We start from the raw sequence: 56279 nt of genomic DNA on the forward strand, positions 1-56279 counted from the left end.
TATCGCCGGCGCTCTGGCACTGGCGCTATTGGTGATTCCAGTGGTGGTGAGAACCACTGACGAGATGCTTCAACTGCAACCGTCAACCATGCGGGAAGCCGCGCTGGCACTAGGCGTCCCGCAATGGAAACTGACTCTGCAAATCGTATTACGAGCTGCAAAAGCGGGCGTAGTGACCGGGGTGCTACTTGCACTGGCCAGAATCACCGGTGAAACAGCGCCGTTACTGTTTACAGCGTTCGGCAACCAGTTCTGGAGCAGCAATCTTCTGAAACCGATTGCCAGTGTGCCCGTAGTGGTTTTCCAGTACGCCATGAGCCCATTCGATGACTGGCACTCCCTGGCCTGGGCTGGAGCATTGGTGCTGACCTTGTTTGTACTGGTACTCAGTTTACTGTCCCGCTTGATCCTTTTACGCAATAGGTTGACCTGATGAATAGCCGTGACCTTGCCGACGAAAGAACTAAAATTCGCGTTCGTGGCCTGGAGTTTTTTTACAATAACCAGCGGTCTCTGAACTCCATCGATATGGACATTCCGGAGAAACGTATCACTGCGATCATTGGGCCTTCAGGTTGCGGGAAGTCGACGTTACTGCGGGTGTTCAACCGTATCTACGCCATGTACCCGAAGCAGGAAGCGCGGGGCGAGGTGCTGCTCAACGGAGAGAATATTCTCGCGCCTGGTTACTCGATGAACCGCCTGCGTAGCCATATCGGCATGGTCTTCCAGAAGCCCGTACCGTTTCCTATGTCCATTTACGACAACGTCGCTTACGCCGTGCGTCACCATGAACAACTCTCCCGTCGTGAGATGGATGAACGCGTAGAGCAAGCCTTAAATGGAGCAGCGCTTTGGGACGAGGTAAAGGACAAGCTCAAACAGAGCGCTCAGAGCCTGTCGGGTGGTCAACAACAGCGCCTGTGCATAGCGCGCACCATCGCTTTGCGCCCACAAGTATTGCTTTTAGATGAGCCGACTTCCGCGCTTGACCCAATTTCCACTGGGCGAATAGAGCAGTTGATTACTGAGTTGAAAGAGCAATACACCGTCATCATCGTGACCCACAACATGCAGCAAGCGGCTCGGGTTTCGGACTACACCGCCTTTATGTTTATGGGCGAATTGATTGAGCATGATGTGACCGACAACATCTTCACCAAACCAAAAATGAAGCAGACTGAAGACTACATTACGGGTCGCTTTGGATAACCAATCCCTTTCCTTCAGTACATAAGCTCTCAGCCCCTAGAGCTGCAAGGAGTTCGTCAGCTTGGTGAGAACATTAGTGGCCATCGCCATAAGCGCATCGCTTGGAGGCTGGCTACGCAGTATTTTGGGGGAGAAGCTCAAGGAATTTTTTCCGAGCATGCCCGCAGGAGCGCTCGTCGCGAATTTAGCCGGGGGGTACTTCATTGGCCTGACCATCGGCTTTTGGATGGATTCGCCGCTGCTCTTTCCTCGGTGGCACATTGCGATCATCACAAGCTTTTGCTTAGGGCTCGCGGTCTTCTCACTAGCCTCGGCAGGATCGGCCACGTTAAGCCACAAAGAACGGTTCATTCCTGCAATTGGGGCCATCTCGCTTCATGTCATAGCGTTGCTTGCCATGACTGCGTTAGGAGCGCTCACGTTCCACTGGGTAGACGACATCTAGTAAGTTTTGATCAAAGACTGATATGAAATTTGGTTTGTGATTTCAGCCCAGGGTAAAGCCTTGCGCAGAATGACAGAAACAGAAAGCCCGGCGCGTAGCCGGGCTTTTTGTATTTCGGATGGGAGCTGATCCCTCAGCAAATTCGAGTGTAGTTCAGTCAGATCTATGGTGCAGCTGACACGTTTTCTTCGGTCGATATCAGATATGAATGGCATGGAAGCGACAACCCATTGAGCATTCTCCCTTTGTGATGGCTGACATTTCGAGCCGACGCTAAAGCGTCATTGCGGCAAATGTCCTTGGGCATCGAGGCTGGTGACTCAACTGGATGGTTTCGCCCCTGTCACGTCAGATCAGTGGGAATCATTTGAGGTTGTCAGTGAGGTGAATCACGACTGGATATCACCCATCCAGACTCAGGCCTTTACCTCTCCCTTGTCGTCCTTCACATCAAACAATCCTGCAAAAAAAAGATGGAATGCATCCCAGGTTCGCGTCCACCAACCACCTGCTTCTCCGGCTTCTAATGCGATGAGAGAGCGTGTCACAAGTTTATTCTCGCCGTCATACAACTCGTAGCTTCCGACTATGTCACCGACGGCAATAGGAGCTTCCAGTGCGTTATTGATGTGAAGGCGGCTTTCCACCTTGCGATTACTATTCTTGGGCAGCGTCAATGTCACATCATCGAGCAACCCAACAGAAATTACGTTTTTCTCGCCTTTCCACAGTCGTGGTTGAGCTAACACCTGCCCGCCTTTCTGATAGGTCTTCGTCTCAAAAAAGCGGAAGCCGTAGTTCAGGATTTTTTGAGCATCTTCTGCACGATTGTTCATCGTGGTCGAGCCAAATACCGCACTGATAAGACGCCGCCCATCACGAAGAGCAGAGGTCACCATGCAGTAGCCGGCCTCTTCGGTGTGGCCAGTTTTGAGCCCGTCAACACTTGGGTCGCGCCAGAGGAGAAGATTGCGATTGGGTTGGCGAATGTTGTTCCAGGTGAAATATTTGTGCGCGTATAGCGGGTAGTAAGCGGACTCATCATTGATAATTGCCCGCGCAAGCCGGGCCATATCATGAGCAGAGGAGTAGTGCCCAGGTGCCGGCAAGCCTGTAGGGTTCATGAAGTGAGTGTCAGTCAGCCCAAGTTTATTTGCAGTGACATTCATCAAACCGGCAAATGCATCTTCGCTACCCGCTATGTGCTCCGACAGAGCCACACTGGCGTCGTTGCCAGAGTCGATCACCACGCCACGGAGCAGGTCATGCACAGGGACAACGGCGCCAGGATCAAGAAACATCCTGGAACCACCGGTTCTCCATGCGTTTTCACTGACGGTAACCGGATCGTCGACCTTGAGGCGTCCCGCCTGTATCTCATTGGTAGCCACATACACCGTCATCAACTTAGTCAAGCTAGCCGGCGGCAAATGCATATCAGCGTTTTGACTGCTAATAATCGAGCCTGTCGCGGCATCCATAAGTACCCAGGATTTCGCGCTCAGTTGCGGTGGTGCTGGGATCATCGCTCGGGCAGTTGGTGAGGCAGGACTTGGGGTGGGTATTGGAGCCGCCCAAACTGGTGTCAGAAAAGAACACGCAAGAATGAGTGTAAGCCGCAATTTAGGGTGTTTCACAAGCGCCAGCCTCGGATTCGCAGAAAGACGCGCCAAGCTAGATGAGGAGCTGAGAGGGCTCAAATTAACCCGGATTAATATAAATTTAATTAGCCTTTGGAAACGACCATCTCGGGCAATGGACAGATAATCGAGACTGAGGCTCCACCACCAAGCGGCGATTCCTGGATATGCAGTACAAACCCATGCAACCGAACAATTGCCGATACCAGAGAAAGCCCCAGTCCATGCCCAGGTTGTTGGCGGGTAGCATCTGCGCGATAAAGCCTTCGGATCACGCTGTCACGCTCTGCCTCGGGTATTCCAGGGCCACTGTCCGAAACCTCGATATGGAGCGAGTTATGCGTCAGAGAGGCGCTCAAATGAATCACACCGCCCTTGGGTGTGAACTTGATAGCGTTATCTAAAAGATTAACCAGCGCCTCGAACAGAAGAGAAACATCACCAGATAACTTTGGAAGGTCTTCAGAGAGGTCGAGGAGTAGCGTCAGTCCTTGCTCTTGTGCCAAGGGCAAAAAAAACTCGTGCGCTTGCGTCAGCAGCGATGCTGGTTGGAACGATTCAAAACCTGATCTTCTCCTTGTATCTTCAAGTTCAGATATTCGCAGCAGCCCTTGGAAGCGCAACATGATGGATTCGCTTTCTTCCAGTGCCATGTTCAAGGTCTCTGCATGAGAGCTATCCAGGGGTAACTGCTGTAGCTGGTCAAGATGGGCGCGCAGGCGAGTCAGGGGAGTACGCAGATCGTGCGCAATACCGTCACACGCCCCCTTCACTTCATGCATAAGCTGCTCTATATGCTCGAGCATGACGTTGACAGCATTGGCCAACATGTCGAGCTCATCGCGGCGTGGAGACAGCGGCAGGCGTTCGCCGAGATTGCCCGATACGATACTTTCGGTGCAGCTTTGAAGTCGCTGCACTCTGCGTAAGGGCCTTCGCCTCAGGAGCCACCAACCGATCAACCCAGGGATAAGGGTAAGAGAAAACCCCCAAATTAATGCCTGCTCGATGATGCCGCCGACTGCGGAGATAGATCCTCCATCACGTGACAGGATCAAAATTCGACCATCACGCCGATGTTGCATTAGTGCATGGCTGCTTCGGGTTTGCTCGCGTGGCAATGCGATGCTCAAGCCTCGCTCCAGATAATGTACCTGGCCATCATCTGGGAGACTTGCTCGTAACCGGAGAAGGTCACCGGCGATATGGGTGCCGTCAGCTTTGAATAAACCGTAGGCGTCGATCCCTGAAGTCGAATACACCTCACTGGCAGCCAGTTCACCCTCCAGACTGGCATCATCGATTTTTTGATAATAGTGGGCGCGTTGCATCAATGTTCGCTCGGCAACAGCCCCGAGATAGGTTGAGATTTTCCAATAAAGCACCCCCGTAAAAACGGCTCCCCAAGCGATAAAAAACAAGGCGTAAAGCCCGAGAAGGCGACTATTGGAAGAACGCCAGCGCTCACTCTTGGGAGGCAAGAACATAACCAGAACCGCGAATTGTTTGAATGACAGGGGAACCGCTTCCCTCGATTTTTTTCCGCAGCCGACCGATATGAACATCAATAATGTTCGTGCCAGGATCGAAGTGATATCCCCAAACCGCCTGAAAAAGCATGGTTCTAGTGACCAACTGACCCGCGTTGCGCATGAAATAAGTGAGCAGTTTGAATTCGGTTGGGAGAAGCGGAATGTGCACATTCGAACGACTGAGTGAGTGTTCAATGAGATCGATATGGAGGTTTCCAAAGCTCAAATGACGCTCACTTTCACCTGCGGTTGGGCGCCTCAGCAGCACCTCCACCCTGGCGAGCATTTCAACCGTAGAGAACGGTTTGGTCAGGTAATCATCGCCCCCTGAACGAAGCCCTTTCACCCGTTCATCGACATCAGACAATGCGCTGATCATCAAGACTGGCTTATGAATACCGAGGCTTCTCAACGTACTGATTATTGTTAAACCATCAAAATCAGGCAGCATCCGGTCAAGCGTTATCACATCATGGTCGCCAGAGATGGCCGCTGATAACCCATCACGACCGCTAGCCGCCCACTGCACATCGAATCCATGGGAGGTAAGCGTGTTAACAATAGCCTTGGCTGTAACCTCATCGTCCTCTATTACTAGCGCGCGATTCATTTTTTTACTCCACACAACGATTGCAAACCCAAGACTCAAGCAGGCTCCAAGCGCCGTAGATCTCAAGATGGATGCAGCCTAGGTAGGGTACATCGGACGGTAAACTAAATTTTTCTTAACCCTCCTTAATTTCGACATTGCTTGAAATGTGGCTATTTTTTCGCGCCTCCACTGCTAAACCTCATTTCTACGCTGGATTCAGGATACTCCGTCATGACGAAGACCTTACTGAGGCTCGCATTGGCCTGCTTGTTGTTCTTGGCAGATGGCATCGAGGCACAGGATGCGACCTCTACCAAAACGCTTACCCTATTTGTGTCTGCAGGCTTCATCGCAGCGATTCAATCCCTAGCTCCCGTTTATGAAAAAGAGACAGGATTCAGCCTGGTCATCAAAGAGTCTCCATCTACCGGGAATACCCCAGTTGCAATCACTAATCGGCTCTTGCGCGGTGAAAAAGCAGATGTCGTAATCATGGAGGATTGGGAGCTTCGAAATCTGATCGATCAGGGGCGGCTGCAGAAAACGAGTCGAATTGATCTGGGCAAGTCGTTCATTGCCATGGCCGTCCAAAAAGGTGCAAAAAAGCCCGATATAGGCAACATGAAAGCCTTCAAAAAAACGCTACTCAGTGCGAAGTCCCTGGCTCTATCGGATACGCCCAGCGGAACATACTTGTCCCGCATTCTCTTCCCTCAAATGCACATTTCAGAAAGCTTGAGGATCAAGACACGAACGGTTTCCGTCGAGCCTGTCGGAGAAGCAGTCGCCCGTGGCGAAGCGGAGATAGGTTTCCAACAGCTAAGTGAACTGATGCACACGGAAGGCATCGATGTGATTGGGCTTATTCCAGATCAGGTGCAGAAAATGACGATGTATTCTGCGGCCATCACTACTGGTGGCGTACAGCAAAAGGAGGCTGCAGCGTTGTTGCAGTTCCTGAGTTCAAAGGCCGCTAGGACTGCCATCAAGGTAAGTGGATTAATACCTGTGCGATGAGTGTTTCAGGAGAACGGCTTACAGAGTGGCGCCATCTGGAGCACCGAGACACCGCCTATTGGGACACGGCCAGAATTGTTGCGGTTTTCTGATTGGTGATTTTGGGGGAATATTTCGCTTGCTGACTCAAGCTTGCGCCATCAAGTTCTTGAGGGCCTTTCGGGGATACTCGGCCAGCCAGAATCAAGGCGAGAACCAGAATGGTAAAGCCCACTAACACCGGAAAAGAGCCCAGCCAGAATTGAATGCGTCGGCGGCGCTGGTATGCGTCCATCTTTACTAGCCCCTGTCGGCGTTGGCGAGTATTGCTCGCTTACTTATACTTCTGACGCTCAATGTAATTTCTCCCAACGATGATTGCCAGTCCTCAAAAAAGGGAGTGAAGCAGCGTCGCCTAGGGGGGACGCTGCAACCCTGGTTTGCGGGCGGATCGATTATAAGCTCCGCGCTGTCATTGGACGGTTCGACCCCATTCAACGTTTGAGTGGAAGACTATTTTTGGATATGAGCAGCCACTGATTTACGAATCTCCTCCCGCGCCTCATCTGCGCTCCCCCAGCGACCCATCTTCACCCACTTGCCCGGCTCCAACGCCTTGTAGTTTTCGAAGAAGTGCTGGATCTGTGCGAGGAGTAATGCAGGGAGGTCTGAGCACTCTTTCACGTCGGTGTACATTGAGCTCAGTTTCTCGTGAGGCACTGCGATCACCTTGGCATCCGCACCAGCTTCATCCGTCATGTACATCACACCAACCGGGCGACTGCGGATGACAACTCCAGGTGAGACGGGATATGGGCAAACCACCAGGACGCCCAGCGGATCGCCATCGTCGCTCAGCGTGTTCGGGATAAACCCGTAGTTGGCCGGATAGAACATCGGTGTGCTGAGGAAGCGGTCGACAAAGATCTGCCCACTTGGCTTGTCCACCTCGTACTTGATCGGCGAGTGGTTTGCAGGAATCTCGATAACGGTGAAGAAGTCATCTGGGATCGCGTTACCAGCTGGGATGTCCGCGTAGCTCATGTTCATAGCTCCGAAGTTGTGGAGGGGGCTGCGCGGGAAGGCGTTTTTCCAAGGGTGCCCATCTCAATTGGCATCTTCGTGAAAAACACCGATATTTCCTCTGAATTCAGTCGTTCGAACAAGCGTTCTGCCTCATCTTCCGTGATTGCCAAGCGAATCTCCGTGGGTTGATCCGCCAGCTCAAAAAAGTGCGATGAATGCAGTTTTCCTGTGTGCCCAAACCCTTCGACTCCGGTGCAGAGCGTGGCGCCTCGCAACCCCATTTCTTTAGCCACGTCGACGATCCATTCGCCTAGCATCTTTCCCTGATAGCGACGGTTTTGTTGAGTGAAGAAAACGACCATAAAGCCTTTCATCTCTATCTCCTCAGCGAGTACCAATCATTTGGTAGGACAGAAGCCCGGCAGCGGTCATCGCTAACGAGCCTGCAACGTGCAACGAAATTGAGCCGAGCGCCCAGAGCAGTCTGCCTTCCTGAATCAAGGCAACCGTTTCGGCTGAAAATGTAGAGAAGGTGGTAAGCCCACCACAGAAACCCGTGATGATTAGGAGACGCCACTCTGGACTGAGGGTAGGAGAGGCGGCCAAGAAGGCGATGGCCAAGCCGATGATGTAGCCCCCTACCATGTTCGCGACCACAGTACCTGGAGGAATCGTAGGAAACAGAGCATTCAGTTTCATGCCCAATATCCAGCGCAACCAGGCTCCAAGTGAAGCACCAATGGCAATGACGATTAATGACTTAAACACAGCAAGCTCTCCTCATCAGACCTGTGTGGTTTGACAGGTAGAGGGATGCATGAAAAGCGGGAGGGGAACAGCGGAGTAAAATCATAGCCTGTCCTAAATTGGAGGACAGGGAGGCACACCTACGCACCCTGTCCAGGGTTCACGTAGGCATCATCAGCACGAAGGCGGTTAAAGGAGGAATGCCATCTCCTGATCTGATCCTAAAGCATATTTGCCGAAGACATCAACAACCTCATTTACCCAGCGGTATCGCTCTGCGAAACAGCCGATTCCTAGCGAAACTCTAGCGATAGTATAAAATGGGATTTACCCCTCATGACCTTTCATAACCCGCCCACCCCTTGGCGGGTTTTTTTATCTCATCGCCGCCGCTTCTCAGGCCCGACTTAACTTCGTAGGTTGTACATCATGAGGAAACCTTACACAGATACCTCCGCGAATGCGGTGCTCAATTCATCAACCATCGAGTTTCGCGGAAGGCGAATGCCAGTGGCAAAGTGGTGAATGTCCACCCAAACTGAGCGACCCTCACCAGTAATCTGTTTTAGGAATTCGGCTCCCTCGCTCATATTTGTACTGAGCGTCGGCATTCGCGCCTCCAATCGCTCCGAAATGCTGCTGAGTCATCTTCAACTTGAGTCGCTTTTCATGGACAACTCCTTCCAATGAATGCTGCGTTGCCATTTCGCCGATTCCTGAGAATAAATGGCCGCCTTGATGTCTGAAGTACAGCCCACCTAGCAAACCATGCTTTAGCCGTGAATGGCCCAAAAGCGAAAATGGCGTTAGCATTTCATTCACTCGGCTTAAACAGCCTGTTTTTCAGATCAGGGTCGCATTGTGGAAAAGCTAAAACGCCTCGAAAGTGGAATCGAAGGGCTCGACGCTCTGCTCAAAGGCGGGCTGGTAGCAGGCGCTTCATACATAATCCAAGGGCGTCCTGGGTCTGGAAAAACGATTCTCGCCAACCAACTCGGGTTCCATCATGCGGAAAATGGTGGCCGGGTTTTAGTCGCAACGCTTCTGGCCGAATCGCACGACCGTCTCTTTCAGTTTCTTTCGACTCTGAGCTTTTTCGACTCTTCCAAGGTCGGCGCTGAAATTCAGTTTGTCAGCGCATTTGATACTTTGGAAAACGAAGGTTTGGATGAAGTAGTGAAACTGCTCCGGCGTGAGATAAGCCGTCAGAAAGCCACGGTTATGGTGGTAGACGGCTTGCTCAATGCGCGCTCAAAAGCCGATTCGCACATCGACACAAAGAAATTCATTTCCGAGTTGCAAGGGCACGCAGCTTTCGCTGGTTGCACGGTGCTGTTTCTCACCAGCTCGCGTCTCGACGACGGCAGTCCTGAGCACACCATGGTTGATGGTGTAATTGAGATGGGCGAAGAGCTATACGGCACTCGTTCAGTGCGTAGAATTCAGCTTCGTAAAACACGCGGAAGCCCAGCAATGACCGGTCTTCACGAGTGTGAAATTACCGAAAATGGCTTCGTGGTTTACCCGCGACTAGAAAGTCTCTACAGCTACCCATCCTCTCCCGACAGTGCGGATATGACGCGCATCCCCAGTGGCATTGAATCACTGGACGACATCTTAGGCGGAGGTCTGCACAGCTCCAGTGTGTCTCTGGTAATAGGCCCCTCCGGGATTGGTAAAACAACTCTTGGCCTCAAATTTCTGGCCGAGTCGACAGTGGAAGCTCCTGGCCTGCATTTTGGTTTCTACGAAAGCCCACAACGGTTGCGACTCAAAGGCCAATCACTTGGTATCGATATCAAAGGTATGGAGGACAGCGGCGCTCTGAGCATTGCCTGGCAGCCTACTACCGAGGGATTGCTGGATGGGCTAGGCGCACGACTGCTGAGTATCGTTGAACAAAAGGGTATCAAGCGCCTGTTCATCGATAGTCTGAGCGGTATGACGCGAGTCACGACAAATCCAGCGCGGATTACTGATTTCTTCAGTGCTCTGATGAACGAACTGCGTTCCAGGGGTGTGACGGTATTTGCATCTTGGGAAATGCGCGATCTATTCGGTTCAGAGGTCAGCGCACCAAACTCTGACCTATCCAGCATCGTCGACAACCTGATGCTGATGCGATTCTATGAGAATCACTCTGAACTAAGCCGGACTCTATCCATTCTTAAAGTAAGAGACAGCTCTTACGATCCCTCGCGATTTGAGGTCGTCATCCGTGATCATGATGTTTTCCTGAAAAAGGCTTCAAGACATGAACCTTCAGTCCCTACTGAGTCATCGCCCGGTTCAATTTCTTAAGCTTTTGAGTGGGTTGAATTAACATGACCACCATCCTGGTCGTCGACGACGAGTATTTGATCGCTGACATTCTCAGCCTCGCGCTGGAGGATGAGGGGTTCATGGTGGTGACGGCCAGCAATGGTCGAAAAGGGCTCGAGGTACTCGATAGAGAACGTCCTGAATTGATCATTACTGACTTTATGATGCCGGTCATGGACGGCCTTGAATTCGCCACTGCCGTTCGAGCTCTGCCTTCAGCGAATCAGTTGCCGATCATCCTGATGAGCGGTGCTCAGGCCCACATCGGTATGGAGAGATCGGATCTGTTTGATGCGGTTTTGGCAAAGCCATTCAACATCGACTTGATCATTGCCGAAGTTAAAAAACTACTAGCATCTGATTAGTAAGTGCTCCATCTCCATACCCAGAGCAACCTCAAGTCGGGCTCCCCTCTAGCCCGGCTGCAGCTTAGCGACTGGGCCGGGTGCAATAGCTCATCTGCAACATAAGCGGCGGGAGGGTGATGATGCGACCGTCAAACGATTTAGATACCCGCAGCGTTGAAGCCACTTATAAGAGCCTTGGAGGAAGAGCGAACCTGGGCGTGGCTACATCGACTTTACCGAGACGACGTCCACATACTTGTACTTCTTCCTAGCGGCTTTCACGGCCTCTTGCTCAGCAAGCAACGAGCTCAACGTATCAGCCTCGTGAATCAGCTCGGTCATTTTTCCCTCAAATTCGTTTCCAACCCTGAGAGTGACCTTCAGCCTAGGAGTAAAAGCTTTTGCCGCTTTCTTCTTCACCTGGGGAGCTGCTGGCTTTGTAGGCAATACTTCTGGCACATGCTCCTGTACTTGAGGAGCAGACACATGCTCTTCGGGCTGAGGCGTACCGAATAGAGCACGACGCATTTCTTCTTCAGTTAATTCAGAGTTCATAGAACATCTCAGAGGGACGCATTTCGCTGGGCAAGTTCTAACAGGATTGTTGCTGACCGGTGTTCGGGGAGCCGGCGGGGACGTCAAATCCTCAATTCGATTTCAATACAAGAGCCTCGCAAGGCTCGCGAAAGCTGTGCCTTTGGCAGCAGTGTAATGAGCCCATCAACTAAGTTGCTAGCGTGACGAGCGTACTGCGTGACGGTGCCTGCATCAGGCGTTCGACCTGGCACGATGGCACCTACCCGCTGCTGGGCAATTTTCAGTATGCTCAAGACGTCCTGACTCACCTCATTGGTGGACAGGTGTTCAACCAATGGTCTGGGTGGAGGGGCGGCGCGGCTCCACATTTCTATGACCGCTTGGAGGAGTCCGTCTGAGCCAAGATGCTCGAGGGCCATTTCCCATAGCTGCCCCTCCTGCGCCATATCCAAGCGAGCCCTAGTCATTACGGAGTTCTAACAAGGTGAGGGTCTTTCTTGATTGTGAGTTTACCAAGCTCTCAGCGGCTGCGAAGCTGATATCACTCGCATTGGTGGCTGAGGATGGGCGCGAATTCTACGTGGAATTGCTCGATGCTTGGAAAGAAGAAGACTGCAGTGATTTCGTGAAGGAAATCGTGCTTCCGCAGCTGTGGGGCGGTAGCTATGTACGACCCACCATTGAGGCAAGGTCAGCGCTGCTCGAGCTCCTAGCGTCGTTTGACGAAGTTCTGGTGATTGTCACAGACGCTCCACAGTACGATTGGGAGCTTTTCACCGAACTTGCATATGACAATGGTAAGTGGCCAAGGAACGTTCGGAATTACCCAACCGACGCAACCACACTAGATTCCTCAAGTGACGGGGTTCCGCTTCCGCATCACGCTCTCCTTGATGCCCGTATCATCGCCAGCATGTTCACCTAAAGCAATCCGAAGAAAGGGCTACCCTGAAAGGCGTATGGATCAGTATTCTATATTGGCCAATCAGGTGGAGCTAAGTATGAACTGGAAGGCCCGCACGTAGGAGCCACTCACGGAGTTGAGCTGTGGTGACAACCCTGAAGGCTCTTTCCACTATCCCAAGCCCGAATCTGGTCGCTTTTTTAGGGATGCCGATAGTGAAACTGTCCACGACGCCCCATGCGTCGATTCTGTGTCGCGGAAGTTCTGCAAAAAACCTCGTCTACCGAGCTCAAAGTCCGGCAGCCTCAGCTGCCGCAGAAAAAGCGCCTATCAGATTGTAGGCAATCGCACATACAATCATTTTAGGCAGCATAGAAGCCGCTTGAATGTGTTCGGAATGGAGAATCGTGATGTCTGCAAATAAGCGGCAGCAGTTTGAGCTTGGCAAAATCCTTCAGAACGCCATTTTCTCAATACAACTAGGGATTGAAGACTACGCGATCAGTACAGCACCAGGCGGAGACACGACCAGAGCCATTTCATCATCGCGCAACCTATTCGCCGGTGTGATTTTGCTGTTCAAATACAAGCTTGCGTCCCTCGCGAAAACTCCGGAGGAGGCCGAGCAGCTACTTTATGAGCCTAAAGTCATACTCCCTTACTTGACTGAGGAAGGCGGGATCGAATGGCGTCCCATTTTCGAACAGAAAAATCCTCGCTCAATCGATACCGACGCGATCCACGCTCGACTAGATAGTTTAAATGTAGAGCATGATTGGGAGGTGGTTAAAACGCTGAGGGACTGCCGCAATAACCTCGAGCATCTCCATCCTACTCACCAAACAAGTGAAATACAAAAATTCCTAGCAGCTCTTTTCCCACTTCTTCAGAACTTCATAAGTAGCGAATTATTCGACAGTCCAGGCGCACTTTTAGGAAAAGCCTGGGAAACTATGCTCCAAACACACGACTTCTTCGAAAAAAACAGACTGAGGGCACGAGCTGAATGGAAAAAAATAGGTTTGCCCGCCAACGCCCTGAAACTTCTTAAAGGCTGCCAGTGCGGGAGTTGTGGGTCTCCTCTTCTGCAGCCTTTTGAAGAAGATGCTGCAGCGAGTCTTCCTGTTGATACGCCTGAATTCAGGTATGAATGCTTAGTCTGTCATCACCGGGCCGGTATGCTCGCCGTGTTGGAAGCGGAATTCCTGCTCAAATATGAATCTGCCTTTGATACAGAGCAGGTTGTAGAGGAGTGTCCTGTATGTTTCGTTCACATGTTCCATACCCATCATGATATTTGCCATTGGTGTGAAACCAAAACTGAATATAAGCGGTGTGAGCACTGCCATACTATCCTTGAGTCTCATGAGGCCGAGCACGGAACATCGTGTGAACGCTGCGACCAATATCAATGGATGTTTGACCAGCATGATCCTACCGCCCGCTAATAATTAAGTTTTCTTATTTTGCCCATGGAGAAATCTATGTCTTTTGAGTTATCGAAGATTGACTGGAATGCCATTAGCGCTATATCTACATTCCTGGCAGTTCTAGTCGCCCTTTTCTATCAACCCTTTTTAAATAGGCGCAAGGTTGTCCTCGACACCAATCTAAGAACAGAAAATGGAAATATACATTTAATCTATCTTTGCATAACTAACAAAGGCGAAAAGCCAATATGGATAGTTTCGGGCGGACTGCTTTTGGAAGACGGTGAAAAAAAGGTTGTTAAGTTTATGGATGGCGATACATTGCCAAAGAAACTGGAGCCCTCTGAATTCATTATCTGTCCAACTCCTATCATGGAGTACAATTGCAAAATAAAAGACTTATTTGCAAAAGATTCGCTTGGAAAATTTTGGTACTTGAAGAGGAAGCAGAGAAAGGAACTAGATAAAAATATCCGAATCTGCAAAGATCATAACCCTCCTCTGGTTCGCAGTAAACCCGCCGAATACGTAGAAAGGCCGAAACCAAAAAGCAAATCTTGATTTTGACTTTCTCTTGCCCTGCTGATGAAGAAAAAGCACCATAAAATCTGCACCTAAGTGCCGCTAGCGGGACTATAGATCGAGTGACGCGGCACAAGTTTTGAAGAAGTCACTCCTGTGAAGGAGCCGTTGTTTTCAGATATCTACGTACAGTGGCTTCAGAGAGTTCTAACTCTTCCGCAATCTCGACAACAGGCACTCCTTCTTTCCTCAGTCGTTGAGCCTCTATCGTCTTATGTGCCGCCCCAGATCTGGAGGGTCTACCAGGAAACAACTTCCCAGTCCGTGCTAACGACTCAATCTCGATATCAATGCCGTCCTTTCTGATCCTGTTCAATTGCCTCGAAACACGTCTTAGACCCTCTCCAAACGGCTCACTCGCCTGCAAGGAGGTCGCCATGAGAATCAACGCAGCGGCATCAAGCTCCAAGATGGATGCCAGTCTTACCAGCATATCAATGGTGATGCTTACTTCTCCCCGCTCAATCCGACTGAGATGGGATCGGTCAATGCTGTTCAAGTCCTCCTGAGACAGACCTTGTCCTCTGCGCACTGCTCGTACCACCACAGCTAGCGCTTCTGCTGCCTCCATCGATTTCCCTCCAGCAAATCGAGGATAAGGCCACATTGCGCTCCGTCATAACACGCCTTATCATCCTCATTATGACTGGTTTGAATTCTCGGCATGATTTCGATGCCGGCGCGTCCTCAGGCAGAGCTGCGCAAAGGGTGCACTGGATCGGGAAATTCAGGCCGAGACGAGCGACAAGTCCAGAGATTGAATTGTCAATTTCCTGGTTATTAATGAAAAAGGAAGCCGTATGGCTAGCATCGAAGAACCCGATTTCATGAAAGGGCCACGTACACCACTGGAAGGCCTGTCCAGCAGCTCTGATGCACGAGCGCTAGCGAACCAACGTTTTCCCGAAAAGCCTTACTGCTTGGTTCGAGATTGGACAATATTTCGCATTGAAGTCACTCGCGACGAACTCTTCAAATGCCATGCAGCGGGCCAGCTCCCGATGATCCTATTTGCTCACAACGTGGCAGAGGACAGCCAAGGCCGTTTCGAACGCGGCGATTGGGTTCGTTCAAGCATGTGTATCGGTTTCCACGACGGGGTTGCGTTCGAGACTAGAAACTCTGTTTACGTATTGATTGGCCCTGGTCATGAACAGCTCGCAAGCCTGAAAGACGTTTTCTCCCTCTTTTAACCTGCGCTCTATATCGGAGCCCCTCCAGGCCAAGGACATACGATGTTTAGAACACACGACGCCGACATGCTGGGCCTACCGGGCATGTTCGGTGAGGGTCAGTACCAATGGCATCAGGTATCCAAAGTGCTTCGTAATCACTGGTATCACGTAACTGTCCAGGCCATGTACGAGGACAGAACTTCAGAGGCGGTTCTGATGATCGACAGCGAACCACGGCTTCAGCAACTGCTGATTGCCCAAGACGCTGAGACGATCATTACAGAGGTACAAGTAGTCACTCCCGCCCACATGAATGGCACGGGAGCTTGGCGGATGGAGAAACTGACCAAGGTGACGCTTGGCGAAGACCAACACGAGTGTGTTGTCTGCCTGCTGGAGGTCGAGACAGGCTCCAAATATCACAGCTCTCACCAACCTGGCTTCAACACTGATGTGCTGAGCAATCTTCGTCCGATCTATCACGCGAACATGATTCGTACAGCCTGAGATTTACCAAGAGTCCCGCACGATATCAGCGCAGATGGTTCCGTGTGGATTTCCTGGTAACGCCATACGGGCTGCGAAAGGAGCGCAATTATGCTGAACACTTTGGATGTAGATTTTCATGGAAAACGACATACAGATTTCGATCTCGCACGAATCCTAAAAGCACAAGCGCAAGGCTTCGACAAACCGATAACAGCCTATCTCTGCGGAGTATCCATAAAGGCTCGTGCTGGATTAGGCGTCGTGTTTGGTCACAACCGTAAAGACCAATATGGACGGTTCGGCGACGGTCACATGATCCGGACTTCTGACGTCATTAAGGCGGAGCGCGAGGGCCGATTTTGGGTACTGACCACAGAGAACTCACGCTACGTGATCGCGACGTTTCAGCGCGGCAATGGGCGTGCGAGCCTGCGAGATTTTCTACGTATTTCACAGGGGCAGCACCATTTCACTCCACGAGTGTTGCAGTAGTGTCGTTTTCCTTGTTCGCTAGGGGTGAGACGGGGATTGAGTGGGCTTGACCAGTGACTGCGTTCGATCTGACAAGCCGATAGTGCATTCTTAGACATCAGGGCTGGCCGTGTCATGAGACCGCAGTCATAACCACTGACGGGGTGACTGCCCCCTCAGGAGCAGTATCGATAACAAACTCCCCCTGAGCGTATGCAATACTCAACACTATCTGTTCTTTGGGACTGACGAACAGAACCGTTTCACGCTTACCCAACTTGATTGCTCGCTTAAGCTTGTTAACACCAAAGAGTATCTTGAATCCATGCTCCGCCAGATAGCCTATGACGTCTTCATCACCGCAGTTAGCGTGCTTCCTGACGTTATCAGTTTTCGTGATCACTCTCAGATTCCAGGGTACATGCAACCCGCAAACATGCTTACCTTGAAGAGGAATGATGTGATCAACGTCATGCTTACTACCTGTCATTACTGAAAGCCGCTTGGCCTCAGTGTAGTACGCGTCAATTGCCTCATGGTCAGCCCAAGACGGCGTGGCGTTCTGCAACGCTATTCTCCGCTTCAGGGCATTCCACTTCAGAACGTCCTTGCGCCTCTGCACTCTTAGCAAGGCATCTACGTCTCCTGCGGCAGCCCGAAGGACGTCATCTCGTTCGAACTGTCGCATGGCGTCGATTAAGCATCCTTTGGCGGTTCCGGTCAGAATGGAAAATCCAGTTTTTTCTGCACCGCAAACTCGCCTGGTGCTTTTCCTCGTTCGAAAGCAATTAAATACGACATCTGGACGGTCAAGGGCTTCGCCTCTGACTGCTCGCCAGAAATCTTCAGATGTACTTTGCGAGTCGCATATTGAATTGATACCTCAAGCCCTTGCAGCTCATTGATCAGCTCCTGCATCTCGTCGTAAACGGCAAATTTGGCGCTTTCTGAATAATCGCTGGCGCAGTCCCTATAGTCGCGAAAATAGTCCACGAGCGACGCAAAGACCTCGTGGGCATCACGCTGCATTTCAAATCCGGGTTGGGAAATATCTACTGTGGAGCTTTCTGCAAGCTTAGCGAGCTGGTGTCCAGTCGACAGAGGCAGCGCCGGTAGTGTGATGTAGTCGCGCTCAATACGGGCTTTCTCTGCTCTCAACTCCTCTTCTGAGGGGATGTCGAAGGGCTTGTTGAAGGCATCGATGTCTTCGATCTCGAAAGCAACTGCGAGCGCACGTCGAGTATCAGTGCTTGCCGACTTGGCATTCTCAACGCGTTGTACAGTCCGTACGTTCAAGCCTGCAAGCTCAGCCAGAGTCTCCTGTGACCATTGAAAAATCTCCCGCATTTTGCGGATGAGTGCGGCAAATTCTTCGAGGCTCAACACGCGAGGCTGGCTAGACGAGGTGTTTGTATTCATTTTCAAGCTCCATGAGATTGTCGGTACGGCTCATGATGAAGAAGCTGCTGATGACACAACACGACAGGAACCCGACAGAGAGCAGACAAGTCCTGAGGCCTTACTGAGGTCTCGATGAATTGGGGTCGGCTGCTGACACTTGCACCTCTTTGCTCAGCGTAGTCGTGATACCGTCCTCCGAGCCCGTGATCCGAGTGTAGGCCGGGAATGACAATTACCTACTAGGACAGCGAAATGGACATTCGGTACTTCCTTGAACAGCGGCTAGCTTTTATCAAGCAGCTTTATCTGAATGGGGCGAGCCCGTTTGACGACCGCAAAAGGAAAATTGAGAACGAAGAAGCCCCCTTCATCCCGCCCTATAGCGAAGATGGAGAACCTGCATATTTGAATGAATGGCTAGAAGCTGATTCATCAGTGCAGGTGCTGGGTAGCGCATGCTTATCAATGATTGCAGCGTCACTACACTTATATCTAAAAGAATGGGAGCGTCAGCTTGGGCCTGCTCCAGGGCCTTCACTCAAATCAGAATTCAAAAATGGCGGATGGCCAAATGGCTACAGAGCATTCTACCTGGCCCATGGTTCAGACCGGTTTGAGGATGGCCCATTCGATTTCGCTTTGATTGAAGAACTCGTGCTGGCGAGGAATAGCATCCAACATCCCGACTCCCTGATCTTCGAAACATCTCGATATTCTGACGATGCGCTCCAGAAGATGCCAAGCCCATTTTTCGTGAGTGATCGAGAGAAAAACTTGATTGAGGACGCAGATGACGAGAGTCGGCAATGGCTATATCGCCCCCACATTCACATCACTACCGAGAAATTTCTGCACGCTGTTTCACAGGTCTCTGCATTCGTGAAATGGCTAGAGGATCAAGGGGAGAACATCTTGTACAAGCGTTATCTTGAGCGAAAGCGTCAACGCGAGATAGACGCTGGCTCCAATTCTTTTTAGCCCCAACCGGAAGCAGTTTTGCCGATTGAATCTGAAGCAACGGTTGGTCAGAACGAACGCAAATGACCGACAAGGTCGAATAAATGCCCAAGGGATCCTTTGTGCCTTCAACCTTAGTAAACATTATTATCCGCGACCGTGGCGCGGAGGCCTATTCCGATTACGCAGGGTTCCAGATTACCGATCCCGATGTAATCGTTAGCGCCGCTATGCAAACGCTCGAATCGATCCCTCCATCATTTGGTTCTTGCGTCATGGTCAGTGCTGGCTTCAATGCCATTCTCAAATCTCAAGGGATACCCGCAGTTGTCGTCCTGGGAGACCTGCTGATTAACGGCCAGTATGCTTTCGAATGCAGGGGGAACATTCCAGGGGCAACCTACGAGGGAGAGTTTGTGGACGCCAAATGGGACGGTCACGCCTGGGTAATGCTCGCAGGTGTCCTCTGCGACCTGTCGATCTTCCGAAGCGCCTACGCCACTAAAACGCCAAGCAACCTCAAAACCTTCATCAGCCAGCAGTTCGGTGAGGGTAAGGGAGCACTGATGTGTCCTCACGATAGCTTGCCGGTCGGCATGGAGTTTGTGCCCAAATTTGCGCTCAATGACGATCAGATTCTGGGGATTCTGGACGGTTTGTCCAGGCAAGCACTTGAGACTAAGTGACGAAATTCGAGGCGGCATTCACGGCTGAGTCGGGAGCTGAATACGGCTAGAAAATAAGGGCGGCGTTGACATCAGTGCGAGATTAGCCAGGCTTCCATTTTTTGCAGTCTGCCCATTTCGAGAAGCTTCGGTTTTCCTAAATCTAAAAGCATGAGTAGCTCTTGCCTGCACTCTGGTGATGGAAACCATTCAGCGACCTCGACATTGCAGTGCCTGGACTCACTCAGGGCCCATTTCACAACCATGTCCGCTGCTGCTCGGTAGTGATCCGCCATGAAGAGTCGTCGCCCCTCTGCAAACCAACCAAGCTTGGCTAGTTGTTCAGTGACGTCAATGACGCCCGCGTGATCAAAAAAACCGGTGGTGTCTGGATAGTGAATACCTGCCAGAGACACCTTCGCCGCCCCTGCTTCTCGGTCAAAGTAGGACAGAAAATGCCACCCACCTGTAGTGCTTCCAGCGTGCGGAAAGTTGATCGCGGCCTTGCCAGTGATGTAGTGCGTGCGGGAAACGCGTTTGAGATCAAAATCGAACAGTGGCTGCCTCATGGGAGCTTTTTGAGCCGGGCTAGACCCTGTTTGATATGACCAGCGTTCTCACCAATTGTGTAGAGCGCGCCACGAACGTTGTCCCCGACCTCCGCATGCCCCTGGGCTTCGACCTGGAGGGTCAGCTCCATGAGAGCAGCTTCAAGGGCGAGCTGATTTTGGTACATCCTTTCCAGCACATCTGATAGCGAGTATTCACTGGGCATCTACATGGACTCCTTGATGTCGACCCAGCATAGCTCAATGATGAGTCAGCAAGTGTCTTGCGGGTATAGGCATACCCTGAGAGCACCTTATGAGCGTCCCGTCCCTAAGTAGTCTCAAGGTGTTTGATTTGCAAGCTAGAACAGCAAGAAGCCCGAAGGACAGAGATGCCCGCTAGACACTTGGTCGGTTTTTATTGATCCGCCGTACCGGATTTGTCAGAGGCCGGGCCTCCATTGAAGCTAAAATCGGTGGTGCCGTTGGTGATCCATTCGACCAGCTTTTCCTTGTGTGTGTAAGCCACCACTCCACGTTTTTGAGTCGGATCGAATCTTAAGACGCGCCATATACCGAAATCGGGGCCGAAGTCGATGAACACGGGTTTGGAAACCCACCAGCGAGCAAAAAGCTTGCTGCGGGAATGCCAGCTAAATGAAGCCAGTCCATTCTCCGACACTTTTGACAAACCCATTCTGAAGTTGTACCTGTCGAACTCAGTTCGCGTGCCATCGATCACCCAGATCATATTTTGATAGTAGTTTTGCCTCGCGATTACCTCTTCAGGATGTATCGTCGATCTCTGAAACTCAATAACCATCCCTGAAGGCGTTCGGACATCTGCTATATGTCGCTCCCCTGAAGACGCTTGCAACACAACTTCCTGCCACTCGGTTGGGAACATATTCTTCCAATCGCGATGCCATGCCGTTTCCGTTTCCCACCACGGATCACAATTGTCCAAACGTTTATGAGCCCAATGCCAGACGACATGGTTCCCGCATTTAGCGACGGTCTGGGAACCACAAAAACTGCAAACACCACGTGCTTTTGGAGTGGCCTCTACACGAGCGCCTTCAAGCAATGAGTATTTCATTTTCTTCCTTGATGCTAAAAATGGGGGGCGGCAGCTCTTAACTTCCTAGTCGGCAGTACCTTGTAACTCACAGGACGAAAGACAAATATCTGAGCACGGAAGTCGCCCTAGCAGCCTGGCAGGCCTGCGTTAATGTCTAAAGAGGCGGGTGGCGGAGGGTGCCCCACTTAAATCGCCTTCAGGAGACGCTCAAGCGTTTGATGCTCCCATGTGCTCAGCATAGCAATGGGATCTGTGCCAAAGCGATTTCCCGAGTCTAATGACCAGCGCCGTCCGTCAGGGCTTATGCACTCTTCGCAGTAGCCCAGCTCATCGCGGTCGTTATGAATAGACATTCGCCAACCTTCGACATTAACTTTGAAGCGCTCCGCATAAATTTCTTCCCATCCCCTCTCGCAGGCTCTGACCATAATTAGTCGCCCAAGAGCTACCTCCCTCAGCACTTGGCTGACCTCTCGCGCTGAGAGTGGAGCCTCTTCGGCAGCGCCATCTAGCTGCGACGAACGAGCTGCCGCTCTGGCCTCCTTCAACAATTGCTCAGCGTACATAGCCGGATCATCATCTGGCAGCGGGTAGCCTGCAGCAGATAGAGCTTCGGCGCGCTCTTCAATGAGCAGACGCTCAGGATCGCGAACCGTTTGGTAGGCTCTGCCTAGTACGCGTCGAGTTGTGTCCATTCCCGGCTCCCCAGAAGGCTGATGAATAAGAGCGACTAAATTACTTTTAGAACGATAACAGAACGCTTCGAATAGCGATGCCGAGCTCCGAATCATGAGGGTAGGATGCGTTGCGATCTATGCTTCCCATAGGCTCAGACACCAAGCAAGCGGAGCGCGCAGGCGTGAGGGATGCGAGCCCGCAGGGGCGAGACACGCCTTGGCGGGGCTCGATTCACAGCAGCCTGACGCCGCAGGCGGCACGCCATCAACGCCAACAAGAGGTAACTCAAATGCCCGACGATGAACTCTGCGAGTTGGAGGCCAAGAGACGAAAGGCTTTGTGGATGCTTGCGAATATATCTCCAGGCGATTCGAAGGCGTTCGATGCCTTATCCATCCTTGATGACCTTGACCTTCAAGAGCGAAAAGACTCCCCTCATGCTGACAAGGCACCTGAGCTCAACCAGCTTCGGGATTGTGTAACCGTGCATTATCACCACTCCGGAATCGACATCATTTTGGAGCAGACTATCCCCCAGCCCTGGAGGGAGCGCTTCAATCAGGCGAGTATCGGGTCGACCAGATTGTTAGATGGGCCTTACGCTGCGGACTGGTATAAATTCCTGGCTTGTTGGGAATCAGAGATGCAGCACCTCAAGGCACACAGAGCTGCCTGCAGTGAGCCCAAGCTGGATTGATGCAGACGGAGAATAGATGTGGAACGGGACAACGATGACACCGTGTATTGCGACATCCAAATGCCGGTGGCTCAAGGGCGTGAGCTATTGGCGTTAGTGAATGCCCTGCGAGAGTCGAAAGCTCATCCAAGTCTCGACAGAGTTTTTGAACACATGCAGGACGAGCTCAGCACCTCAATCGACATCGTTAAGAATCCGCCATCGTGGGGCCCATGGGGGCCTACGCATAACTGAGCCTTTAGTCGGCTATCCTTTCCATTCAGACGAGCAAAACGCTGAGTGGGAGCATGGAAGACTCAAAAAACGTCGCTCCGGCGCCCTATAACGGGGCGAAAATAACGGCAAAATACACTTTAAGTGGATGATTGCCATATGCCATACTCGGTTATCAACGATTTTTCGGCCAGCTTGGCCACCTCCCTGATGGAGGTTTTAGTCGCTATGCTAACGACTAGCAGGAGAAGAGCCTTAATGGCGTTCCTGAGAAGCAGAGCTGTGACGGGGCTGCCGTTTGCCGAGTTCTGAAGGCTGCTTGTTTATTGAACCTTGGGGCTTTCGCCAAGTCTGAACTTTAGTCGTAAGGCCGCTTGTCGGCTGACGGCAGGTACTGCTTGTGAAGCTTGGTGAACGAGCTCGATAATCCGCACCGCTGTTGCTAGCGAGGCAGTATTACGTTTTTTTCCATTGAAAGCAGTGGTCGCGCATTGGAATTCGTTGATGCACCGTGGAACAAAATTCTTAGAGGATGGAGCTATGACTCTTGAGCGTATGATCGAAGAGGCCCGTAACCGTAACGGTTCTCATGAAGCCAGCCTAAAGGCGGCTCGTGATCGCATGGCCGCGACTAACCACCGTCTGGCACGTGAATTCGCTAAACAAGAAGTCACTGCGACGCTGCTTGCCAAGACCTGCAGCCTCTAATAAATCCCTTCATCCGAAAGCAGCCTAATGGGCTGCTTTTTTTTGCGCGATCACAATGACTCCATACCTCATCACCAGCTTCGAAGAGGCGACGATGGCAGCGTTGATTCATGAGCCATACGGCTATGATCACGCTGACATCTTCAAAAAACCTCAGATCAAGTACATCTATAACTACCTGAAGTCCTTCATGCCCGAGATTCCGAAGGGTAAGAAGACGGTAGGAAGCATCCTGCTTGAGCACGAATACATCGACCGAGACTTCCTCGAGGACTACTCGCGTTTTTACCTGGGGCGTTTCGGCAACGATGGCTACAAGTGCGCTCGGCTTCACTTCTTCAGTTGCGATCTGACTCACAAGCGGCTCGACGCTCTACTGGCGGGTGACGTGGGAGAAATGTTAGATGATGCTGAGGATGACAATGCTGTAAAAACTCTAGAGCAACTCCAGTCGCACTACCTCGGTTTCATGGTTATCAAACCGCTCACCAGGACATTCGTGGGGAAAACCTGCCTTCGTGTCAGTGGTGACCGAGGTGTGGGCAAGAAGAAAATTGACAAGCCTTATGATGTGAATCTCTTTGGCATCAAGCTGACAATCGACTCAATTGCATTCCAAGAACAGGACAAGGTGGTTGCCGCGTGTGCTACCACCGCCATTTGGACAGCGTTGCACAGTTCGCCTGGTCGTAGTGTTAAGGACATTAAATCCTGCAGTGAGATCACCACCGCCGCCCTGAATTTTGTGGACGGTTCCAGTAATGGATTCCCAAATAAAGAGCTTACCAATAAGCAGATCCAGCGAACGCTTGATATTGAGGGGCTGCGATATCACAACAATAGCCTTGAGGAATCAACTCCTGAATCTTTCCGAGAGTCCCTCGTTGCTCACATTAATAGCAACCTGCCCGTCATTTTGACGGGAAAAGTATACGGCGTGGAACCCAACGAAGCTGGTGAGTACGTCAAAGCTGGGCACGCAATTACCGCCCTTGGTTATGACTTCCGGGGTGATTCGAAATGGGTATACGTTCATGACGACCGACTCGGGCCGTACGCACGAGCAGAAATGGTCATGCTTGACGAATTTTTCGGGGAATCCACTCCTGAGGCCGTAAAAGGTCGTTGGGGTCTGGCGATGTCCATTCGAGAACCGGATGCCACTAACTGGGTGGCTCCCCATGAGATTATTGTTCCAGATATCTCGATCATCCCGGCAGATAGAAAGACGCGCATCGACTTCAAGTTCGCTCATGGCACAGCAGAGCGTATTCGTGATCAGGTATTGGGATACCTGGAAGATGAAATGTGTCCTCTGCTTGAGATCCCGGTTCCTTCGGTCAGGTACGAGATCAAACTAGCATCGATTGCTCAAGCGCGAGACGATGTCCGTAAACATTACACCCACCGCAAGGTCAATGACGTGTTGGGTACTTACACCCTCGATGAAGAGAGAGTGATTCGCTGGCGTAAGGAAAAACTCAGTTTCTTGACTGGCAGCCTCGCACGCTTACAGTGGCAAATTGATGTCTACTGGGATTCCGAGTGTGCTTTCCAGGTGTTCTTGGATGCGACTGACATTCCCTTGGGCAACGCTGTATCTGGCATTTACATTCATGACCCAATTTATGCAGATGCGATGCTGGCCGGCTTCAAGGGGCAGGAGAGCCAGATCGCCGGTCTAGATGATCAGCACTTCTTCCCGGCGTTCACCAGGGCTGTGAAGCAGCGCCGAGATGACTACGAAAGTCATCTCAATAGCATGTATGGGACATTGCGTGCGCCCAACCACATTAAAGAGAACGAGGTCTCGCGGAACGGAAAAGGCACCAACAAGACCGCGAAAAAATTCTGGGATCCGCAACAAATCCGTTTGGTTGATGTTCACGAGGCCTACAAGAAAGTGGCCGATTCAGTGGCTAACGACCCATCCTCTGAGAGTAAGCTTATCTGGGCCATAGGTAAGGACGGCGTGTTATTCGTCGCTGAGGACATTCCAAAACCTGATGAGCTCGGTCACCCAAGTATGACTGGGATGCAGGCCGCTCGGATTGCGGGAGAAATACGGCCAAAGGCTGGCTATTGGGAGGTCAACTTCTTCTCTGGAAGGTACAGTGGTGATTACGCCGATATAGAGAAGACTCAGTTTCTTACAAACGCCGTGTACAAAATTCAGTCACTCTTCCCGTATGACAAGTTTGAAGCTTTTTACCCTTATGCCCCTTCCTCCCAAGGTCTGGTTTCGCCTGATCTAGCGGCACAGGGAGGCGGTGACGATACGGCGGAACCCGCTGCTGTGCTCGCTTAATCCGAATAAACCCGGCTTCAGGGCATCGCCCTCGGTCGGGTTCACTCCTATCAAGCTGTTCACCGCACTGGTGAATGCCCTTTTCTCAGCCTGCATCCAATCTGGGCGTTTATCCCTTCAGAAAGCCAGTGCCAGACTCACGTTTGACTTTTCAATGGATCAGAATGTGCGAGCTACAGGCACTGTCCAGGGAGGAACTGATCTCTGCATACCGCAAGCGGAGCGCGCAGGCGTGCGGGATGGAAGCCCGAAGGGCCGAGACGCAGGCTTTGCCAAGGCTCGGTTCACGACAGCCGCTACCCGCAGGGGCACGCCGTGACCGAAAACTCAGGGTCATCAGAGCTCCGCATTCCATGCATCCATAGCCTCGCTCACAGCCGCGTACCACTGGAGATCATCGAGCTGTAGGGCATTCGCGATTTGCCTGTTGGTATTGCCGTCGACCCAAGTCGGGAGACTCTCCATGGCCTCTGTGAACAGACTGGCTGTAGCGACAGCGAATCGCCCCGTACTTGTACAGTGGAGGCACACGTAGCGCACAGTAGCGCCGCTCTGCAACCGACGCCAAGCCACCACCTCGATACAGTCTATGGCGCTCACCGGGGCCTCTACGGTGGAACTCACTAACGGCTCCACCTGGGCATCTTCCGCTGCTCTGAATGATCGGTTAGGCGCTTCTGGCCTGTGGACAAGATGCTTCAACTGCTCACGCGAGGCGACTATCTGGTCGCGCAGCTCTTCGGGGTCGATAGACATGCCGCCCCGGTCGGTGACCGAAAGGGTTTTCAAGCTGTTCGTTGCCAGGATGAACTTGCGTTCTCGCGCTTTCTCCCAGTCAGGGCGACGGTCGTGGTTTATAAAGCACCACAGCTTTGCGAGGAGATTCAATAGGAGCATCTGCTGTCTCAACCGTACAGAAATACTGAATTAGAGAGTCGTAGTAACCGGGGAGAATACTGTGAGCTATCTATTCGGCTTTCGTTGTCCGCTGGCAATTTCCTGCTCCAATACATCGACCATGTTATGTAGCTGCTGATTCTCATGGTGCATCTCGTTGATTTTATGAAGCAGTTTTTGATTCTCTTCCTTGTAGTAATCACGCGCCGCTGCTGTCTGCTTGATCGTCCTCGCCTGCGAAGCACTGTCAGCCCTCGCATCTTGAAGCTGAGTAAACCAGTAGATGATTTCCAGCCTGCTTCGCTCCAACTGCTTCTCGGGTGAGCCAGATGCTGCTTTTGCTGCAGCGTGCTCTTTCTTCTGCTGGGCACGTTTCGCCTTGATCTCTTCGATTCGCGCTTTCGGCCATTGGCGGAAGTAGAGGGTGTTCCGATGCACATTAGCTAGCTTGGCCAGCCGGCTTATGGTGGCCGGAATGGACGGATCCTTTGCTATTTTTTCCAGCGCTGCATCAATCGCCCGACTGACAGCCTCAAAGTTTTCCTCATTCTTGGAGTCATAGGCGCTGCTCATACCAACATCTCGATGCCCAGTTGAAGGAGCACCCCTTTGGCCTCTGAAATTGCGAGCTTCATTTGCTCGATGGACAAGGTAGCGTCATCTGAGTCTCGCAGCTCCGCATAAGCTGCTGCAGGATCTGTCTCATACCTCCTGAGTGCTAAGGTATTTTGGACGTAGATTTCTTGCCACTTTGGCGCATTAGCTTCAGTTACCACGGCATTCTTGCAGCGGTTGGGGTTACAGCGCAGTGAACCGATGCAAGGAATTGAGGGATCGTCCAACTCCGTTGCGTTGCCATAGCAATAGCCTTGGCCCACATTGATTACCGCGAAATTCAGCTCAGCCATTCGCTCAAAGATTTCTTTGTTCGAATAGCCGGCCTCGAGATAACCCTTAAAATAGTTTTCAAGCCGAGCACGATGCGCGGGAGCATTCTCGCCTGCATAGCCCCCGGCGGGATTCAGGGAATTCATGATGAATTCCGTCTCGGCATGCACTCGACCAGGAGCATCTGGGCCACCACCTGACGTAAGAGCCTCACCAATACCGCCATAGTCAATCGTGACGGTGCCTAACTGACTCCAGCGCACATCTTGGCCGATGGTGCTGGCATGGTGACCAAAGTGTTTGAGCTGATAGGACATGAACGGCAGGCCCACGGCAGCCCTGAGCATCTGGTTCGCTAACGAATGTCTGAGCGTGTATGGCGATACTTCGATCTCGTCATACTCTTCTACGGTTAAGGTTTTAGACAAAAATGCGCAAAGCTGATGACCTAGCCCAGACCCGCTCAGCGAATTCGCCTCATGCTGCATGCCCGGCTTGATGGTATTCATGTTCGAGAAGAGGTATGGATTCTGCTTGAACCGGTTCAAGATCTGCAGTGCCTTTACCGCATCCTTGACGATTGGAATTGCAACCCACATATCGTCGAAGAGTTTCCTGACGGCCTCTCGATTTTTGATGACCCTGCTGGTGATGAGGTCGTGTCCAAATTCGTCGACCGTCAGACAGTTATCAATCAAGCAGCCGGAAAGCTCGGACGGCCTCATACCGGTGTACTGACCGATGATGTAGCTTGCGCTGTTGCTGATGTGTGTCAGGTACTCATACAGGTCGTTGTCCATCGGGGCGCGAGTCAATTTACACAGCGCTTCTTTGTCCTTGAGCATGCCAACGTTTTGAGTCGACCAAAAAACAGGCTCTAGGTTATACAAGTAAGGCTCCACTTCGAGTCCTGTATAGCCGCGCGAGGTCAGGCGTATCGCCACATAAATGTCGTAATTTCTCCGCGTGATCTTGGCTTTCTTAGCCTGGTCGTAGCCCATCATATCGAGCCGGCTCAGCGTATCCTGATCCGAGATGTCCTCTTTCAGCGCTTTAAGGAAATCTACAACTGCGAAAGAACCTTCTCGGGAGCTCTTCTCGAAAATTTTGTTGCTGAACCATTTGCTCCTGGTACGGGTTTGTTTATTTTTGACGCTGTTTTGCTTCCACCCAAGATTCTCCAGGTCGACGTACACCAACGGCCTGGGAAAAAGATTTTCGACAAGGAAGTGAGACCTGAGAACCTGGAAACCATTGAGCATCACTCCCCGGAATGCTCGGTCGAAGACCTCAGCCTCAGTCCGGTAATCTTGTTCGGTAAAGTCTGCGAGGCTGAAATGCGATCCTTCGAAGAAGCGATCCCCATGCTCCACTCGCTTGCGTGCGCACATCTGATTGATAAACGGGATCACAGACTTGAAGATATCCAGCACGGTATGGGGTTTGTAGCTTCTAGGCTTCTTGGTATGGCGAAGAGCTCCAGGGATCTCCAACATGCAAAGGATAGCGATCTTCAGTTCGAAAAGAATTGTGCTGTTCAGGCTCTCATAGATTCCGAAGTCAATCCGGGATTTTGAGCCCTGTATGTCTCTTGCCAAGATATGAGATTCACCGTTGAAGTCCCAGATCGTATTCTTCACGAGGCTCAACTTGCTGGCAGGAAGGTTCATCAGTGCGGCGAGCAACTCAAGTGCGTTCACTCCATCGTTGGAATGAGAGGTAACCACAATGAGCTCATTGCCTAAATAGCCTAAGAACCGCTCACGCACCGCTTTGATTTTGTAAATGAGCGTATCGAATCCAAGGATCACAGGGACACTGCCTCAATCATCGGGTTAGTGACGATGTGCTCTGCCAACCGGCGAGCCTCCTCCAGCTGTTCCGCCGTGAACCCATGCTCGGAGGGCGTGAGAATGCTGTTCAGTACCTCGAGATTTTCACGGATGACAGTGCCGTATGGTGTTTCTGCGACATTGCTGGTGGACATAATCGAAATGTAGTCCCACTGCATCGCAAATAGGTCTGGCAGGTTGGATACGGTGATGATGGAGTTGCTGCATGACAAGCACTTGTTCAGCAGCGAGCACTTATTGCCTTTTTTGTAGCTCGGCAGCTTTGTGATTTCATCAGGAGGATTTAGGGCGTCCCTGCAACTGACCAAGCCTGTCTTAATGATCACCGGTGACGAACTTGTACCTGGGGTACTTGGCTTGTGCTTGGTCGCCGATTTAGCATCCTGGATGATCGTACCTTTGTGAATCTCGGTAAGAGCTTTGGAGTTGACCTCTCGAGCCGTCTTGTTGAATTCCAACTTATCGAGATAATTGATAGTGGTTTTGTGGGATCCGTGACCAAGAATCACTTGGATTTCCCTGATTGAGACGCCCTGCTCAACAAGATCCGCCACAAGACTGGGCCGGAGTCGAGAAGCCGAGATATTCAGATCCTCACCTCCCTCAGTTTTGAGATTGTGATCCCTGGCAAACTGGTTCATCACATTGTTGATAAGTGTGGAGTTTTCGAACGACTTCACCTTCCTGAATTCGCTTTGTTTCTGGGACTCGTAAATAAACAGTCTTTCTTTGACAGAGCATTCGGCGAGCTCTCGAATGTGCCGAGTCAGATGAACGACCTCGCTGAAGATCTTCCTGACCTCCATGCTTTGTGCCCTTGTGAGCCACGTCCAATCCGCGTACATGAGATCAAGGTGAAGAACCTTCCCTCCCCCTGACCGCTCTTTCCAATACCGAAGATAAGGCCGTTGGGTCAGTTCGTGGCTCTCTACGAAGTCATCGACATCCAGGCTCTTCAGAGAGTCGGCGTTAAGGCCTGTTACCTGCGCCAAGCGAGTAATGTAAGGGGCAATCGTCCTAGATGTTATTTGGTAGATTACCCCCCAACTGGCATAGGTTTTCGCGACCCCAAGCCCCCCGATTCTCAGTAAACGTGCGAAGCCCTGCTCGTACTTGCTCTCAGCATCCGCCGACCACCTGCTGATGGGCCGACAGTCGAGTTTGCTCTCGAAGATCCACCGAGCGTTTTCTAAGGTGGCCATACCTTTGACGATGTGTCCATTCACGTCCAACGGATCACAGCCGCCATGGAAGGAGACATACTCCTTCGCCAACTCGTTGGTCTGTTGCCGTTCCATGTCACAGGCTTGCTGGATCGCCGTTCTTGTAAACTTAGGATAAGGGCGATACATATCGGTCTGCCGACCGGTGTCGAATCCCTGCACATCGATAAAAGATGTAAGGCCAAAGCCTCGAATTTTGACAGTGCGCTTCAACATTGAGCGGACTGCGGACAAAACCCCATTTGCATAATTCGACGTCAGGGTGCCCGATTCCATTTGGTCGACAAGGTACTTCCTGAACCGCGTTAAGTAGTGGGCCGTGACATATTCACGAGGATCCTCACCTCCCTTGAATCCTACCTCGGTCAAATGCATAGCCATCTGCCGGAAGCCGTCACTGTAGTTTTGCTGGCCGGATGAGGATTTCGACTTCATCGACGCGGCGGCGAACATATGCAGAAGCTTGTTGAAGGGGCGACCGGAGTTTTCCGCCAGATCTCCGAACTTCGAGAGTCCGACAAACCGGAGCTCAGAGAGCGCCTTGGTAACAGAGTCTTTTGGCTTTGCTTCTTGTTTTTTTTGCCTGGCTTCAGTCGCTTGCTCTTTGCCGTTCTTGTAATCAGCATTGATTACGCCAAGGTTCGTCAGGTCGAGGAGGATCTCTTGGAAGGTTTGTTCAACGATGGAGAAATTGGCGCGAGCCTGTTTCAGGTTTTTCATGCCGTCAACCTGGTAAAGGCTGGCTTTCGACGAGATGGTATTGCCGAACCTTGGGATGTTTCGCTTCTCTGTCTCACTTAGGTTTTCGTACCAGCAGAGAAGTTTGCGGCGCCACTCATTCGCGATTGAGGGGTGGTCGGGGATCACGATCTTTTCCTCGATCATTCGCTGGATGATTGAGTCGAGGATGTCTTCCCTAGTGTTGAAGGTGTTGCCGCTCGTTTCCAACTCTTTTAAGAGATACGTGTAAGCCGGCCTCAGCTTTCCCCTTTGAGAAAGCTGCACGTTCAAGAGAGATTGGCGGCTGCTTTTGATCCTTGTGGCCCAAGTCTGAATCGCCACAGTGACTTCGGATTTCAAACGTTTCGGGCGTCTGGCTTGGCTGGGGAGCTCGGCTTCGGTGTGAGCATGAGCCGCTGCTAGCTCATCGGGCGAATGATGAGTAGTGCTCATTTTTGGCTTCTTTGGGCGTACAGGTGGGCACAGAGCAGCATGAGGGTTCCTCCCGGTTGGTAGCCGGAAATGAACACCATAGCGAAGCGATGGTCAAGCAGGTTAAGGTAAAAAAACCATGTAAATCAATGATTTAAGAGTATTCTGTCAGCATACCCTTAAGCTAAGTCGTTGTCCTGCCGGGCTTTTTCGTCGCTATGTCGTGCCCAACTGCGTCAGAAATTGCTGGGGAGTTTTTACGGACGAAAGTCATGGACTACGGCGAGGTCGCTGGTTTGTTCAAGTGATCCGTTCAGCGTGGAAAACTGTACTGGCGGGTGTGGTCTGAGATATCACTTTCTATCACCGGTTTTGATTCGTTTGGTCGTCCGCTCGCGCAGTACCTGCATCTCTCCGCATTTGGTCTTGATGAGTGAGTCAGGCTTGCAGAGCTTTTGGTAGATGTCATGAGGGATCTGGGTGTAGCCCTCAGATGTCGTGGAGTGGCTGTGACCATGCCCTATCGAAAGCATTCCGAGGCGCTCGAAATAATCCTTTCCCAGATCTGGGCTTGTGAGGAGGAGGTACGCCGAGCCATGCCGAAATTTGTGCGCCGAGATCTTTCGCTTGGTCTTCCCAGCCTTCTGGGCCCGCTTGCTTACACGCTCAATAAGCTTTTCAACGCTCTTGGTGGTATAGGGCTTCCCATGTGAATTGAAAAACGCAGGCGTCTTACTTGGGTCTCTTATCCGCTGGCTATGTCGGTGGTAGAGCGGTGTTCTGTGATAGTTCTCGATGCGCTCCAGGGTTGTCCTACTGACGAGTGTTATCCTAGGCTTTTTTGCATTTTTTCTACCCTTGCTTCCCAAGATATGCAACGGACTGTAATCCGCATTCACCGGGATATTACTGTCAGCGGAAACATACTGGAGCTTCTGGTACTCAAGTGCATTGCGGATGTCCTGAAGCGTGATATGAGGCAGCTCAGACTCTCGAATGCCAGAGTCGTATATCAACTGCAGCATGCACCTTTCTCGTTCTGAGTGTGCATGCAAGATCAACTGTTCAAGCTCAAGCATGCTGCACGGTTGGACGATTTCTTTTGTGTGTGCCTTGCCAGGACGAATCGGCCCGTGCTCATAAGGATTATCAGTCCGGAGAGGTGGCTGATCGTTAAGGCTGATGCTCAGGTGGTTGCTGAACAAATGATTGTATGCAGCATCTCGACCCTGCACTGTCTTGGGGGCTAGGCCCGCAGCATCCAGACGACCCAAGTACACTTCGAGATTACCTAATCCGATACTCAGTAGGAGGTCGTCTCTGACGGTGGTCTCGTACTCAGGCTTTCTCCTCTGGTCATCTAGCAGGTAAGAGATACGCCTTGCATAGGACACAACGGTTTTGTCCGCGAGTAAGGTGTTTCTGTAGTTCCGGCAAAGGTAGGAGGACACCAAGGGCAGAAGCTGTTCATCGTTACCGATCAACGCGCACCCTGTCACTTTCACGCTTGGTTCACTGCCCTCTGGCTGAGCTAAGAACTGCTCACGGTATGGGCCGCTGGCGAGGATTGAATTGCTAAGGTCGAGCTCTCTTTCTCGTACAGCAACCACTTTCATGATCTGACGCCCCACTCATCAACTCAGGATGTTTGGTGTGGAGTATGACTCACGGATCAGATTCTGGATGGACTTGAGGCGAGTGCGCTAGTGATTGTGCACTTCAGTGTAGGGGGGTAGAAATCACCGCTTCCGCCGCATGATCGGTACCGATCACCAGACCGTGCGCCGCGCCGGCGATGGTGTACTGCGCCACCATGCGCATCCGCGCCTTGGTGTTGCCCAGTACGAAGTCCACCGACACCGCGTGCTTGCCTTCAAACGCCGCGACTTCACTGGCCAGCGACTTCACCGCCGGGCCGATATTTACGGTATGGCGCTCGTCCGGCGCGATGAAATCCACCGAGGCCTGGGCGTCGTGTTCGTCAAACTGGGTTTCGTAAGGCAGACGCACGGCGATGAATTTGTAGCTGTTGTCGCCGGTCTGGTCGCGTAGCTCGCGCATCGCCCGCTGGGCCAGCAGGCCGGCGGTCAGTGAGTCGACGCCGCCACTGATGCCCAGCACCAGCGTCTTGAGCCCGGAATTGACCAGGCAATCCTGAATAAAGGTGATGCGCCGGGCGACTTCGGCCTGCAGGGCCTTGTGGTCGGCGAACGGCGGTTGCACCTTGAGCTGTTCAGCAATCTCACGCTGTACGGCTTGCATGAATTCACTCCTTGCTAGATAGACTGGAATCGGCAGGAACCTGGAAAACGTGCCGCAAATAGGCGACAAAATTCGGGTCTTTACAGTGGGTCTTGCCTGGCTCGTCGGAGATCTTCGCCACCGGTTGGCCGTTGCAGGCGGTCATTTTAAGCACGATGCTCATCGGTTCGACACCCGGAATGTCACAGGTGAGGTTGGTACCGATGCCGAAGCTGACGTTGATCCGCCCGTGCAGCGCACGGAAGATCTCCAGCGACTTGGGCAGGGTCAGGCTGTCGGAGAACACCAGGGTCTTGCTCATCGGATCGATGCCGAGTTTGTGATAGTGCGCGATGCATTTTTCGCCCCACGCCACAGGATCGCCGGAGTCATGGCGCAGGCCGTCAAACAGCTTGGCGAAGAACAGGTCGAAGTCGCCGAGGAACGCATCGGTGGTGATGCAATCGGTGAGCGCGATCCCGAGCAGGCCACGGTATTCGCGAACCCAGCAATCAAGCGCGGCGATCTGGCTGTCGATCAGCCGTGGACCGAGTTGCTGGTGCGCCATGATCCACTCGTGGGCCATGGTGCCCAGCGGTTTCATGTCCAGCTCGCGGGACAGGTGTACGTTGCTGGTGCCGACGAAACGCCCGGGGAAGTCGTGTTTGAGTACATTCACCACTTCAGCCTGCACGCCATACGAAAAGCGGCGGCGGGTGCCGAAATCGGCGACCTGCAGTTGCGACAACTCGTCGGCCGAGGCGTTGGCGGTCAGCCAGTCGAACTTGCGATAGAGCTGTTCGCGCGCTTGTTCCAGCACGGTTTCGCGGTAGCGATAGCGGTTGCGCACTTCGCTGACGATCGCCAGCAGCGGCACTTCGTAGAGAATCACATGCAACCACGGCCCGCGCAGACGGATGAACAATTCGCCGTTCTCGATGCCGGTGTGCAGATACCGCAGGTTAAAGCGGAACAGCCCGAGAAAGCGCAGGAAGTCCGGCTTGAGGAAACTGATGCGCTCGAGAAAGCTCAGTTGATCGGCGCTCAGGCTCAGTTCGGCCAGACGCTCGATCTGAAAACGGATCTCGGCCAGATACGGGCGCAGATCTTCGCTATTACGGCAACGAAACTCCCATTCGACTTCAACGTTGGGATAGTTGTGCAGCACCGCCTGCATCATCGTCAGCTTGTAGAAGTCGGTGTCGAGCAGGTTCTGCACGATGCGATCGGCAAACACGCTCTCGCTCATAACGGGGTCTCCAGGTGCGCCGCGCCCGTGCGCGGTCTCAATCGATGGCGCTAGTGGCGCATATCAGGGACGAAGATTGCCAGCAATTTTTTAGATCACCGCAGAACCCTTGTCGGAGCGAGCCTGCTCGCGAAGGCGTCATTTCAGTCGAAATGGGTATTGAATGTGCCGGCCTCTTCGCGAGCAGGCTCGCTCCCACATTTTTCAATCGGGTCAGTCATTCGGGCTATCGATCTGCTCCAGCATCCACTTCACGAAATCCCGTACCTTCGGCACTTCCGCCGCATGCTCCGGGTATGCCAGGTAATAGGCATCGGTGCTGGGCATGGCATGCTCAAAAGGAATGACCAGTTTGCCGTCGGCCAATTCCTCCTCCACCAGAAATCGCGGCAACAACGCCACACCGCAACCAACCTGCGCGGCACGGATGCACATATAAAAGGTTTCAAAGCGCGGCCCGTGATAGCTGTGCTCGGTCTGATAACCCTGACTGTCGAACCAGTCGTGCCAGGCCTGCGGGCGCGAGGCATTTTGCAGCAGGACCAGATCGGTGAGTTGCGTCGGATCAGTAAACGGCTTATCAGGCAGGCTGCCCGGCGCGCACACCGGCACCAACTCTTCGCCGAACAACTTCAGGCATTCAGTGCCGGGCCGTGAACCCTGGCCGAAATAGAACGCCAGATCGCTGCGCCCTTGCAGCAGATCATCCGCTTCCTGCTCGTTGCACAAGTCCAGATGAATCGACGGATGGCGTAGCCGCCAGCCTTTCAGGCGTGGCACCAGCCAGCGCGCACCGAAGGTCGAGGGCGTCGAGACGCGCAGGACTTCGGTCTCGCCGCCGTAGGAACGCAGGTAATGCGTCGACATCTCCACTTGTGTGAGGATTTTTCGTACTTCAACCAGGTACAAATCCCCGGCCGGGGTCATCTGCAAACGTCGACGCACGCGGCGAAACAATAAATGCTGCAACAGCTCTTCAAGCTGCGCGACCTGTTTGCTCACCGCACTCTGGGTCAGATTCAGTTCCTCGGCGGCGCGCGTGAAACTGAGGTGCCGGGTCACGGCCTCGAAACACTGCAGGGCGGTGATCGAGGGCAAGTGGCGTTTGTTGAGCATGGCCGATCCTTTTCTTGTCTTTCTGTGCGCAGCATGAATAAACGGAATGATATCTCGCGTAAAGGTCGTTTGTTGCCTCGCCATTGTGACGCTACAACTAAAGGCCTGCCCGGTCGCGAAAAAGCGTCCGCACACATTCAGTTTTTTGCTTGAGGAGTGACCCATGGTTGCCGCATTGCTTGATCGTCTTGGTGTGAACCCGGCCCTTTATCAGAACGGCAAAGTGCCGGTGCATTCGCCGATCGACGGCAGCCGCATCGCCGCCGTGAACTGGGAAGGCCCGGCCGAAGTCGAGCAGCACATCAGTCGCGCAGATCATGCGTTCGAGCTATGGCGCAAAGTACCGGCGCCGCGTCGTGGCGAACTGGTGCGTCAATTCGGTGAAGTACTGCGCGAATACAAGGCTGATCTCGGCGAACTGGTTTCCTGGGAGGCGGGCAAGATCACTCAGGAAGGCTTGGGTGAAGTGCAGGAGATGATCGACATCTGCGACTTCGCCGTCGGCCTGTCCCGCCAGCTGTACGGTTTGACCATTGCCTCCGAGCGTCCGGGCCACCATATGCGTGAAACCTGGCATCCGCTGGGCGTGGTCGGGGTGATCAGCGCGTTCAACTTCCCGGTTGCGGTGTGGGCATGGAACACCACGCTGGCACTGGTTTGCGGCAACCCGGTGGTGTGGAAACCATCAGAGAAAACCCCGCTGACCGCGCTGGCCTGTCAGGCGTTGTTCGATCGCGTGGTGAAGAATTTCAGCGATGCCCCGGCGAACCTTTGCCAAGTGATCATCGGTGGTCGCGATGCCGGCGAAGCGCTGGTCGATGACCCGCGTGTCGCACTGATCAGCGCCACCGGCAGCACGCGCATGGGCCGTGAAGTCGCGCCGAAAGTCGCCGCGCGTTTCGCTCGCAGCATTCTGGAGCTGGGCGGTAACAACGCGATGATCCTCGGCCCGAGCGCCGATCTGGACATGGCGGTACGGGCGATTCTGTTCAGCGCCGTCGGTACTGCCGGGCAGCGTTGCACCACCCTGCGTCGACTGATTGCCCATGAGTCTGTGAAAGAAGAAATCGTTACTCGCCTCAAAGCTGCGTACTCGAAAGTGCGCATCGGCAATCCGCTGGAAGGCAATCTGGTCGGCCCGCTGATCGACAAGCACAGCTTCGAAAACATGCAGGACGCGCTGGAGCAGGCGTTGAGCGAGGGCGGTCGGGTGTTCGGTGGCAAGCGTCAGCTTGAGGATCAATTCCCCAACGCCTACTACGTTTCGCCGGCGATCGTTGAAATGCCCGAGCAAAGTGATGTGGTTTGCAGTGAGACCTTCGCACCGATTCTTTATGTAGTTGGCTACAGCGATTTCCAGGAAGCGCTGCGCCTGAACAACGCCGTGCCACAAGGTTTGTCGTCGTGCATCTTCACCACCGATGTGCGCGAGGCCGAGCAGTTCATGTCGGCAGTCGGCAGCGACTGCGGCATCGCCAACGTCAACATCGGCCCGAGCGGTGCCGAAATTGGCGGCGCGTTTGGTGGCGAGAAAGAGACCGGTGGCGGGCGTGAGTCCGGCTCGGACGCGTGGCGCGCCTATATGCGCCGGCAGACCAACACCGTGAACTACTCGCTGGAGTTGCCGCTGGCGCAGGGCATCACATTCGACTGACAGGTGGAGATCCCTCCTTGTGGGAGCGAGCCTGCTCGCGAATACGGTGGGTCAGTCGACATTGATGTTGGCTGATACGCCCCTTTCGTCGGAACGCCGCCCGGAGCAAGCTCGCTCCCACAGGATCAGCACTGTGTTTGGCAGGTTTCTGTTGGAGTCTGGCAATGCCGTTACGCGAAGAATGTCTGTGGGAAAAGCTCACGCCGCAAAGGCCGGATAACACCGCGCTACGGGGCGAAGTAAATGTCGATGTCTGCGTGATCGGCGCCGGGTTCACCGGATTGTCGGCGGCGCTGCATCTGTTGGAAAAAGGCAAAAGCGTCTGCGTGCTGGAAGCGCATCGCGCCGGTCACGGCGGTTCCGGGCGCAACGTCGGGCTGGTCAACGCCGGCCTGTGGATCCCGCCGGACGAGATCGAGGCCGGGTTTGGCGAAGCGGTCGGCAGCCAGCTCAACCGCATGCTCGGAGCGGCGCCGGCGCTGGTGTTCAGCCTTGTGGATAAGTACAACATCGATTGCCAGTTGCGCCGCGAAGGCACCCTGCACATGGCGCACAACGCCAAGGGCGAGGCGGATCTGCGCAGTCGCGAGCAACAATGGAAGCGCCGTGGTGCGCCAGTCGAACTGCTGACCGGCAAGGCCTGCGAGCAAGCCACCGGCACGCAAAAAATTGCCGCTGCGTTGCTCGATCGTCGCGCCGGCACGCTCAACCCAATGGCTTATGTCACCGGGTTGGCCAACGCAGTGAGCGGACTCGGCGGGCAAATGTTCGATCATTCCCCAGTCTCTCGCCTTGAGCGTCAGGGCGCGAAATGGTCGGTGCAGACCGAACACGGTTCGGTATTGGCCGAGCAAGTGGTCATCGCTTCCAACGCCTACACCGAAGGCGACTGGACCGAACTCAAACGCAACTTCTTCCCCGGTTATTACTACCAGGTCGCCTCGGTACCGCTGAGCGAAGACGCCGCGCAGGCAATTCTCCCGGGCGGGCAGGGCTCGTGGGATACGCGTCAGGTGTTGAGCAGCATCCGCCGTGACAAAGAAGGGCGGTTATTGCTCGGCAGCCTGGGCAACGGCAATCAAAAACCGACCTGGTTTCTCAAGGCCTGGGCCGACCGCGTGCAGCAGCATTATTTCCCCAATCTGAAACCGGTCGAGTGGGAATGCACCTGGACCGGGCGTATAGCTTTTACGCCCGATCACCTCATGCGTCTGTTCGAGCCTGCGCCGGGGCTGGTGGCCGTCACTGGTTACAACGGCCGTGGCGTCACCACCGGCACCGTGGTCGGCAAGGCTTTCGCTGATTACCTGTGTAACGGAAATCCTCAAGCCCTGCCGATTCCCTTCGCACCGATGCAGCCCCTGACCGGTGTGGGCTTGCGCAGTTGCCTGTACGAGGCCGGGTTCTCGCTGTATCACGCGGGCCAGTGCCTGCGCATTGTGATTTGAGTGTTGAAATATGTTGCCGGACGCGGCGCTTTTTCACGTAGCGACTAGCCTGTAATGGTGCGGGTTGTAGCAGTCCCGCACCAGCAGTGTGCAGTTCGGTGACGCGGGCTGTTACAGGCTGGTTGCACGTCGTTTGGCGCCGCGGTTGCAATGATGGCGCGTGCGGGTTGCGCCTGAAAAAATAAATGGTTTCACCTTCCGCGGTTTAGACGGTTGCACGCCCAATGAAAATGGGAACGAAACAGTCGAAATAACAAGAAAGCAGCGACTTTTTGAAGAATAAAAAACCGATGGCACGGCCCTTGCTCAGAGCAATCAGTGAAGTGAAGTCGCAGTGCCAACTAAAAAAAACCTTGGAGCACCACCTCATGTCCCAGACGTTTTACAAGAAAGGCTTTCTGGCCCTCGCAGTGGCTACTGCGTTGGGTGTTTCTGCGTTTGCTCAAGCTGATGTGAAAATCGGTGTAGCGGGTCCAATGACGGGCGCCAACGCGGCATTTGGCGAGCAGTACATGAAGGGTGCACAGGCAGCGGCTGACGCAGTCAACGCAGCAGGCGGCGTCAACGGGGAGAAAATCGTACTGGTCAAAGGCGATGACGCCTGCGAACCGAAGCAGGCCGTGACGGTCGCCAAGGACCTCACCAACCAGAAAGTCGCCGGCGTGGTCGGTCATTTCTGCTCCTCTTCGACCATTCCAGCGTCGGAAATCTACGACGAAGCCGGGATCATCGCGATCACCCCGGGTTCGACCAACCCACAAGTCACCGAGCGTGGCCTCAGCGCCATGTTCCGTATGTGCGGGCGTGACGATCAGCAAGGCATTGTGGCCGGCGACTACATCGTCGACGTGCTCAAGGGCAAGAAAGTCGTCGTACTGCACGACAAAGACACCTACGGCCAAGGCCTGGCGGATGCCACCAAAGCCCAACTGGTCAAGCGCGGCGTGACGCCTGTGTTGTACGAAGGCCTGACCCGTGGCGAAAAAGACTTCAGCACCATCGTTACCAAGATCCGTGGCGCTGGCGCCGACGTCGTCTACTTCGGCGGTCTGCACCCGGAAGCCGGCCCGCTGGTTCGCCAACTGCGTGAACAAGGCCTGAAAGACGTCAAGTTCATGTCCGATGACGGCATCGTGACTGACGAACTGGTGACCACCGCCGGTGGCCCGCAATTCGTCGACGGCGTGCTGATGACCTTCGGCGCCGACCCACGTCTGCTGCCAGACAGCAAGACCGTGGTAGATGCTTTCCGCAAGGCCGGTACCGAGCCTGAAGGCTACACCCTGTACGCCTACGCTTCGGTGCAAACCCTGGCTGCCGCGTTCAACGGCGCGAAGTCCAACAAGGGCGAAGAGGCTGCGGCCTGGCTGAAGAAAAACCCGGTTAAAACCGTCATGGGTGAAAAAACCTGGGACTCCAAGGGCGACCTGAAAGTCTCCGACTACGTGGTTTACCAGTGGGACAAGGACGGCAAATATCACCAGCTGGAAAAACAGAAGTAAGGGCTGACGCGATCAGCTGATCCCCACCGATCCAATGTGGGAGCGAGCTTGCTCGCGAAGACGGAATGACTGCCAACACATGTGTTGAATGATCGACCGCTTTCGCGAGCAGGCTCGCTCCCACAGGGACGGTGTGGGACGGGCGGATCGTGGCTGACATTGCTCCGACGTAAATCTGTATTTTTCCTAGAAGAACCGCACATCACTGGTGTGCAGGTTCTCACTGCGTGAGATTGCGTTATGGATGGTATTTTCCTGCAGCAACTGGTCAACGGCCTGACCCTCGGGTCGGTCTATGGCCTGATCGCCATCGGCTACACAATGGTCTACGGCATCATCGGCATGATCAACTTCGCCCACGGCGAGGTTTACATGATTTCTGCTTACCTGGCGGCAATCAGTCTGGCTCTGCTGGCTTACTTCGGTATTGAATCCTTCCCGCTGCTGATGCTCGGCACCCTGATTTTCACCATCGTGATCACGGCGGTGTATGGCTGGGTCATCGAGCGTGTCGCTTACAAACCCCTGCGCAACTCCACCCGACTGGCACCGTTGATCAGCGCCATCGGTATCTCGCTGATTCTGCAAAACTACGCACAGATCGCCCAGGGCGCCAAACAACAGGGCGTACCTACCCTGCTGACCGGTGCGTGGCGTGTTGAAGTCGGTACCGGCTTCGTGCAACTGACCTACACCAAAGTCTTCATTCTGGTGGCCGCATTCGTCGGCATGGGCCTGCTGACCTACGTCATCAAGTACACCAAGCTCGGACGCATGTGTCGTGCGACCCAGCAAGACCGCAAGATGGCTTCGATCCTCGGCATCAATACCGATCGGGTCATTTCCTATGTGTTCATCATCGGTGCAGCCATGGCGGCGCTGGCCGGCGTGCTGATCACCATGAACTACGGCACCTTCGACTTCTATGCCGGCTTCATTATCGGCATCAAGGCGTTTACCGCAGCGGTACTCGGCGGGATCGGTTCATTGCCCGGGGCAATGCTCGGCGGGATCATCCTCGGCATCTCCGAGTCGCTGTTCTCCGGCCTGGTCAACTCCGACTACAAAGACGTGTTCAGCTTCTCGCTGCTCGTACTTGTTCTGGTCTTCCGGCCGCAGGGCCTGTTGGGCCGTCCTCTTGTGTCGAAGGTGTAAGCGATGTCTTCAACCACTCAAAAATCCATCGATATCAAAAAAAGCCTGGTTGAGGCGATTCTTGCCGGCCTGATTGCCCTGATCGTTTTCGGCCCGATTGTCGGCGTTGTACTCGAGGGTTACAGCTTCAACCTCGAACCGACCCGCGTGGCCTGGATCATCGGCATTGTCATGATCGGCCGCTTTGCCCTCAGCCTGTTCCTGCAAACGCCCAAGGGCCTGAAAATTCTCGACGGATTCGAGAGCACCGGCTCTGGTGTGCACGTGCTGCCTGCCGATCACAAATCCTCGCTGCGCTGGATCATTCCGCTGCTGATTGTGCTGGCTGTCATCGTGCCGTTTGTCTCCAACTCCTATCTGCTCGGCGTGGTCATCCTCGGGCTGATCTACGTGCTGCTGGGGCTGGGGTTGAACATCGTGGTCGGTCTGGCCGGTCTGCTCGACCTTGGTTATGTGGCGTTCTACGCCATCGGTGCCTACGGTCTGGCCTTGGGTTATCAATACCTGGGGCTGGGGTTCTGGACGGTGTTGCCGCTGGCTGCGATCACTGCCGGGCTGGCCGGTTGCATCCTCGGTTTCCCGGTGCTGCGTCTGCATGGCGACTACCTGGCGATCGTGACCCTGGGCTTCGGTGAAATCATTCGTCTGATCCTCAACAACTGGTTGTCGCTGACTGGCGGCCCGAACGGCATGCCGGCGCCATTGCCGACGTTCTTCGGTCTGGAGTTCGGCAAGCGGGCGAAGGATGGCGGGGTGCCGTTTCATGAGTTCTTCGGCATCGCCTACAACCCGGATGTGAAGTACTACTTCATCTACGCAGTGTTGTTCCTTGTGGTACTGGCCGTGCTGTACATCAAGCATCGTCTGGTGAAAATGCCGGTCGGCCGCGCCTGGGAAGCCTTGCGTGAAGATGAAATCGCCTGCCGCTCGATGGGCCTCAACCACGTGCTGGTCAAGCTCTCGGCGTTCACCATCGGGGCATCGACCGCCGGTCTTGCCGGGGTGTTCTTCGCCACCTACCAAGGCTTCGTCAACCCGACCTCGTTCACCTTCTTTGAATCGGCGTTGATCCTCGCCATCGTCGTGCTCGGCGGTATGGGCTCGACCATCGGCGTGGTGATTGCGGCATTCGTACTCACCGTCGCTCCGGAATTGCTGCGCGGCTTCGCCGAATATCGCGTGCTGCTGTTCGGCATCCTGATGGTGTTGATGATGATCTGGCGACCACGCGGGCTGATTCGCATCAGCCGGACCGGGGTCACTCCACGCAAAGGTGCCATTCACTATGAGAGGACTGCGCCATGAGTGAAGTCGTACTCTCTGTTGAAAAACTGATGATGCATTTCGGTGGCATCAAGGCCTTGAGCGATGTCAGCCTGAAGGTCAAACGCAACTCGATCTTCGCCCTGATCGGCCCCAACGGTGCAGGCAAGACCACGGTGTTCAACTGCCTGACCGGGTTCTACAAGGCCTCGGGCGGCAAGATCGAACTCAATGTGCGCGGTCAGCAGACCAACGTCATCCAGTTGCTCGGCGAGTCGTTCAAACCGACCGACTTCGTTTCGCCGAAATCTTTCCTCAGCCGTATGTACTACAAGATGTTCGGCGGCACGCACCTGGTAAACCGTGCAGGCCTGGCGCGGACGTTCCAGAACATTCGCCTGTTCAAGGAAATGTCGGTGCTGGAAAACCTGTTGGTGGCCCAGCACATGTGGGTCAACCGCAACATGCTTGCCGGCATCCTCAATACCAAGGGCTACCGCAAGGCCGAAAGTGACGCGCTGGATTGCGCGTTCTACTGGCTGGAGGTGGTCGATCTGGTGGACTGCGCCAACCGGCTCGCCGGTGAGCTTTCCTACGGCCAACAGCGTCGTCTGGAAATTGCCCGGGCCATGTGCACGCGGCCGCAGATCATCTGCCTCGATGAACCGGCCGCCGGCCTCAACCCTCAGGAAACCGAAGCGCTCAGCGCGATGATCCGGCTGCTGCGCGACGAGCACGATCTGACCGTGGTGCTGATCGAACACGACATGGGCATGGTTATGAGCATTTCCGACCACATCGTGGTGCTGGACCACGGCATCGTCATCGCCGAAGGCGGGCCTGAAGCGATCCGCAACGATCCGAAAGTGATCGCAGCCTATCTGGGCGCCGACGAAGAGGAGCTGGTATGACGCAACCGATCCTCGAACTCAAAGACCTCGACGTCTTCTATGGCCCGATCCAGGCGCTCAAAGGTGTTTCGCTGCAGATCAACGAAGGGGAAACCGTCAGCCTGATCGGCTCCAACGGTGCCGGCAAATCGACGTTGCTGATGTCGATCTTCGGCCAGCCACGGGCGGCAGGCGGGCAGATCCTTTATCAAGGCGTCGACATTACCCACAAGTCCTCGCACTACATCGCCTCCAACGGCATCGCGCAATCGCCGGAAGGGCGGCGAGTGTTCCCCGATATGACCGTCGAGGAAAACCTGCTGATGGGCACCATCCCGATTGGCGACAAGTACGCCAAAGAGGACATGCAGCGTATGTTTACGCTGTTCCCACGGCTTGAAGAGCGACGTAACCAGCGGGCGATGACCATGTCTGGCGGTGAACAGCAAATGCTCGCCATTGCCCGTGCCTTGATGAGCCGACCAAAGTTGTTGCTGCTCGATGAGCCGAGCCTGGGCCTGGCGCCGATTGTGGTGAAGCAGATTTTCGCGACCCTGCGCGAATTGGCGAAAACCGGCATGACCATTTTCCTGGTTGAGCAGAACGCCAACCATGCGCTGAAGCTGTCGGACCGCGCATATGTGATGGTCAACGGTGAGATTCGCCTGACGGGCACGGGTAAAGAGTTGCTGGTGAATGAGGAGGTGCGTAACGCCTATCTGGGCGGGCACTGATTCTTCGACGTTATTCACAACCCCGGCGACGGAAGTCCCGGGGTTTTTTTATCTCGCAAATCCACCGCAACCCCCTATAGGAGTGAGCCTGCTCGCGATCGCGGTTTCCCATTCGCCATCACCGGTGGCTGATACACCGCTATCGCGAGCAGGCTCACTCCTACAGTTGATCTGCGCCAGAATCCAGAATTGTGGAAAACAAATTCCCCAAGCTGCCAAAGCGCGACATATAGACGCTGCAAATGGCTGTTTTTCCACAGATTTGACTTGTCCCCGTTTGCTGTGGAGCTGGCTGTGAATAACGTGGGTGTATCTGGCTGCGCGCCATGTAAACCGTGGCCTGCAAGTGTGTGGTTGTTTTTTGATCAGGCGTTTTTGCGGGGCTTGAAGTCTTTGTTGTCAACCTTTTTATAGTGTCGCGAATAGCAGCCATTCCGGGTGAACAAGCCTGTGGATAAGTCTGTGATTAAACTCTGGAAAGACTGCGCTGAGGGCCGTAATTACTGGCCTCGCGCAATCACTGCGCTGACTGCTCGGTCGTGCAAAATGCCATCTCCCGCACATCTGCCGCTTCAGGGTCAAGCAAAAAACTTTCTATTTCGCCCGCAAAGCCTTGTGTGGCGCGGCTTTGCGCGTTTCCAGTTGCCCCCGGAAACTGTGGAAGGGACTGTGGATAACATGCGTGCACATGGCTACAGGCCACGGTCGCTATGGCGTTGGCATGTCTGGTTGTTTTTTGTACAGCTTGTGGGTGTTGCCCGTGAATGCGCGGGCGGGCATGCTGCCTGCTGATTTTCTATTCCAAGGGCTGCCCCGGCGGCCGAAGCAAGGAGAACACGATGTCCAACACCCTGTTTATCACCGGCGCGACGTCCGGATTTGGTGAAGCCTGCGCCCGCCGTTTTGCCGAGGCTGGCTGGAAACTGGTGCTGACCGGCCGTCGTGAAGAGCGCCTCAATGCGTTGTGCGCCGAATTGTCGAAACAGACCGAAGTGCACGGTCTGGTGCTTGATGTGCGTGACCGCAAGGCGATGGAAGCGGCGATTGCCAACCTGCCGCCGTCGTTCGCCAAGCTGCGTGGCCTGATCAACAACGCCGGTCTGGCATTGGGCGTGGACCCGGCGCCGAAGTGCGATCTCGACGATTGGGACACCATGGTCGACACCAACGTCAAAGGCCTGATGTACGCCACCCGCTTGCTGCTGCCGCGCCTGATCGCCCATGGCCGTGGCGCCGGCATCGTCAACCTTGGCTCCATTGCTGGCAACTATCCGTATCCGGGCAGCCATGTGTATGGCGCAACCAAGGCGTTCGTTAAACAGTTCTCGCTGAACCTGCGTTGCGACTTGCAAGGCACGGGCGTGCGGGTCAGCAACATTGAGCCTGGGCTGTGCGAGAGCGAGTTCTCGCTGGTGCGTTTTGCCGGCGATCAGGAACGCTACAACGCGACCTACGCTGGTGCCGAGCCGATCCAGCCGCAGGACATTGCCGAGACGATTTTCTGGGTGATGAACGCGCCGGCGCACATCAACATCAACAGTCTGGAATTGATGCCGGTGAGCCAGACCTGGGCGGGTTTTGCCATCGAGCGGAATAAGGCTTAAGACCGCGCTGGAGCCCTTCGCGAGCAGGCTCGCTCCCACATTGGAATGCATTTCAAAGTGGGAGCGAGCCTGCTCGCGAAGGGGGCAAATCGGCCAAAACAGGGCGATAAGGTAAACTCCTCATGCAACAACCCAACCGCACCCCGCGGTTTTCAGGGTTTTTCGAGGAGTCAAAGTGAGTAACCGAGGTGAGCAGGCACTGCTCAAACAATCGACCATTCTGATGTTGGCGGTGGCGATTGCCGGGATCGTCACCGGTTTTGTTTCAGGTTCGCAATCCATCCTGTTCGATGGTTTTTTCTCGCTGATCGCAACGTTCATCAAGGTCTTGATGCTGATCACCGCCAAGCTGATCGCCAAGCAAAGCAATCACCGTTTCCAGTTCGGGTTCTGGCATCTGGAGCCGATGGTGCTGCTGATCGAAGGCAGCTTCCTGATGTTGATCGCGATCTACGCGTTTCTCAACGGCGTGTTCGGCATCATCAACGGTGGCCGCGACATCGAGTTGGGGCTGGTGATCATTTATGCCGCGGTGTTTACCGTGGTCGAATTCGCCTACTTCTTCTACGTACGGCAGCGCAATCGCAAGCTCAAATCCAGCCTGATCCAGTTCGACAACATCAGTTGGCTGGTGGACGCGATGCTGTCCGTGGGCCTGTTGGTGAGCTTCCTTGCGGCGCTGCTGCTCAAGTCTCAGGGTTATGGTCAGTGGGCGGTGTATGTCGACCCGCTGATCCTGATCGTGCTGGCCCTGACCATGTTGCCGCCGGCGTTCAAGATTCTTGGCCCGGCCTTACGCGATGTGCTGGGGATCGCGCCGGACACGCTGGATGATCAGGTGCGCCAGGTGATGGACGCGGCGAAGATCGAGCATGGTTTCGACGATTACGTGTCGTACGTGCAGAAGCACGGGCGGGCGCGGTTTATCGAGATTCATGTGGTGTTGCCGGCGGATTATGCGCTGAGCAATGTCGGGCAACTGGATGCGTTGCGCGAAGAGATCTCGGCGAAGCTGGGCAAGCCGGATGCTGCGCGCTGGCTGACCATCAGCTTTACCGGCGACAAGAAGTGGATCGCCTAGAGACCGCATAACGGCTAATCGTCGGATCGCCGCCCGGAGCAGGCTCACTCCTACATTTGGAATGCGTTCCCCTGTAGGAGTGAGCCTGCTCGCGATAGCTATTTATCCGTCAGCGAAGATATTCAGCCAGGCCGCTATAGCAAGTCGCCAAGTGATACGGCGTAGTCGAAGGCATGTCCTTGCGACTCACCTCGCCCAACTCATCCCGGCACTCATGCCAGCCACCGGCATGCAGAAACCGCAACTGCAACGCCTGTAACTGGCGCAACACCACCGCTTCACTACCCTGACGCAACGTCAGCGCCCGCAGATATTCCGCCTGAGCCCAGATCCGTTGAGTCGAGTCTCGCGGGCGTCCATCCGTTTCCAGATCGAGCATCGCCCGCACCGCGCCGGATGACTGCACCACACCGTATTGCTCGGTGAAGGCAAATGCCCGGTCCAGTGCTGTATGCAGTTTCGAACCACGTAATAACGGCGACGATTCGAGCAGGAAATACCATTCGAACTGATGCCCCGGCTCATACCAGTTATCCACAGCCCCGAGCGGCTTCTCCATCAACACGCCATATTGCGGATCGACGAACTGCTTGTGCATGGCTGTGCATAACGCCAGCAACGCTGTCTGCGTTTGGGCATCTTCGCGCACGGCAAGGGTGGCGAGGAACGCTTCGGCCAGATGCATCAACGGGTTTTGCAGCGGACCGGTTTGCAGGGTGATCCAGTCCCGTTCCAGGCAGGCTTCGTACAAGCCATCGCCGGTGGCGAAACGCCGGCCGATGATTTCCAGCGCCGCATTCAACGTCGACTCGACCAGCGGATCGCCGGATTTTGCCCAGTAATGCGCGCAGGCAAACAGGATAAAAGCGTGGGTGTAGAGATCCTTGCGCTGATCCAGCGGTTTGCCCTGGGCATCGACGCTGTAGAACCAGCCGCCATGCTCCGCATCATGAAAGTGCCGTTGCAAGGAGCGGAACAGCGCCGCCGCACGCACTTCAGCGTTATCCACAACCCCGATCAGACTGGAAAACAGATACAGCTGCCGCGCACAGGCCATCGCCCGATAGCGCTGCGGCGGCAGTGGTTGATGCGTGGCGTCCAGCGCCTCATAGGGCAGCGCCATGTCGGCGTTCCAGCCCGGGCCTTGCCAGAGCGGCACGATCACGTTGACGAAGTGCTGTTGCACAGCGCCGAACAGGGCGGTCAATTCGGGCAGGGAGGTGGAGCGAGAAGCGTGGGGCATGGGCGGACGTCGTCACGGCTGGGGCGATTGCGCGACATGGTAGCAGAGAGACCGGCCTGAGCGATGTGGTGTCTGTCAGACCGCCTTCGCGAGCAGGCTCGCTCCCACAGTGGATTTGCAGCGTACACAAAATCTGTGGGAGCGAGCCTGCTCGCGAAGAGGCCAGTGCAGGCGCTAAAAAATCATCCTGCCAACAACCAGACCCCGGTCGCCGCCGAAGCCGCACCCGCCAACCGCACCAGCGGCGCCGCTGCCTGCGGCAACACGCGAACCACGCCATAACCGACGGCATGCAAAGCGGCGGTCGCCACAACGAAACCCGCCGCATACGCCCAAGGACTGCTCATGTCTGGCAGTTCCAGACCATGCGCCACGCCATGGAACAACGCAAACAGCGCCGTCGCCGCTACTGCCATGACCAACGGCGGCCGCACCGCCAAGGCCACTGCCAGACCCAGCGCCAGCACCGATGCGGCAATTCCGCTTTCCAGCGCTGGCAATTCCAGCCCTTCAAAACCGAGCATGCCGCCGATCAGCATGGTGCCGACAAACGTGCACGGCAGCGCCCAGCGCGCGGCGCCCTGCTGCTGCGCGGCCCACAAACCGACAGCCAGCATCGCCAGCAAATGGTCGAGGCCGCCAATCGGGTGGCTGATACCAGCGACCAGGCCGCTGTCGCCATGCCCCGGGTGAGCGAAGGCTAATGCCGGAGTCAGCAGCAGCGCCACAGCGCCAAGAATGCGTTTGAGTGTCATGAATAAGCTTCCTTGTTGATAAGTGAATCAGGCTGCAGTCAGCAGGCCCTGGCGTTCGATGAAGGCGATGATTTGCTCAAGGCCCTGACCGGTTTTCTGGTTGCTGAAGACGAACGGCTTACCGTTGCGCATGCGTTTTGTGTCGCTGTCCATCATCTCCAGCGAGGCGCCCACCAGCGGCGCCAGGTCGATCTTGTTGATCACCAGCAGATCGGATTTGCAGATCCCCGGCCCGCCCTTGCGCGGCAATTTGTCGCCCGCTGAGACGTCGATCACGTAGATGGTCAGGTCGGACAGTTCCGGGCTGAAGGTCGCCGACAGGTTGTCGCCGCCGGATTCCACCAGAATCAGATCCAGTCCCGGGAAGCGCCGGTTCAGTTGATCCACCGCTTCAAGGTTGATCGAGGCGTCTTCGCGGATCGCGGTGTGCGGACAGCCACCGGTTTCCACGCCGATGATCCGCTCCGGTGCGAGGGCTTCGTTGCGCACGAGAAAATCGGCGTCTTCGCGGGTGTAAATGTCGTTGGTGACCACGGCGAGGTTGTAGCGCTCGCGCAGGGCCAGACACAGGGCCAGGGTCAACGCGGTTTTGCCGGAACCGACCGGGCCGCCGATGCCGACGCGCAGAGGTTGTGTGTTCATGGTTGTTTCTCCTAAGAGCGGAAGAGGCGGCTGTACTGGCGCTCGTGGGCCATGCACGCCAGGGACAGGCCGAACGCGGCGCTGCCCATGTGGTCGGGGTTGATTCGGCTGGCGTCCTGCTGCGCCTGTTGCAGCAGCGGCAGCAGTTCGCTGGTCAGGCGTTGGGCGGCTTGCTGGCCCAGCGGCAAGGTTTTCATCAGGACGGCGAGCTGGTTTTCCAGCCAGCTCCATAACCACGCGGCGAGGGCGTCTTGCGGGCTGATGCCCCAAGCGCGCGCGGCCAGCGCCCAGCACAGGGCCAGATGCGGTTCGGGGCATTGATCAAGAAAATCGCGGGCGGCTGCGTCGAGTTCCGGCAAACCATTGAGCAACTGCTGCAACGAATAGCCCATCTGCCGGCTCTCCAGATGCAACTCGCGCGTCTCGCGACTGGTGCGATGGCTTTCGCAAAGGATCTGCAATTCAGCCCACTGTTCATCCGCCGCTGCCTGGCAATGCGCGAGCAGCAGCGGCGCTTCGAAGCGGGCGAGGTTGAGCAGTAACTGATCGCTGATCCAGCGCCGGGCACTGTCCGGGTTGTTCACGCGGCCGTTATCCACCGCCATTTCCAGGCCTTGCGAATAGCTGTAGCCGCCAATCGGCAATTGCGGACTGGCCAGGCGCAGCAGCGCCCAGGCCGGATTCACAGGCGTACGCCGAACTGATGGAGTTTCGGCGCGTAGTTGAAGTCCTCGTCGCCGTGGCGTGAATGGTGATGGCCGCCGCCGTAAGCACCGTGTTCCGGCTGGAACGGCGCTTCAATGGCTTCGACCTGCGCGCCCAACTGTTCGAGCATGGCCTTGAGCACGTAATCGTCGAGCAGACGCAGCCAGCCATCGCCGACTTGCAGGGCAACGTGGCGGTTACCCAGGTGATAGGCAGCGCGGGTCAGTTCGAAGGCGTTGGCGCAGGTGACGTGCAGCAATTGCTCGGGGCGGGCGCAGACGCGGACGATGCGGCCGTCTTCAGCCTGTAGGCATTCGCCGTCATACAGCGGCGGCTGACCGCGCTCCAAAAACAACCCGACGTCTTCGCCCTCGGCACTGAAACAGCGCAAACGGCTTTTGCTCCGTGCCTCGAAGGTCAGGTGCAACTCAGCGGCCCAGACGGGTTGAGGGTCGATTCTGCGGTGAATCACCAGCATCGGAAAGCTTCCAGCTATGGACAATACTCTGGCTAGAGCAAGGGCCTTGCCAATCGGACGAGATGTAGGAAATCCCTGTCGGAGCGTAGTGGATGTTTCAAGATGTTGCGGAATTTTGGAATGTTTTGGTGCGTGAAGATTTTTTTATGCACCAAATGGAGGCTGATGCGCCGAACCTTTTTAGGAGTGAGCCTGCTCGCGATAGCAGTGTGTCAGTCAGCAACTATTTGACTGATAGACCGCTATCGCGAGCAGGCTCACTCCTACAGGGGATTTGTGGTGTGGCGGGAAGAGGGGAGTTACTCGGTACTGCCCAGCCCTTGCCAGTGCTTGAGCCCAATAAAGATAAAGCGCAGTTGCTGGGTGATCTTCGCCTGTGGCGTCAGATGTTCCGGCAAGGCTTCGGCGGGCGGATCGATGATGTCGGGGAGGGTGGCAAACACCGATTTGACGATCAGGTCGGCCACCACGCTCAGGCCGGCGGCGTCCAGATGCTGCAGTTTGGGCATCATCGTCAGGTCGGCCGCCAGGTCGGAGCTGATGTTCTCGCGCAACCGGCCGATTGCCTGACGCACCGGCAGCGAACCGCCGTACTGCTCGCGCGCAAGAAACAGGAATTGCGAGCGATTGGCGCTGACCACATCGAGAAAGATCCGCACCGACGCATCGATGATGCCGCCCATGACGAATTCGTTGTGGCGCACCAGGCGAATGGTCTCGCGAAAGGTCTGGCCGACCTCGCTGACGAGCACCAGCCCGAGTTCGTCCATATCGGCAAAATGCCGGTAGAAACCGGTGGGCACGATGCCGGCGGTTTTCGTCACTTCGCGCAGGCTCAGGCTGCCGAATCCTCGGCCGCTCTCCATCAAGTGGCGGGCAGCGTCCATCAGGGCGTTGCGGGTTTGTTGTTTCTGTTCGGCGCGGGGCAGCATCGCAGGGTGTGTTCTTCGGCAGGACAAGCGCCGCACTCTAGCAAATCGGCTTTGTCGGCGTCGAACGACGGGGCAGTAAAGCGAGGGTTTTTACGGGGTTCTTACCAGAACCTGAAAAGTCAAAAGCCCAATCCGTCGATTGGGCTTTTTTTCTGGGCCACCATGGGCTCAGCTCACAGCGCTGTTGCGTTCGATCACACGGTCACCACCACCTTCGGCAACAGCCTGGCCTTGTGGGGTTTTGTCGTAGCCGTCTTCAACCAGACCTTTTTCTTCGAGGCGATTGCGACCGTTTTCGGCGACAGCCTGGCCTTGTGGAGTTTTGTCGTAGCCGTCTTCGACCAGACCTTTTTCTTCCAGACGGTTGCGACCGTTTTCCGCTACCGATTGGCCTTGTGGAGTTTTGTCGTAGCCATCTTCAGCGAGGGTGCCTTTGGTGTGGTCGGAACCATCAGCGGCAACGGTCTGGCTGAACACCGAGTAGCTGGTTTTGACTTGTGGAGTGGCTTGATCGGCAGCAGGCAGGGCGAAAGCAGTGCTGGTCAGCATCGAGAGAGTAAGACTAAGCAGTAATTGGCGTTTCATGGTGGGTTGCTCCTTGGGAGGGCGATAAAGTGGGTACGAGGGCAATGCTACTCTCGATAAGTCGATATAAAAGTTCATAAACGCAATGGTAATAATCAACAGAATTGATTGTTCTGCCGGGAGGCTCTAGTTCGCGGCTTTCCGGGCGACGGTTTTGCACCGGGGTGGGTATTTCCGACTCACTCGCGCCTCGCAAAAGTGCGGGTCGCGGTAACACTGTTCGACTGATCGGTCAGATTTCGCGCGACTTTTTACGCGGTTATTGGCCTTTCGATTAAACCTGCGGCTGGTTTGCCAGTCGTAGATTTCATGAGGGCCGCTTTGGCCCGCCGTTTCAGCCGTACGCCGCAGTCTTTGCGTGCGGTCGTGATCAGGAGCTTTGTGCATGACGCGCACTGGAAAAATCTTCAGCTGGACCTTCGCCATCCTCGTGCTGCTACTGGCCGTGCTGGTATTGATCATCGTGTTCTTCGACTGGAACCGGATCAAACCGCCGCTCAACGCCAAAGTCTCGGAAGAACTGCACCGATCGTTCGCCATCAATGGCAACCTCGCGGTGATCTGGCAGCGCGAGCCGGACGAGGGTGGCTGGCGCGCCTGGGTGCCGTGGCCGCACGTGGTCGCTGAGGATTTGAGCCTGGGCAACCCGGACTGGTCGAAAAAGCAGCAGATGGTCACGCTCAAACGCGTTGAGCTGCGTATCTCGCCGCTGGCATTGCTGGCGCAACGCGTGGTGATTCCACGCATCGACCTGACCGAACCCAATGCCGAGTTGCAGCGTCTGGCCGATGGCCGCGCCAACTGGACGTTCAAGTTCGACCCGAAAGATCCGAACGCTGAACCCTCGAGCTGGGTGGTCGACATCGGCGCCATCGGTTTTGACAAGGGCCATGTCACCCTCGACGATCAAACGCTCAAAACCAATCTTGATGTGCTGATCGATCCGCTGGGCAAACCCATCCCCTACAGTGATATCGTCGGTGACAAAGCAGCGAAGACTGCGCAGGACAAGGGCGGTGCGCCGCAGGATTATGCATTTGCCTTGAAGGTCAAAGGCCAATACCACGGTCAGAACCTCACCGGCCAAGGCAAGATCGGTGGGCTGCTCGCCTTGCAGGATGCGCGCAAGCCATTCCCGCTGCAGGCCCAGGCGAAGATCGGCGACACTCGCATCGAACTGGCCGGCACGCTGACGGATCCGCTCAACCTCGGCGCCCTCGATCTGCGCCTGAAACTGGCCGGCGCCAGCCTCGGCAATCTTTATCCGCTGACTGGCGTGACCCTGCCGGACACCCCTCCGTATTCCACTGACGGTCACTTGATCGCCAAACTGCACGATGAGGCCGGGGCGAAATTTACCTACGAGCAGTTCAACGGCAAGATCGGCAGCAGCGACATCCATGGCGACCTTACCTACGTCGCCAGCCAGCCACGGCCGAAACTCAGCGGCGCGTTGCTTTCCAATCAACTGTTGTTCGCTGACCTCGCACCGCTGATCGGCGCTGACTCCAATGACAAGCAGAAGGCGCGCGGCGGCGAAAGCAAACAGCCGGCCGATAAAGTGCTGCCGGTGGAAGAGTTCAAGACCGACCGCTGGCGCGCGATGGATGCCGACGTCGAGTTCACCGGCAAGCGCATCGTCCACAGCGAGAAACTGCCATTCAACGACCTCTATACCCACCTGAAACTTAACGATGGCGAGCTCAGCCTGGAGCCACTGCGCTTTGGCGTGGCGGGCGGCAATCTTGATGCACAGATCCGCCTCAACGGTCGTACCGAACCGCTTGAGGGCCGCGCGAAATTGACCGCGCGCAAGTTCAAGCTCAAGGAGCTGTTCCCGACGTTCGAGCCGATGAAGACCAGTTTCGGTGAACTCAACGGCGACGCCGATATCACTGGTCGCGGCAACTCGGTGGCCAAACTGCTGGGCGGCGCCAACGGCAAGTTGAAGATGTTGATCAACGACGGCGCGATCAGCCGTGAGCTGATGGAACTGGCCGGGCTCAACGTCGGCAACTATGTGGTCGGCAAGATCTTTGGCGACAAGGAAGTGAAGATCAACTGCGCGGCGGCGGACTTCGACATCAAGACCGGTCTGGCGACCACGCAGCTGTTTGTCTTCGATACCGAGAACGCGATCATCTATATCGATGGCACGGCGAACATGGCCACCGAGCAACTCGACCTGACGGTGACCCCGGAGTCCAAGGGCTGGCGGTTGATTTCCCTGCGTTCGCCGCTGTATGTACGCGGCAAATTCATCAAGCCGGATGCCGGCGTGAAGGCCGTGCCGCTGATGTTGCGCGGGGCGGGGATGGTTGCGCTGGGTGTGATCGCCGCGCCGGCGGCGGGGCTGTTGGCGCTGGTGGCACCGAGTGGCGGTGAGCCGAATCAGTGTGCGCCGTTGCTGGAGCAGATGAAGGCGGGCAAGGCGCCCGTTACCGTAAAACCTACCAAGTAATCTTCAGCGTTAGTAAAGACGCCATCGCGAGCAGGCTCACTCCTACATTTGGAATGCGTTCCCATGTAGGAGTGAGCCTGCTCGCGATAGGGTTTAGAGGTCGTTCAGGATGTCAGCCATGTCATCGGCGTGCTCTTCTTCCTGCGCCAGGATATCTTCGAAAATACGTCGCGTAGTCGGGTCTTTCTCGCCGATGTACTGGATGATTTCGCGATAGCTGTCGATGGCGATCCGCTCGGCAACGAGGTCTTCGTAGACCATCTCTTTGAGGGTGTTGCCGGCCACGTATTGCGCGTGGGACATCTTCGACAGCATGTCGGGGTTGAACTCGGGCTCGCCACCCAATTGCACAATGCGCTCGGCCAGACGGTCAGCGTGCTGGGCTTCCTGGGTGGCGTGTTCGAGAAACTCTTCGGCGGCCACATGGGCTTTCACACCATTGGCCATGAAGTAGTGGCGCTTGTAGCGCAGCACGCAGACCAGTTCGGTGGCCAGCGATTCATTGAGCAAGCGCAGCACCTCTTCACGGTCGGCGCTGTAGCCCTCGGTGACGGCGCCGTTCTCGACGTGTTGGCGCGCACGTTCGCGCAAGGTTTGAACATCTGACAGATGCAGGTCGTCGCTCATTTCGATCTCCTGGAGGCTAATCCGATTGTCGCCACGTTCTGCGGACGCGGTCGCTACCTAAGCTGTGAGTCGTGAGCGTTGCAAAAAGTTTTATCGGTTTACGCAACCCCTGTAGGAGCTGCCGAAAGCTGCGATCTTGGCGCCAGCCCGGACAAAACTGCCTCCTCGCGCAGCCAGGCAAAAAAAGCCCGCACCGGC

The 56279-nt window shown here is 54.8% G+C and carries 59 protein-coding genes, 1 pseudogene and 1 riboswitch (2 of these 61 running past the window's edge); of the genes and pseudogenes, 28 read left to right on the forward strand and 32 right to left on the reverse strand.

Translation table 11 applies throughout. The features are described 5' to 3' along the window. From pstA to HU754_RS03985, 3 genes are all read left to right on the forward strand, one after another. A protein-coding gene (gene pstA / locus HU754_RS03975; protein WP_046482241.1) for a phosphate ABC transporter permease PstA crosses the window boundary here: on the forward strand, positions 1–433 show its 3' portion. Its footprint begins 440 nt before the window's first position; only the last 433 of its 873 coding nucleotides appear in the window; its start codon lies off the left edge, out of view; the stop codon is at positions 431–433. After that, entirely contained in the window at positions 433–1212 is a 780-nt protein-coding gene (gene pstB / locus HU754_RS03980) for a phosphate ABC transporter ATP-binding protein PstB (protein WP_127649218.1), read from the forward strand. The genes pstA and pstB overlap by 1 nt, the downstream gene beginning before the upstream one ends. Positions 1213–1276: 64 nt before the next feature. Then, positions 1277–1657: a CrcB family protein gene (locus HU754_RS03985; RefSeq protein ID WP_337957991.1), complete on the forward strand. Its 381-nt coding sequence runs from the start codon at positions 1277–1279 to the stop codon at positions 1655–1657. A 416-nt stretch (positions 1658–2073) separates the two neighbouring features. Here HU754_RS03985 and HU754_RS03990 read toward each other — a convergent pair whose 3' ends face one another. From HU754_RS03990 to HU754_RS04000, 3 genes are all read right to left on the reverse strand, one after another. Further along, positions 2074–3264 carry a D-alanyl-D-alanine carboxypeptidase family protein gene (locus tag HU754_RS03990; protein ID WP_496198608.1) on the reverse strand — a complete coding sequence of 397 codons (1191 nt, stop codon included), beginning with the start codon at positions 3262–3264 and terminating at the stop codon, positions 2074–2076. 119 nt (positions 3265–3383) lie between these two features. Further along, on the reverse strand, positions 3384–4784 hold the full coding sequence (locus HU754_RS03995; RefSeq protein ID WP_186621085.1) for a sensor histidine kinase: 1401 nt from the start codon (positions 4782–4784) through the stop codon (positions 3384–3386). Beyond that, positions 4762–5439: a response regulator transcription factor gene (locus HU754_RS04000; RefSeq protein WP_186621083.1), complete on the reverse strand. Its 678-nt coding sequence runs from the start codon at positions 5437–5439 to the stop codon at positions 4762–4764. Before HU754_RS04000 ends, HU754_RS03995 begins: the two co-directional genes overlap by 23 nt. 213 nt (positions 5440–5652) lie before the next feature. Here HU754_RS04000 and HU754_RS04005 point away from each other — a divergent pair, with 213 nt between their 5' ends. Beyond that, positions 5653–6438: a substrate-binding domain-containing protein gene (locus HU754_RS04005; protein WP_186621081.1), complete on the forward strand. Its 786-nt coding sequence runs from the start codon at positions 5653–5655 to the stop codon at positions 6436–6438. Positions 6439–6493: 55 nt separating this feature from the next. On the opposite strand, the gene HU754_RS04010 is transcribed toward HU754_RS04005, so the two are convergent. The 4 genes from HU754_RS04010 to crcB form a co-directional block, all read right to left on the reverse strand. After that, positions 6494–6712: a hypothetical protein gene (locus HU754_RS04010; protein WP_186621079.1), complete on the reverse strand. Its 219-nt coding sequence runs from the start codon at positions 6710–6712 to the stop codon at positions 6494–6496. A 218-nt stretch (positions 6713–6930) separates the two neighbouring features. Next, a complete protein-coding gene (gene ppa / locus HU754_RS04015; RefSeq protein ID WP_186621077.1) occupies positions 6931–7461 on the reverse strand; it encodes an inorganic diphosphatase in 531 nt (176 codons plus the stop codon). A gap of 2 nt (positions 7462–7463) precedes the next feature. Next, positions 7464–7817, reverse strand: a complete 354-nt coding sequence (locus tag HU754_RS04020; protein ID WP_186621075.1) for a DUF190 domain-containing protein — start codon at positions 7815–7817, stop codon at positions 7464–7466. Between the two features lie 10 nt (positions 7818–7827). After that, on the reverse strand, positions 7828–8211 hold the full coding sequence (gene crcB / locus HU754_RS04025; RefSeq protein ID WP_186621073.1) for a fluoride efflux transporter CrcB: 384 nt from the start codon (positions 8209–8211) through the stop codon (positions 7828–7830). Positions 8212–8348: 137 nt separating this feature from the next. Continuing rightward, positions 8349–8410, reverse strand: a riboswitch (Fluoride riboswitch). Between the two features lie 638 nt (positions 8411–9048). On the opposite strand from crcB, the gene HU754_RS04030 reads away from it, so the two are divergent. Both HU754_RS04030 and HU754_RS04035 read left to right on the forward strand, forming a co-directional pair. After that, positions 9049–10491 carry an ATPase domain-containing protein gene (locus HU754_RS04030; RefSeq protein WP_186621117.1) on the forward strand — a complete coding sequence of 481 codons (1443 nt, stop codon included), beginning with the start codon at positions 9049–9051 and terminating at the stop codon, positions 10489–10491. A gap of 23 nt (positions 10492–10514) precedes the next feature. Continuing rightward, positions 10515–10877 (forward strand): response regulator, encoded by a 363-nt coding sequence (locus tag HU754_RS04035; RefSeq protein ID WP_186621071.1) that lies wholly within the window; start codon positions 10515–10517, stop codon positions 10875–10877. A gap of 204 nt (positions 10878–11081) precedes the next feature. Here the strand turns inward: HU754_RS04035 and HU754_RS04040 are convergent, their stop codons facing one another. Beyond that, positions 11082–11414 carry a hypothetical protein gene (locus HU754_RS04040; RefSeq protein WP_186621062.1) on the reverse strand — a complete coding sequence of 111 codons (333 nt, stop codon included), beginning with the start codon at positions 11412–11414 and terminating at the stop codon, positions 11082–11084. A gap of 466 nt (positions 11415–11880) precedes the next feature. Here HU754_RS04040 and HU754_RS04045 point away from each other — a divergent pair, with 466 nt between their 5' ends. The 3 genes from HU754_RS04045 to HU754_RS04055 all read left to right on the forward strand — a co-directional run bounded on the left by HU754_RS04045 (position 11881) and on the right by HU754_RS04055 (position 14291). After that, positions 11881–12321 (forward strand): 3'-5' exoribonuclease, encoded by a 441-nt coding sequence (locus HU754_RS04045; protein WP_186621060.1) that lies wholly within the window; start codon positions 11881–11883, stop codon positions 12319–12321. Positions 12322–12710: 389 nt separating this feature from the next. Continuing rightward, the gene (locus HU754_RS04050; RefSeq protein WP_186621056.1) at positions 12711–13748 is read left to right on the forward strand and encodes a hypothetical protein; all 1038 of its coding nucleotides are present in this window, start codon (positions 12711–12713) and stop codon (positions 13746–13748) included. 36 nt (positions 13749–13784) lie between these two features. After that, positions 13785–14291, forward strand: a complete 507-nt coding sequence (locus HU754_RS04055) for a hypothetical protein (RefSeq protein WP_186621055.1) — start codon at positions 13785–13787, stop codon at positions 14289–14291. A 109-nt stretch (positions 14292–14400) separates the two neighbouring features. On the opposite strand, the gene HU754_RS04060 is transcribed toward HU754_RS04055, so the two are convergent. Continuing rightward, positions 14401–14919, reverse strand: a complete 519-nt coding sequence (locus HU754_RS04060) for a helix-turn-helix domain-containing protein (RefSeq protein WP_337957990.1) — start codon at positions 14917–14919, stop codon at positions 14401–14403. Positions 14920–15112: 193 nt separating this feature from the next. On the opposite strand from HU754_RS04060, the gene HU754_RS04065 reads away from it, so the two are divergent. The 3 genes from HU754_RS04065 to HU754_RS04075 all read left to right on the forward strand — a co-directional run bounded on the left by HU754_RS04065 (position 15113) and on the right by HU754_RS04075 (position 16468). Next, entirely contained in the window at positions 15113–15505 is a 393-nt protein-coding gene (locus tag HU754_RS04065) for a DUF6957 family protein (RefSeq protein ID WP_225919960.1), read from the forward strand. A 42-nt stretch (positions 15506–15547) separates the two neighbouring features. Next, on the forward strand, positions 15548–15994 hold the full coding sequence (locus HU754_RS04070) for a hypothetical protein (protein WP_122680841.1): 447 nt from the start codon (positions 15548–15550) through the stop codon (positions 15992–15994). A gap of 90 nt (positions 15995–16084) precedes the next feature. After that, positions 16085–16468, forward strand: a complete 384-nt coding sequence (locus HU754_RS04075; RefSeq protein ID WP_186621053.1) for a hypothetical protein — start codon at positions 16085–16087, stop codon at positions 16466–16468. Positions 16469–16580: 112 nt separating this feature from the next. Here HU754_RS04075 and HU754_RS04080 read toward each other — a convergent pair whose 3' ends face one another. Continuing rightward, positions 16581–17135, reverse strand: a complete 555-nt coding sequence (locus HU754_RS04080) for an HNH endonuclease signature motif containing protein (RefSeq protein WP_186621051.1) — start codon at positions 17133–17135, stop codon at positions 16581–16583. A 32-nt stretch (positions 17136–17167) separates the two neighbouring features. Continuing rightward, positions 17168–17866 carry a helix-turn-helix domain-containing protein gene (locus tag HU754_RS04085; protein ID WP_177114167.1) on the reverse strand — a complete coding sequence of 233 codons (699 nt, stop codon included), beginning with the start codon at positions 17864–17866 and terminating at the stop codon, positions 17168–17170. A 234-nt stretch (positions 17867–18100) separates the two neighbouring features. On the opposite strand from HU754_RS04085, the gene HU754_RS04090 reads away from it, so the two are divergent. Together HU754_RS04090 and HU754_RS04095 are read left to right on the forward strand one after the other, a co-directional pair. After that, positions 18101–18826 carry a hypothetical protein gene (locus HU754_RS04090; RefSeq protein WP_127649281.1) on the forward strand — a complete coding sequence of 242 codons (726 nt, stop codon included), beginning with the start codon at positions 18101–18103 and terminating at the stop codon, positions 18824–18826. 83 nt (positions 18827–18909) lie between these two features. Beyond that, positions 18910–19491 (forward strand): hypothetical protein, encoded by a 582-nt coding sequence (locus tag HU754_RS04095; protein WP_186621049.1) that lies wholly within the window; start codon positions 18910–18912, stop codon positions 19489–19491. A 71-nt stretch (positions 19492–19562) separates the two neighbouring features. Here HU754_RS04095 and HU754_RS04100 read toward each other — a convergent pair whose 3' ends face one another. From HU754_RS04100 to HU754_RS29350, 4 genes are all read right to left on the reverse strand, one after another. Continuing rightward, positions 19563–20039 (reverse strand): hypothetical protein, encoded by a 477-nt coding sequence (locus HU754_RS04100; RefSeq protein ID WP_127649284.1) that lies wholly within the window; start codon positions 20037–20039, stop codon positions 19563–19565. After that, positions 20036–20245, reverse strand: a complete 210-nt coding sequence (locus HU754_RS04105; protein ID WP_127649286.1) for a hypothetical protein — start codon at positions 20243–20245, stop codon at positions 20036–20038. The genes HU754_RS04100 and HU754_RS04105 overlap by 4 nt, the downstream gene beginning before the upstream one ends. 191 nt (positions 20246–20436) lie before the next feature. Further along, positions 20437–21117, reverse strand: coding sequence for a competence protein CoiA (locus HU754_RS04110; protein ID WP_070994350.1), 681 nt, complete (start codon positions 21115–21117; stop codon positions 20437–20439). A gap of 167 nt (positions 21118–21284) precedes the next feature. Beyond that, entirely contained in the window at positions 21285–21794 is a 510-nt protein-coding gene (locus HU754_RS29350) for a DUF7693 family protein (protein ID WP_225919961.1), read from the reverse strand. A 272-nt stretch (positions 21795–22066) separates the two neighbouring features. Here HU754_RS29350 and HU754_RS04120 point away from each other — a divergent pair, with 272 nt between their 5' ends. The 4 genes from HU754_RS04120 to HU754_RS04130 all read left to right on the forward strand — a co-directional run bounded on the left by HU754_RS04120 (position 22067) and on the right by HU754_RS04130 (position 25703). Then, entirely contained in the window at positions 22067–22474 is a 408-nt protein-coding gene (locus HU754_RS04120; RefSeq protein WP_186621047.1) for a hypothetical protein, read from the forward strand. Between the two features lie 18 nt (positions 22475–22492). Further along, positions 22493–22708, forward strand: coding sequence for a hypothetical protein (locus HU754_RS29355; RefSeq protein WP_225919962.1), 216 nt, complete (start codon positions 22493–22495; stop codon positions 22706–22708). Between the two features lie 519 nt (positions 22709–23227). Beyond that, positions 23228–23395: a hypothetical protein gene (locus HU754_RS04125; protein WP_010203399.1), complete on the forward strand. Its 168-nt coding sequence runs from the start codon at positions 23228–23230 to the stop codon at positions 23393–23395. A 94-nt stretch (positions 23396–23489) separates the two neighbouring features. Further along, positions 23490–25703 carry a hypothetical protein gene (locus HU754_RS04130; protein ID WP_186621045.1) on the forward strand — a complete coding sequence of 738 codons (2214 nt, stop codon included), beginning with the start codon at positions 23490–23492 and terminating at the stop codon, positions 25701–25703. Positions 25704–26039: 336 nt separating this feature from the next. On the opposite strand, the gene HU754_RS04135 is transcribed toward HU754_RS04130, so the two are convergent. The 8 genes and pseudogenes from HU754_RS04135 to HU754_RS04170 all read right to left on the reverse strand — a co-directional run bounded on the left by HU754_RS04135 (position 26040) and on the right by HU754_RS04170 (position 36322). Continuing rightward, the gene (locus tag HU754_RS04135) at positions 26040–26600 is read right to left on the reverse strand and encodes a hypothetical protein (RefSeq protein WP_186621043.1); all 561 of its coding nucleotides are present in this window, start codon (positions 26598–26600) and stop codon (positions 26040–26042) included. A gap of 66 nt (positions 26601–26666) precedes the next feature. Next, positions 26667–27173, reverse strand: coding sequence for a hypothetical protein (locus HU754_RS04140; RefSeq protein WP_186621041.1), 507 nt, complete (start codon positions 27171–27173; stop codon positions 26667–26669). Then, complete coding sequence (locus HU754_RS04145) at positions 27170–29299, reverse strand: site-specific integrase (RefSeq protein ID WP_186621039.1); 2130 nt, start codon at positions 29297–29299, stop codon at positions 27170–27172. The genes HU754_RS04140 and HU754_RS04145 overlap by 4 nt, the downstream gene beginning before the upstream one ends. Further along, positions 29296–31737: a tyrosine-type recombinase/integrase gene (locus HU754_RS04150; RefSeq protein WP_186621037.1), complete on the reverse strand. Its 2442-nt coding sequence runs from the start codon at positions 31735–31737 to the stop codon at positions 29296–29298. The genes HU754_RS04145 and HU754_RS04150 overlap by 4 nt, the downstream gene beginning before the upstream one ends. A gap of 332 nt (positions 31738–32069) precedes the next feature. Continuing rightward, positions 32070–33332 (reverse strand): tyrosine-type recombinase/integrase, encoded by a 1263-nt coding sequence (locus HU754_RS04155; protein ID WP_131672202.1) that lies wholly within the window; start codon positions 33330–33332, stop codon positions 32070–32072. Between the two features lie 121 nt (positions 33333–33453). Beyond that, positions 33454–33978, reverse strand: a pseudogene (nadE, locus tag HU754_RS04160) (NAD(+) synthase); the annotation flags it as partial. 4 nt (positions 33979–33982) lie between these two features. Further along, positions 33983–35206, reverse strand: a complete 1224-nt coding sequence (gene pncB, locus HU754_RS04165) for a nicotinate phosphoribosyltransferase (RefSeq protein ID WP_093430192.1) — start codon at positions 35204–35206, stop codon at positions 33983–33985. 213 nt (positions 35207–35419) lie between these two features. Then, positions 35420–36322 (reverse strand): LysR family transcriptional regulator, encoded by a 903-nt coding sequence (locus HU754_RS04170; protein WP_095047312.1) that lies wholly within the window; start codon positions 36320–36322, stop codon positions 35420–35422. Positions 36323–36485: 163 nt separating this feature from the next. On the opposite strand from HU754_RS04170, the gene amaB reads away from it, so the two are divergent. The 9 genes from amaB to HU754_RS04215 all read left to right on the forward strand — a co-directional run bounded on the left by amaB (position 36486) and on the right by HU754_RS04215 (position 47653). Beyond that, positions 36486–37976 (forward strand): L-piperidine-6-carboxylate dehydrogenase, encoded by a 1491-nt coding sequence (gene amaB, locus HU754_RS04175; protein ID WP_186621028.1) that lies wholly within the window; start codon positions 36486–36488, stop codon positions 37974–37976. Between the two features lie 164 nt (positions 37977–38140). Beyond that, entirely contained in the window at positions 38141–39424 is a 1284-nt protein-coding gene (amaA, locus tag HU754_RS04180) for an L-pipecolate oxidase (protein ID WP_186621026.1), read from the forward strand. Positions 39425–39792: 368 nt separating this feature from the next. Further along, complete coding sequence (locus HU754_RS04185; RefSeq protein ID WP_007915892.1) at positions 39793–40926, forward strand: ABC transporter substrate-binding protein; 1134 nt, start codon at positions 39793–39795, stop codon at positions 40924–40926. 240 nt (positions 40927–41166) lie between these two features. Then, entirely contained in the window at positions 41167–42081 is a 915-nt protein-coding gene (locus HU754_RS04190) for an ABC transporter permease subunit (protein ID WP_007915894.1), read from the forward strand. A 3-nt stretch (positions 42082–42084) separates the two neighbouring features. Continuing rightward, positions 42085–43386, forward strand: a complete 1302-nt coding sequence (livM, locus tag HU754_RS04195) for a high-affinity branched-chain amino acid ABC transporter permease LivM (protein ID WP_099757854.1) — start codon at positions 42085–42087, stop codon at positions 43384–43386. Beyond that, complete coding sequence (locus HU754_RS04200; protein ID WP_016985385.1) at positions 43383–44255, forward strand: ABC transporter ATP-binding protein; 873 nt, start codon at positions 43383–43385, stop codon at positions 44253–44255. The genes livM and HU754_RS04200 overlap by 4 nt, the downstream gene beginning before the upstream one ends. Beyond that, positions 44252–44968, forward strand: a complete 717-nt coding sequence (locus tag HU754_RS04205; RefSeq protein ID WP_007915900.1) for an ABC transporter ATP-binding protein — start codon at positions 44252–44254, stop codon at positions 44966–44968. The genes HU754_RS04200 and HU754_RS04205 overlap by 4 nt, the downstream gene beginning before the upstream one ends. An 839-nt stretch (positions 44969–45807) precedes the next feature. After that, complete coding sequence (locus HU754_RS04210; protein WP_093430198.1) at positions 45808–46572, forward strand: SDR family oxidoreductase; 765 nt, start codon at positions 45808–45810, stop codon at positions 46570–46572. A gap of 175 nt (positions 46573–46747) precedes the next feature. Beyond that, on the forward strand, positions 46748–47653 hold the full coding sequence (locus HU754_RS04215) for a cation diffusion facilitator family transporter (RefSeq protein WP_186621024.1): 906 nt from the start codon (positions 46748–46750) through the stop codon (positions 47651–47653). Positions 47654–47762: 109 nt separating this feature from the next. Here HU754_RS04215 and HU754_RS04220 read toward each other — a convergent pair whose 3' ends face one another. The 7 genes from HU754_RS04220 to HU754_RS04250 all read right to left on the reverse strand — a co-directional run bounded on the left by HU754_RS04220 (position 47763) and on the right by HU754_RS04250 (position 52993). Further along, on the reverse strand, positions 47763–48896 hold the full coding sequence (locus HU754_RS04220) for an AGE family epimerase/isomerase (RefSeq protein ID WP_186621022.1): 1134 nt from the start codon (positions 48894–48896) through the stop codon (positions 47763–47765). A 182-nt stretch (positions 48897–49078) separates the two neighbouring features. Then, positions 49079–49651, reverse strand: a complete 573-nt coding sequence (locus HU754_RS04225; protein WP_186621020.1) for a HupE/UreJ family protein — start codon at positions 49649–49651, stop codon at positions 49079–49081. 27 nt (positions 49652–49678) lie between these two features. Beyond that, positions 49679–50293 carry an urease accessory protein UreG gene (gene ureG / locus HU754_RS04230; protein ID WP_007915910.1) on the reverse strand — a complete coding sequence of 205 codons (615 nt, stop codon included), beginning with the start codon at positions 50291–50293 and terminating at the stop codon, positions 49679–49681. A gap of 11 nt (positions 50294–50304) precedes the next feature. Continuing rightward, positions 50305–50979, reverse strand: coding sequence for an urease accessory protein UreF (locus HU754_RS04235; RefSeq protein WP_186621018.1), 675 nt, complete (start codon positions 50977–50979; stop codon positions 50305–50307). After that, a complete protein-coding gene (ureE, locus tag HU754_RS04240; RefSeq protein ID WP_008087160.1) occupies positions 50976–51476 on the reverse strand; it encodes an urease accessory protein UreE in 501 nt (166 codons plus the stop codon). Before ureE ends, HU754_RS04235 begins: the two co-directional genes overlap by 4 nt. A gap of 299 nt (positions 51477–51775) precedes the next feature. Then, entirely contained in the window at positions 51776–52408 is a 633-nt protein-coding gene (locus HU754_RS04245; protein ID WP_123530830.1) for a TetR family transcriptional regulator, read from the reverse strand. Between the two features lie 168 nt (positions 52409–52576). After that, entirely contained in the window at positions 52577–52993 is a 417-nt protein-coding gene (locus tag HU754_RS04250) for a hypothetical protein (protein ID WP_186621016.1), read from the reverse strand. 385 nt (positions 52994–53378) lie between these two features. Between HU754_RS04250 and HU754_RS04255 the strand changes: the two genes are divergently transcribed. Then, positions 53379–55454: an AsmA family protein gene (locus HU754_RS04255; protein ID WP_186621014.1), complete on the forward strand. Its 2076-nt coding sequence runs from the start codon at positions 53379–53381 to the stop codon at positions 55452–55454. Positions 55455–55547: 93 nt separating this feature from the next. On the opposite strand, the gene HU754_RS04260 is transcribed toward HU754_RS04255, so the two are convergent. Beyond that, complete coding sequence (locus HU754_RS04260; RefSeq protein ID WP_093430205.1) at positions 55548–56081, reverse strand: ferritin-like domain-containing protein; 534 nt, start codon at positions 56079–56081, stop codon at positions 55548–55550. Between the two features lie 98 nt (positions 56082–56179). Further along, positions 56180–56279: the final stretch of a LysR substrate-binding domain-containing protein gene (locus HU754_RS04265; protein ID WP_186621012.1), read on the reverse strand. Its footprint extends 866 nt past the window's final position; 100 of the gene's 966 nt are visible here — the last part of the coding sequence; its start codon lies beyond the right edge, outside the window; its stop codon occupies positions 56180–56182.

Origin of the sequence: Pseudomonas zeae (assembly GCF_014268485.2) — a bacterium.
Taxonomy (GTDB): domain Bacteria; phylum Pseudomonadota; class Gammaproteobacteria; order Pseudomonadales; family Pseudomonadaceae; genus Aquipseudomonas; species Aquipseudomonas neuropathica.

What these genes read in the sequence shown, in the direction of transcription:
- HU754_RS04255 (WP_186621014.1), top strand. Translation starts at nt 53,379, where the DNA reads ATGACGCGCACTGGAAAAATCTTCAGCTGGACCTTCGCCATCCTCGTG.
- HU754_RS04065 (WP_225919960.1), top strand. Translation starts at nt 15,113, where the DNA reads ATGGCTAGCATCGAAGAACCCGATTTCATGAAAGGGCCACGTACACCA.
- HU754_RS04150 (WP_186621037.1), bottom strand. Translation starts at nt 31,737, where the DNA reads ATGAGCACTACTCATCATTCGCCCGATGAGCTAGCAGCGGCTCATGCT.
- HU754_RS04000 (WP_186621083.1), bottom strand. Translation starts at nt 5,439, where the DNA reads ATGAATCGCGCGCTAGTAATAGAGGACGATGAGGTTACAGCCAAGGCT.
- HU754_RS04080 (WP_186621051.1), bottom strand. Translation starts at nt 17,135, where the DNA reads ATGCGACAGTTCGAACGAGATGACGTCCTTCGGGCTGCCGCAGGAGAC.
- HU754_RS04210 (WP_093430198.1), top strand. Translation starts at nt 45,808, where the DNA reads ATGTCCAACACCCTGTTTATCACCGGCGCGACGTCCGGATTTGGTGAA.
- HU754_RS04095 (WP_186621049.1), top strand. Translation starts at nt 18,910, where the DNA reads ATGCCCAAGGGATCCTTTGTGCCTTCAACCTTAGTAAACATTATTATC.
- HU754_RS04125 (WP_010203399.1), top strand. Translation starts at nt 23,228, where the DNA reads ATGACTCTTGAGCGTATGATCGAAGAGGCCCGTAACCGTAACGGTTCT.
- amaA (WP_186621026.1), top strand. Translation starts at nt 38,141, where the DNA reads ATGCCGTTACGCGAAGAATGTCTGTGGGAAAAGCTCACGCCGCAAAGG.
- HU754_RS04060 (WP_337957990.1), bottom strand. Translation starts at nt 14,919, where the DNA reads ATGTGGCCTTATCCTCGATTTGCTGGAGGGAAATCGATGGAGGCAGCA.
- HU754_RS04155 (WP_131672202.1), bottom strand. Translation starts at nt 33,332, where the DNA reads ATGAAAGTGGTTGCTGTACGAGAAAGAGAGCTCGACCTTAGCAATTCA.
- HU754_RS04110 (WP_070994350.1), bottom strand. Translation starts at nt 21,117, where the DNA reads ATGAAATACTCATTGCTTGAAGGCGCTCGTGTAGAGGCCACTCCAAAA.
- ureG (WP_007915910.1), bottom strand. Translation starts at nt 50,293, where the DNA reads ATGAACACACAACCTCTGCGCGTCGGCATCGGCGGCCCGGTCGGTTCC.
- HU754_RS04140 (WP_186621041.1), bottom strand. Translation starts at nt 27,173, where the DNA reads ATGAGCAGCGCCTATGACTCCAAGAATGAGGAAAACTTTGAGGCTGTC.
- HU754_RS04020 (WP_186621075.1), bottom strand. Translation starts at nt 7,817, where the DNA reads ATGAAAGGCTTTATGGTCGTTTTCTTCACTCAACAAAACCGTCGCTAT.
- HU754_RS04260 (WP_093430205.1), bottom strand. Translation starts at nt 56,081, where the DNA reads ATGAGCGACGACCTGCATCTGTCAGATGTTCAAACCTTGCGCGAACGT.
- HU754_RS04130 (WP_186621045.1), top strand. Translation starts at nt 23,490, where the DNA reads ATGGCAGCGTTGATTCATGAGCCATACGGCTATGATCACGCTGACATC.
- HU754_RS04225 (WP_186621020.1), bottom strand. Translation starts at nt 49,651, where the DNA reads ATGACACTCAAACGCATTCTTGGCGCTGTGGCGCTGCTGCTGACTCCG.
- amaB (WP_186621028.1), top strand. Translation starts at nt 36,486, where the DNA reads ATGGTTGCCGCATTGCTTGATCGTCTTGGTGTGAACCCGGCCCTTTAT.
- HU754_RS04120 (WP_186621047.1), top strand. Translation starts at nt 22,067, where the DNA reads ATGCCCGACGATGAACTCTGCGAGTTGGAGGCCAAGAGACGAAAGGCT.
- HU754_RS04050 (WP_186621056.1), top strand. Translation starts at nt 12,711, where the DNA reads ATGTCTGCAAATAAGCGGCAGCAGTTTGAGCTTGGCAAAATCCTTCAG.
- ureE (WP_008087160.1), bottom strand. Translation starts at nt 51,476, where the DNA reads ATGCTGGTGATTCACCGCAGAATCGACCCTCAACCCGTCTGGGCCGCT.
- HU754_RS04200 (WP_016985385.1), top strand. Translation starts at nt 43,383, where the DNA reads ATGAGTGAAGTCGTACTCTCTGTTGAAAAACTGATGATGCATTTCGGT.
- HU754_RS04220 (WP_186621022.1), bottom strand. Translation starts at nt 48,896, where the DNA reads ATGCCCCACGCTTCTCGCTCCACCTCCCTGCCCGAATTGACCGCCCTG.
- HU754_RS04250 (WP_186621016.1), bottom strand. Translation starts at nt 52,993, where the DNA reads ATGAAACGCCAATTACTGCTTAGTCTTACTCTCTCGATGCTGACCAGC.
- HU754_RS04085 (WP_177114167.1), bottom strand. Translation starts at nt 17,866, where the DNA reads ATGAATACAAACACCTCGTCTAGCCAGCCTCGCGTGTTGAGCCTCGAA.
- HU754_RS04090 (WP_127649281.1), top strand. Translation starts at nt 18,101, where the DNA reads ATGGACATTCGGTACTTCCTTGAACAGCGGCTAGCTTTTATCAAGCAG.
- HU754_RS04205 (WP_007915900.1), top strand. Translation starts at nt 44,252, where the DNA reads ATGACGCAACCGATCCTCGAACTCAAAGACCTCGACGTCTTCTATGGC.
- HU754_RS03995 (WP_186621085.1), bottom strand. Translation starts at nt 4,784, where the DNA reads ATGTTCTTGCCTCCCAAGAGTGAGCGCTGGCGTTCTTCCAATAGTCGC.
- livM (WP_099757854.1), top strand. Translation starts at nt 42,085, where the DNA reads ATGTCTTCAACCACTCAAAAATCCATCGATATCAAAAAAAGCCTGGTT.
- HU754_RS04075 (WP_186621053.1), top strand. Translation starts at nt 16,085, where the DNA reads ATGCTGAACACTTTGGATGTAGATTTTCATGGAAAACGACATACAGAT.
- HU754_RS04010 (WP_186621079.1), bottom strand. Translation starts at nt 6,712, where the DNA reads ATGGACGCATACCAGCGCCGCCGACGCATTCAATTCTGGCTGGGCTCT.
- HU754_RS04245 (WP_123530830.1), bottom strand. Translation starts at nt 52,408, where the DNA reads ATGCTGCCCCGCGCCGAACAGAAACAACAAACCCGCAACGCCCTGATG.
- HU754_RS04005 (WP_186621081.1), top strand. Translation starts at nt 5,653, where the DNA reads ATGACGAAGACCTTACTGAGGCTCGCATTGGCCTGCTTGTTGTTCTTG.
- pncB (WP_093430192.1), bottom strand. Translation starts at nt 35,206, where the DNA reads ATGAGCGAGAGCGTGTTTGCCGATCGCATCGTGCAGAACCTGCTCGAC.
- HU754_RS04170 (WP_095047312.1), bottom strand. Translation starts at nt 36,322, where the DNA reads ATGCTCAACAAACGCCACTTGCCCTCGATCACCGCCCTGCAGTGTTTC.
- HU754_RS04035 (WP_186621071.1), top strand. Translation starts at nt 10,515, where the DNA reads ATGACCACCATCCTGGTCGTCGACGACGAGTATTTGATCGCTGACATT.
- ppa (WP_186621077.1), bottom strand. Translation starts at nt 7,461, where the DNA reads ATGAGCTACGCGGACATCCCAGCTGGTAACGCGATCCCAGATGACTTC.
- HU754_RS04185 (WP_007915892.1), top strand. Translation starts at nt 39,793, where the DNA reads ATGTCCCAGACGTTTTACAAGAAAGGCTTTCTGGCCCTCGCAGTGGCT.
- HU754_RS04040 (WP_186621062.1), bottom strand. Translation starts at nt 11,414, where the DNA reads ATGAACTCTGAATTAACTGAAGAAGAAATGCGTCGTGCTCTATTCGGT.
- pstB (WP_127649218.1), top strand. Translation starts at nt 433, where the DNA reads ATGAATAGCCGTGACCTTGCCGACGAAAGAACTAAAATTCGCGTTCGT.
- HU754_RS04105 (WP_127649286.1), bottom strand. Translation starts at nt 20,245, where the DNA reads ATGCCCAGTGAATACTCGCTATCAGATGTGCTGGAAAGGATGTACCAA.
- HU754_RS04100 (WP_127649284.1), bottom strand. Translation starts at nt 20,039, where the DNA reads ATGAGGCAGCCACTGTTCGATTTTGATCTCAAACGCGTTTCCCGCACG.
- HU754_RS04070 (WP_122680841.1), top strand. Translation starts at nt 15,548, where the DNA reads ATGTTTAGAACACACGACGCCGACATGCTGGGCCTACCGGGCATGTTC.
- HU754_RS04135 (WP_186621043.1), bottom strand. Translation starts at nt 26,600, where the DNA reads ATGCTCCTATTGAATCTCCTCGCAAAGCTGTGGTGCTTTATAAACCAC.
- HU754_RS04055 (WP_186621055.1), top strand. Translation starts at nt 13,785, where the DNA reads ATGTCTTTTGAGTTATCGAAGATTGACTGGAATGCCATTAGCGCTATA.
- HU754_RS29350 (WP_225919961.1), bottom strand. Translation starts at nt 21,794, where the DNA reads ATGGACACAACTCGACGCGTACTAGGCAGAGCCTACCAAACGGTTCGC.
- HU754_RS04190 (WP_007915894.1), top strand. Translation starts at nt 41,167, where the DNA reads ATGGATGGTATTTTCCTGCAGCAACTGGTCAACGGCCTGACCCTCGGG.